49 protein-coding genes and 2 pseudogenes (2 of these 51 running past the window's edge) are annotated in these 57,671 nt (G+C 38.5%); 16 read left to right on the plus strand and 35 right to left on the minus strand.

Features of this window, described 5'->3' with window-relative positions:
• The 3 genes from AC3XNE_RS03350 to AC3XNE_RS03360 form a co-directional block, all read left to right on the plus strand.
• Nucleotides 1-181: the end of a PTS mannose/fructose/sorbose/N-acetylgalactosamine transporter subunit IIC gene (locus AC3XNE_RS03350; RefSeq protein WP_489832857.1), read on the plus strand. It extends 578 nt beyond the left edge of the window; 181 of the gene's 759 nt are visible here — the last part of the coding sequence; its start codon lies beyond the left edge, outside the window; the stop codon is at nucleotides 179-181.
• An 18-nt stretch (nucleotides 182-199) separates the two neighbouring features.
• Complete coding sequence (locus AC3XNE_RS03355) at nucleotides 200-1,012, plus strand: PTS system mannose/fructose/sorbose family transporter subunit IID (protein ID WP_489832859.1); 813 nt, start codon at nucleotides 200-202, stop codon at nucleotides 1,010-1,012.
• A 258-nt stretch (nucleotides 1,013-1,270) separates the two neighbouring features.
• Nucleotides 1,271-1,981, plus strand: a complete 711-nt coding sequence (locus AC3XNE_RS03360) for a GntR family transcriptional regulator (RefSeq protein ID WP_489832861.1) — start codon at nucleotides 1,271-1,273, stop codon at nucleotides 1,979-1,981.
• A gap of 67 nt (nucleotides 1,982-2,048) precedes the next feature.
• On the opposite strand, the gene AC3XNE_RS03365 is transcribed toward AC3XNE_RS03360, so the two are convergent.
• From AC3XNE_RS03365 to AC3XNE_RS03385, 5 genes are all read right to left on the minus strand, one after another.
• Entirely contained in the window at nucleotides 2,049-2,756 is a 708-nt protein-coding gene (locus AC3XNE_RS03365; RefSeq protein ID WP_489832863.1) for a glucosamine-6-phosphate deaminase, read from the minus strand.
• A 325-nt stretch (nucleotides 2,757-3,081) separates the two neighbouring features.
• A complete protein-coding gene (locus AC3XNE_RS03370; protein ID WP_489832865.1) occupies nucleotides 3,082-3,540 on the minus strand; it encodes an RpiB/LacA/LacB family sugar-phosphate isomerase in 459 nt (152 codons plus the stop codon).
• A 41-nt stretch (nucleotides 3,541-3,581) separates the two neighbouring features.
• Complete coding sequence (locus tag AC3XNE_RS03375) at nucleotides 3,582-4,235, minus strand: ribulose-phosphate 3-epimerase (RefSeq protein WP_489832867.1); 654 nt, start codon at nucleotides 4,233-4,235, stop codon at nucleotides 3,582-3,584.
• A gap of 128 nt (nucleotides 4,236-4,363) precedes the next feature.
• Nucleotides 4,364-5,278, minus strand: coding sequence for a ribokinase (locus tag AC3XNE_RS03380; protein ID WP_489832869.1), 915 nt, complete (start codon nucleotides 5,276-5,278; stop codon nucleotides 4,364-4,366).
• A 25-nt stretch (nucleotides 5,279-5,303) separates the two neighbouring features.
• A complete protein-coding gene (locus AC3XNE_RS03385; protein ID WP_489832871.1) occupies nucleotides 5,304-6,311 on the minus strand; it encodes a LacI family DNA-binding transcriptional regulator in 1,008 nt (335 codons plus the stop codon).
• Nucleotides 6,312-6,542: 231 nt separating this feature from the next.
• Between AC3XNE_RS03385 and AC3XNE_RS03390 the strand changes: the two genes are divergently transcribed.
• Nucleotides 6,543-7,919, plus strand: a complete 1,377-nt coding sequence (locus AC3XNE_RS03390) for a PTS transporter subunit IIC (RefSeq protein ID WP_489832873.1) — start codon at nucleotides 6,543-6,545, stop codon at nucleotides 7,917-7,919.
• Nucleotides 7,920-8,046: 127 nt separating this feature from the next.
• Here AC3XNE_RS03390 and glmS read toward each other — a convergent pair whose 3' ends face one another.
• The 5 genes from glmS to mnmE all read right to left on the minus strand — a co-directional run bounded on the left by glmS (nucleotide 8,047) and on the right by mnmE (nucleotide 18,487).
• The gene (glmS, locus tag AC3XNE_RS03395) at nucleotides 8,047-9,864 is read right to left on the minus strand and encodes a glutamine--fructose-6-phosphate transaminase (isomerizing) (protein ID WP_489832875.1); all 1,818 of its coding nucleotides are present in this window, start codon (nucleotides 9,862-9,864) and stop codon (nucleotides 8,047-8,049) included.
• A gap of 349 nt (nucleotides 9,865-10,213) precedes the next feature.
• A complete protein-coding gene (locus tag AC3XNE_RS03400; protein ID WP_489832877.1) occupies nucleotides 10,214-11,578 on the minus strand; it encodes an amino acid permease in 1,365 nt (454 codons plus the stop codon).
• Nucleotides 11,579-11,924: 346 nt separating this feature from the next.
• The gene (gene adhE / locus AC3XNE_RS03405) at nucleotides 11,925-14,606 is read right to left on the minus strand and encodes a bifunctional acetaldehyde-CoA/alcohol dehydrogenase (RefSeq protein WP_489832879.1); all 2,682 of its coding nucleotides are present in this window, start codon (nucleotides 14,604-14,606) and stop codon (nucleotides 11,925-11,927) included.
• Nucleotides 14,607-15,023: 417 nt separating this feature from the next.
• Entirely contained in the window at nucleotides 15,024-16,958 is a 1,935-nt protein-coding gene (gene mnmG, locus AC3XNE_RS03410; protein WP_489832881.1) for a tRNA uridine-5-carboxymethylaminomethyl(34) synthesis enzyme MnmG, read from the minus strand.
• 134 nt (nucleotides 16,959-17,092) lie between these two features.
• Entirely contained in the window at nucleotides 17,093-18,487 is a 1,395-nt protein-coding gene (gene mnmE, locus AC3XNE_RS03415) for a tRNA uridine-5-carboxymethylaminomethyl(34) synthesis GTPase MnmE (RefSeq protein ID WP_489832883.1), read from the minus strand.
• A gap of 240 nt (nucleotides 18,488-18,727) precedes the next feature.
• Here mnmE and AC3XNE_RS03420 point away from each other — a divergent pair, with 240 nt between their 5' ends.
• Nucleotides 18,728-19,771 carry a lipoate--protein ligase gene (locus AC3XNE_RS03420; RefSeq protein WP_489832885.1) on the plus strand — a complete coding sequence of 348 codons (1,044 nt, stop codon included), beginning with the start codon at nucleotides 18,728-18,730 and terminating at the stop codon, nucleotides 19,769-19,771.
• A 13-nt stretch (nucleotides 19,772-19,784) separates the two neighbouring features.
• Here AC3XNE_RS03420 and AC3XNE_RS03425 read toward each other — a convergent pair whose 3' ends face one another.
• The 13 genes and pseudogenes from AC3XNE_RS03425 to AC3XNE_RS03485 all read right to left on the minus strand — a co-directional run bounded on the left by AC3XNE_RS03425 (nucleotide 19,785) and on the right by AC3XNE_RS03485 (nucleotide 31,857).
• Complete coding sequence (locus tag AC3XNE_RS03425) at nucleotides 19,785-20,681, minus strand: 3-hydroxyacyl-CoA dehydrogenase (protein WP_489832887.1); 897 nt, start codon at nucleotides 20,679-20,681, stop codon at nucleotides 19,785-19,787.
• 121 nt (nucleotides 20,682-20,802) lie between these two features.
• Nucleotides 20,803-21,176: pseudogene (locus tag AC3XNE_RS03430) on the minus strand (hypothetical protein); the annotation flags it as partial.
• Between the two features lie 3 nt (nucleotides 21,177-21,179).
• Nucleotides 21,180-21,344, minus strand: coding sequence for a hypothetical protein (locus AC3XNE_RS03435; protein ID WP_489832889.1), 165 nt, complete (start codon nucleotides 21,342-21,344; stop codon nucleotides 21,180-21,182).
• Between the two features lie 214 nt (nucleotides 21,345-21,558).
• A complete protein-coding gene (locus AC3XNE_RS03440) occupies nucleotides 21,559-21,936 on the minus strand; it encodes a hypothetical protein (RefSeq protein ID WP_489832891.1) in 378 nt (125 codons plus the stop codon).
• A gap of 360 nt (nucleotides 21,937-22,296) precedes the next feature.
• Nucleotides 22,297-24,909, minus strand: a complete 2,613-nt coding sequence (locus tag AC3XNE_RS03445; RefSeq protein WP_489832893.1) for a glycoside hydrolase family 38 N-terminal domain-containing protein — start codon at nucleotides 24,907-24,909, stop codon at nucleotides 22,297-22,299.
• 173 nt (nucleotides 24,910-25,082) lie between these two features.
• Nucleotides 25,083-25,235: a hypothetical protein gene (locus AC3XNE_RS03450; RefSeq protein WP_489832895.1), complete on the minus strand. Its 153-nt coding sequence runs from the start codon at nucleotides 25,233-25,235 to the stop codon at nucleotides 25,083-25,085.
• Nucleotides 25,236-25,247: 12 nt separating this feature from the next.
• Nucleotides 25,248-25,628, minus strand: coding sequence for a VOC family protein (locus AC3XNE_RS03455; RefSeq protein ID WP_489832897.1), 381 nt, complete (start codon nucleotides 25,626-25,628; stop codon nucleotides 25,248-25,250).
• Nucleotides 25,629-25,655: 27 nt separating this feature from the next.
• Nucleotides 25,656-26,426, minus strand: a complete 771-nt coding sequence (locus AC3XNE_RS03460; protein ID WP_489832899.1) for a Cof-type HAD-IIB family hydrolase — start codon at nucleotides 26,424-26,426, stop codon at nucleotides 25,656-25,658.
• 27 nt (nucleotides 26,427-26,453) lie between these two features.
• Nucleotides 26,454-27,848: a glycosyl hydrolase family 32 gene (locus AC3XNE_RS03465; RefSeq protein ID WP_489832901.1), complete on the minus strand. Its 1,395-nt coding sequence runs from the start codon at nucleotides 27,846-27,848 to the stop codon at nucleotides 26,454-26,456.
• 99 nt (nucleotides 27,849-27,947) lie between these two features.
• Nucleotides 27,948-28,997 carry a PTS fructose transporter subunit IIC gene (locus AC3XNE_RS03470; RefSeq protein ID WP_489832903.1) on the minus strand — a complete coding sequence of 350 codons (1,050 nt, stop codon included), beginning with the start codon at nucleotides 28,995-28,997 and terminating at the stop codon, nucleotides 27,948-27,950.
• Nucleotides 28,998-29,024: 27 nt separating this feature from the next.
• A complete protein-coding gene (locus AC3XNE_RS03475) occupies nucleotides 29,025-29,339 on the minus strand; it encodes a PTS fructose transporter subunit IIB (RefSeq protein WP_489832905.1) in 315 nt (104 codons plus the stop codon).
• Nucleotides 29,340-29,351: 12 nt separating this feature from the next.
• The gene (locus AC3XNE_RS03480) at nucleotides 29,352-29,819 is read right to left on the minus strand and encodes a PTS sugar transporter subunit IIA (protein WP_489832907.1); all 468 of its coding nucleotides are present in this window, start codon (nucleotides 29,817-29,819) and stop codon (nucleotides 29,352-29,354) included.
• Nucleotides 29,809-31,857, minus strand: a complete 2,049-nt coding sequence (locus AC3XNE_RS03485) for a BglG family transcription antiterminator (protein ID WP_489832909.1) — start codon at nucleotides 31,855-31,857, stop codon at nucleotides 29,809-29,811. Before AC3XNE_RS03485 ends, AC3XNE_RS03480 begins: the two co-directional genes overlap by 11 nt.
• Before the next feature lie 714 nt (nucleotides 31,858-32,571).
• On the opposite strand from AC3XNE_RS03485, the gene AC3XNE_RS03490 reads away from it, so the two are divergent.
• The 3 genes from AC3XNE_RS03490 to AC3XNE_RS03500 all read left to right on the plus strand — a co-directional run bounded on the left by AC3XNE_RS03490 (nucleotide 32,572) and on the right by AC3XNE_RS03500 (nucleotide 35,806).
• Complete coding sequence (locus tag AC3XNE_RS03490) at nucleotides 32,572-34,053, plus strand: MDR family MFS transporter (RefSeq protein WP_489832911.1); 1,482 nt, start codon at nucleotides 32,572-32,574, stop codon at nucleotides 34,051-34,053.
• 923 nt (nucleotides 34,054-34,976) lie between these two features.
• Nucleotides 34,977-35,501, plus strand: coding sequence for a garvicin Q family class II bacteriocin (locus tag AC3XNE_RS03495; protein ID WP_489832913.1), 525 nt, complete (start codon nucleotides 34,977-34,979; stop codon nucleotides 35,499-35,501).
• A gap of 11 nt (nucleotides 35,502-35,512) precedes the next feature.
• A complete protein-coding gene (locus AC3XNE_RS03500) occupies nucleotides 35,513-35,806 on the plus strand; it encodes a bacteriocin immunity family protein (RefSeq protein WP_489832915.1) in 294 nt (97 codons plus the stop codon).
• 545 nt (nucleotides 35,807-36,351) lie between these two features.
• On the opposite strand, the gene AC3XNE_RS03505 is transcribed toward AC3XNE_RS03500, so the two are convergent.
• From AC3XNE_RS03505 to AC3XNE_RS03520, 4 genes are read right to left on the minus strand one after another with little or no spacing between them, the layout of a single operon-like run.
• Nucleotides 36,352-37,317, minus strand: coding sequence for an SIS domain-containing protein (locus AC3XNE_RS03505; RefSeq protein WP_489832916.1), 966 nt, complete (start codon nucleotides 37,315-37,317; stop codon nucleotides 36,352-36,354).
• Between the two features lie 19 nt (nucleotides 37,318-37,336).
• The gene (locus tag AC3XNE_RS03510) at nucleotides 37,337-38,146 is read right to left on the minus strand and encodes a PTS system mannose/fructose/sorbose family transporter subunit IID (protein WP_489832917.1); all 810 of its coding nucleotides are present in this window, start codon (nucleotides 38,144-38,146) and stop codon (nucleotides 37,337-37,339) included.
• A gap of 15 nt (nucleotides 38,147-38,161) precedes the next feature.
• Nucleotides 38,162-38,965 carry a PTS mannose/fructose/sorbose/N-acetylgalactosamine transporter subunit IIC gene (locus tag AC3XNE_RS03515; RefSeq protein WP_489832919.1) on the minus strand — a complete coding sequence of 268 codons (804 nt, stop codon included), beginning with the start codon at nucleotides 38,963-38,965 and terminating at the stop codon, nucleotides 38,162-38,164.
• A gap of 17 nt (nucleotides 38,966-38,982) precedes the next feature.
• Nucleotides 38,983-39,456, minus strand: a complete 474-nt coding sequence (locus tag AC3XNE_RS03520; protein WP_489832920.1) for a PTS sugar transporter subunit IIB — start codon at nucleotides 39,454-39,456, stop codon at nucleotides 38,983-38,985.
• A gap of 838 nt (nucleotides 39,457-40,294) precedes the next feature.
• Here AC3XNE_RS03520 and AC3XNE_RS03525 point away from each other — a divergent pair.
• Entirely contained in the window at nucleotides 40,295-40,843 is a 549-nt protein-coding gene (locus tag AC3XNE_RS03525; protein ID WP_489832921.1) for a LemA family protein, read from the plus strand.
• Nucleotides 40,831-42,588, plus strand: coding sequence for a DUF2207 family protein (locus AC3XNE_RS03530; RefSeq protein ID WP_489832923.1), 1,758 nt, complete (start codon nucleotides 40,831-40,833; stop codon nucleotides 42,586-42,588). The genes AC3XNE_RS03525 and AC3XNE_RS03530 overlap by 13 nt, the downstream gene beginning before the upstream one ends.
• A 541-nt stretch (nucleotides 42,589-43,129) precedes the next feature.
• Here AC3XNE_RS03530 and AC3XNE_RS03535 read toward each other — a convergent pair.
• The 3 genes from AC3XNE_RS03535 to AC3XNE_RS03545 are packed head-to-tail and all read right to left on the minus strand — an operon-like array spanning nucleotide 43,130 to nucleotide 46,091.
• A complete protein-coding gene (locus tag AC3XNE_RS03535) occupies nucleotides 43,130-44,041 on the minus strand; it encodes a glycine betaine ABC transporter substrate-binding protein (RefSeq protein ID WP_489832924.1) in 912 nt (303 codons plus the stop codon).
• Between the two features lie 14 nt (nucleotides 44,042-44,055).
• On the minus strand, nucleotides 44,056-44,898 hold the full coding sequence (locus tag AC3XNE_RS03540) for an ABC transporter permease (protein WP_489832925.1): 843 nt from the start codon (nucleotides 44,896-44,898) through the stop codon (nucleotides 44,056-44,058).
• Nucleotides 44,898-46,091 (minus strand): quaternary amine ABC transporter ATP-binding protein, encoded by a 1,194-nt coding sequence (locus AC3XNE_RS03545; RefSeq protein ID WP_489832926.1) that lies wholly within the window; start codon nucleotides 46,089-46,091, stop codon nucleotides 44,898-44,900. The genes AC3XNE_RS03540 and AC3XNE_RS03545 overlap by 1 nt, the downstream gene beginning before the upstream one ends.
• Before the next feature lie 401 nt (nucleotides 46,092-46,492).
• On the opposite strand from AC3XNE_RS03545, the gene AC3XNE_RS03550 reads away from it, so the two are divergent.
• A complete protein-coding gene (locus AC3XNE_RS03550; RefSeq protein ID WP_489832927.1) occupies nucleotides 46,493-46,738 on the plus strand; it encodes a GlsB/YeaQ/YmgE family stress response membrane protein in 246 nt (81 codons plus the stop codon).
• Nucleotides 46,739-46,817: 79 nt separating this feature from the next.
• Here the strand turns inward: AC3XNE_RS03550 and celB are convergent, their stop codons facing one another.
• The 4 genes from celB to AC3XNE_RS03570 form a co-directional block, all read right to left on the minus strand.
• Entirely contained in the window at nucleotides 46,818-48,176 is a 1,359-nt protein-coding gene (celB, locus tag AC3XNE_RS03555) for a PTS cellobiose transporter subunit IIC (protein ID WP_489832929.1), read from the minus strand.
• A 419-nt stretch (nucleotides 48,177-48,595) separates the two neighbouring features.
• Nucleotides 48,596-49,102: a hypothetical protein gene (locus tag AC3XNE_RS03560; RefSeq protein ID WP_489832930.1), complete on the minus strand. Its 507-nt coding sequence runs from the start codon at nucleotides 49,100-49,102 to the stop codon at nucleotides 48,596-48,598.
• 46 nt (nucleotides 49,103-49,148) lie between these two features.
• On the minus strand, nucleotides 49,149-50,591 hold the full coding sequence (locus AC3XNE_RS03565; RefSeq protein WP_489832932.1) for a 6-phospho-beta-glucosidase: 1,443 nt from the start codon (nucleotides 50,589-50,591) through the stop codon (nucleotides 49,149-49,151).
• A gap of 197 nt (nucleotides 50,592-50,788) precedes the next feature.
• Nucleotides 50,789-51,229 (minus strand): MarR family winged helix-turn-helix transcriptional regulator, encoded by a 441-nt coding sequence (locus AC3XNE_RS03570; protein ID WP_489832933.1) that lies wholly within the window; start codon nucleotides 51,227-51,229, stop codon nucleotides 50,789-50,791.
• 281 nt (nucleotides 51,230-51,510) lie between these two features.
• Between AC3XNE_RS03570 and AC3XNE_RS03575 the strand changes: the two genes are divergently transcribed.
• The gene (locus tag AC3XNE_RS03575) at nucleotides 51,511-51,735 is read left to right on the plus strand and encodes a hypothetical protein (RefSeq protein WP_489832935.1); all 225 of its coding nucleotides are present in this window, start codon (nucleotides 51,511-51,513) and stop codon (nucleotides 51,733-51,735) included.
• 160 nt (nucleotides 51,736-51,895) lie between these two features.
• Here AC3XNE_RS03575 and AC3XNE_RS03580 read toward each other — a convergent pair.
• Nucleotides 51,896-54,118 (minus strand): annotated as a pseudogene (locus AC3XNE_RS03580) (glycoside hydrolase family 3 C-terminal domain-containing protein).
• Between the two features lie 158 nt (nucleotides 54,119-54,276).
• On the opposite strand from AC3XNE_RS03580, the gene AC3XNE_RS03585 reads away from it, so the two are divergent.
• The 4 genes from AC3XNE_RS03585 to AC3XNE_RS03600 form a co-directional block, all read left to right on the plus strand.
• Nucleotides 54,277-54,666, plus strand: a complete 390-nt coding sequence (locus tag AC3XNE_RS03585) for a hypothetical protein (RefSeq protein WP_489832936.1) — start codon at nucleotides 54,277-54,279, stop codon at nucleotides 54,664-54,666.
• Between the two features lie 311 nt (nucleotides 54,667-54,977).
• The gene (locus AC3XNE_RS03590) at nucleotides 54,978-56,306 is read left to right on the plus strand and encodes a purine-cytosine permease family protein (protein ID WP_489832938.1); all 1,329 of its coding nucleotides are present in this window, start codon (nucleotides 54,978-54,980) and stop codon (nucleotides 56,304-56,306) included.
• Between the two features lie 20 nt (nucleotides 56,307-56,326).
• Nucleotides 56,327-57,436 (plus strand): S-methyl thiohydantoin desulfurase family protein, encoded by a 1,110-nt coding sequence (locus tag AC3XNE_RS03595; protein WP_489832940.1) that lies wholly within the window; start codon nucleotides 56,327-56,329, stop codon nucleotides 57,434-57,436.
• Between the two features lie 13 nt (nucleotides 57,437-57,449).
• Nucleotides 57,450-57,671, plus strand: partial view of a hydantoinase/oxoprolinase N-terminal domain-containing protein gene (locus AC3XNE_RS03600; RefSeq protein ID WP_489832942.1) — the start only. Its footprint extends 1,341 nt past the window's final position; 222 of the gene's 1,563 nt are visible here — the first part of the coding sequence; its start codon is at nucleotides 57,450-57,452; its stop codon lies beyond the right edge, outside the window.

Consider the following 57,671-nt stretch of genomic DNA (forward strand, 5'->3'; position numbering starts at 1 on the left):
AATGTTGATTCAAATGATGATCAGTAAAAAATTAGCACCTTACTTCTTTATCGGCTTTATTCTAACAGCTTATTTAAAAATGCCAGTGATCGGAGTATCAGTTCTAGCACTTCTAATAGCACTATTAATAATTCAACGTCCGGCTCCTAGCACAAACGACGAAGATGAAGATCTGACGTAAAGAACGGAGGAAATTATCATGACAGATACAAAGCTAACAAAAAAAGACTTGAACAAAGTATTTTGGCGTTCATTTGCCCTACAAGGCTCTGAATCTTACACTGATATGCAAGGTATGGGTTACACTTATTCTATCCTGCCAGCACTTAGAAAAATATATTCTAACGATGAGGATAAATTATACGAATCGGCCTTAAGAAACACAGCACTATTTAATACCACTCCACATATTGCCACTTTTATTATGGGAATGTCTCTTGCTCTTGAAGAAGAAAACTCAAAGGATCCAGATTTTGATGTAGAAGCTATTTCATCCTTAAAAGCTGCGTTAATGGGGCCAGTTGCAGGGATCGGTGATACTTTATATTGGGGGACCTTCAGAGTTATAGCTGCCGGGATCGGTTTATCTCTTGCTGTACAAGGGAATATTTTAGGCCCGATCCTTTACTTCTTATTTTATACAACTTTACACATTCTCGGACGCTATGGAGGAGTTCGACTTGGGTACAGCGCCGGTGTTAAAGCGATGGAAAAAGCTCTAGAAAGCAGCTACCTAAATAAGTTTACTCAGGCAGCTTCAATAGTTGGTTTAATGTCGATCGGAGCTATGACTTCTTCATTAGTGAAGTTCAAAATATCAGCTGTCTTCAAGACAGCTGGTGGTACGATCAATGTTCAAAGTATACTAAATGATATTTTCCCCGGTTTACTACCACTGGGCTTGACCTTTTTAATGTATTATCTCTTAAATAGAAAAGTAAAGGTCATCTACTTGATCCTTGGAGTTTTTGTAATAGCGATCGCTGGAGTATATTTGAAAGTTCTAAAATAGATATTTCCTAACACACAAACAAATCATAGACAAATACACGACGACATAAAATGTTTTCGTGTATTTTTTTGGAAAAGTACGGTTAAGCCTAGCTCAAAAAATACCCAAACGTACTTTCAGGCACCCACTTAGTTAAAAGCCTCTTTTTTAGACTCTTATAGTTGAACTATTATGAAATATATCCTAAAATCAATTGGTAAACTTTTTTATTACCAAAAGTAAACTTCGTATTTATATTAAAAATGAACAGGTGAAGCAATGATTTATAAGGAAATTAAAGAGCAAATATTTAACCAGTACATCGATAAAGTAGATAATAACGACTTGATACCTTCTGAAAGAGATCTGTCCGCGAAATTCGGAGTAAGCAGACCAACGATCCGTAAAGCACTTGGATCATTAGAAAACGACAAGCTTATTTCAAAAAGCAAAGGCCGCGGATACATTATAAACAAAACTCCTGTGGTTTCTGACAAATATGTCGACCATGAACTCAGTAGTTTTATTGGTTTTTATGAAGATGCACAGCAACAGCAAAAAACAACCTCTTCCAAAGTCCTCCAACAATCAGTTGAATACGCTGACGATGTCGTTGCTCAAAATTTAAATTTACAAGAGGGAGATCCAATTTTTGTTTTAACAAGGATCCGTTACATTAAAAAAGATCCTATATGTATAGCAAAATCATGTATCCCTTTAAAGTTTGACGGGGATCTAGTAAATATAGATTTTAGCAAAAACTCACTTTTTACCGCATTAAAAGACACTGGTTTACAGTTATACAAAGCAAAGCGATCGATCGAAGTAGTCAGGGTCGAATCACCGGATCACTTATACCTCAACATTAATAAAAACGAACCAGTTCTGAAATTTAGCAGCATTGGGTACACTGATAAAGAACTTCCTTTTGAATATGAAGAATCAAGGTATCCTGCTTTTAAAGTTAAATTTGAAAGTACCGTTGTTTAAATAAAAAACTCCCTACAAAGCCAAAAGCGTCGCAGGGAGTTTTTTATTTAAATTCATGTCCATCTTATTATTTAGTTAACTTTGCAGCTGATGCCTCATCCAAAATTACAACTACATCTGGATGCTTTTGCAAAAGACTTGCGGGAACATCTTCTGTAACAGGACCTTCGATCATTTTAGCCACAATATCGGCTTTCTTTTCGCCGTACGCTTCAAGCACGATTTTCTTTGATTTCATAATTGAACCGATGCCCATCGAATAAGCTTGCTTAGGAACATCATCAATATTATCAAAGAAACGTGAGTTAGCTTGGATAGTTGATTCTGTCAGATCCACAACATGCGTACCACCGTTAAATGATGAGCCCGGCTCATTAAATCCAATGTGTCCATTCAGGCCCAAACCCAATAACTGTAAGTCGATCGGATGATCATCAATTAGTTGATCATAGCGTTTAATTTCTTCCGTGTCGTTTCTTGCCAAGCCGTCTGGTAAATATGAACGTTTAAACGGCTTCTTATTGAACAAGTTTTCATTCATAAAATACCGATAACTTTGGCTATTATCTGGACTGATACCCTTATACTCATCCAAATTAATCGACAAAGCATCTGAAAAATCCAAGTTACTTTGAGCTATTTGTTCGTAAGTTGTTAATGGAGTTGACCCCGTAGCCAACCCAAAAACTTGAGCTCCAGCTTTTAATGCATCTGCAAACACTTCGTATCCCTTGATCCCAGCTTCTTGTGGATCTTTAGCAACAATAACTTTCATAGTCTTTCCCCCCAATGTTTTATTGGTATAGCCCAATTATAATTGATATAGACCAATAATGCAAGTCGTGAATTACAATATTGGCTGCTACTAACTAGTTGAAAGCACTACGAAGATGTATCTAATTCAATTGTTGTTATTAAATGCTATCTCTAAAAACTAAGAAGGGAGTCGAATAAGAATTACATTTATCAGACCCTCTGCTTAAAATTAGTCTGGTAAATTTTTCCAAACTGTAATTTTAAGTGAACTTTTTAAAAACAAAAAACTGCCTGCTCCTATTCAGAAACAAACAGCATGATAAATCTCTAGGTTTTACTTTTGGCTAGCTTTTATCGTCTAATCGTTGTAATGCAGCCATTCCATCTTCATGGGTACCTGTATAATCACTGAACAACCAGGCGTTTATCATAGACATGGTAAATTCCAAGCCTTTTTTCTCCATCATCCAAGCTCCAGTACAGAGAACGTTTCCGTTATTGTCATTCTTCGCTAAAACAGCTGGAAGGACGTCGTAACAAAGAGTTGCCCTAATACCAGGTATCTTGTTGGCAGACATCGCCATTCCTTGACCAGTCCCACACATCAAAAAACCATAGTCTGCTTCGCCTGAAACTACTTTGTTACAAACAATTTCAGCAATTTCAGCAAATTTACCGCCATCGGCTTCTTGAGACGACGTACAACCAACATCTTCGACCTCATATCCTTCATCCTCGACAGCTTTCACAACTCTCTTATAAAAATTAAATGCTGCTGGATCACAGCCTAATGCAAGTTTCATAAAACATACCTCCCAAAGTAACTTTTAAAAACCAACAATAACTATATATTTTTAAGTGAGCTAATAATTTCTTTGTAAGGTTTACCCTTATTAAATAGAGCAGAAGTTCCCAGTACAAAACCTTCTACACCGATTTGGCTTAATTCAGAGATTTTTTCCGGAGAAATAGCGCCATCTACCACGATCTTAAAGGAATGATCCTGGGCATATTTTACTATCTCTCTTATCTTGTCAGTTACAAAGTCTAAGTAATTCTGTCCCGCAAAACCGGGACTGACTGTCATAACAAGCAGGTAATCAATAACATTAAAAAGCTCTTTAACTGATTCGACGGAAGTTTCCGGATCTATCGCAAGTCCGCATTTCTTCCCTTTTGCTTTAATTTTATTCAAAGTACTGATTGGATGTGGATCAGCTTCTGGATGAATGTAAATGATATCGGTACCCAAATCAGCAAACAGATCAACATATTTTCCTGGGTCAGAAATCATTAAATGAACATCCATTAGTTTGTCTGTATTAGCACGGACAGCTTTCAAGTCTTCCGAACCAAGGGCAAAATTAGGCACGAAGTTCCCATCCATTATATCCATATGAAAAACATCTACATCAGCATCATTTAGTCTTTCCATTTCTGTCTTTAAGTTTGTAAAATCCGCACACATCATCGACGGACAAAAGAATTTATTACTCATATTTTTCCTCCTCGTTTAAACCCATAAAATACAACAAGTTGCTAGCAAATTTATGTCTTATAGTACCATCTTGGCACTGTGAGGCATAAGTTGAATAAAAATTAGATCATCTTGTGTGATTCGCCCTATTAAAACTTGTCGACTTCCTCGGCGGTAGGGATGCTCTCTTGGCCACCTGGACGGGATACTTTTATAGCTGCTGCTTTAGAAGCTAATCTAGTAGCTCCCTCTATGTCACCAGGTTTTTGCGCTAGTTGGGCAGCAATTACACCAGCAAATGTATCTCCCGCACCGACTGTATTGATTGCTTTAACTTCTGTTGACTCGATAAACGTAAACTTATCTTTCCCAGATTCATATAACACATTGCCTTCAGTTCCCAATTTAACGATCACATTAGGAACCCCTTTAGCAGCGATCCATTTTGCTGCTTGTCGTGCATCATCTTGTGATTCAACTGTAAGCCCAGTGATCCGCTCAGTTTCTTGGCGATTGGGAGTCACTAAATCAGCATATTGTAAAGCTTCTTCAAAATAAGAACCTTCTGGAGCAGGGTCTAAAACGACATACATGCCCTTTTTCTTTGCTATTTTCAAGGCTGCTAACACTGACTCTTGGCTAGTTTCTAAGTTCAATAAAAACACTTTACCATCTAACGGCTCAAATGTCTGTTCAACCTCTTTTGCTTCCAAGGCTTCATTCGCACCAAGAATGACCATAAACGTGTTCTCCCCCGTTTCATCAACCACGGCCACACCTATGCCCGTCTGTACGTTATCTTTTTTAATGACAGAATTAGTTTTAACGCCTTGCTGTTCTAACTTTTCAGTGATTTGTTGACCAAAATCATCATTGCCTACGCTGCCAATGAGCACCTGCTTTACACCTTGCTTCGCAACCGCAACGGCTTGGTTTGATCCCTTCCCACCAATTTTTTGTTCTAAGGACTTTGCTTGGATATTTTCGCCATACTTCGGAAAGTCTTTCACATTAACATACATATCCATGTTAATAGCTCCCATTACAACTACATCTAAATCCATCGAAATCTCCTCCAAAAATGTATTTTTACGTTGTTTCTCTAACAATTAATTCGGGTGATATTACAATTTTTTTCGGTTCGTACGTTTTATTTTGTAAATGTATCAGCTCATTTACCAAAGCTTTGCCTACTTTTTCGTTTAACTGAGATAAACTGGTTAAGCGTGGGTTTGAATAGTCATCCAATTCAAGATCATCGTTCCCAACGATCTTTACCCTAGAAGGGACATTAATACCATTATCCAAACAACATCTTAAAGCACCAAAAGCCATAAGATCATTAGAAACGTGTATCCCATCAAAATCCCAACCTTTTTCGACGATATTCTCAACAATTTTATAACCCGAAGATAGAGTATAGTTACCATAAAAAACTTTATTAAACTCTAAATCTTGCGATTGTAATGCTAAGTGATAGCCTTTTGTTCTCTCGGTAGACATTTTTTCGTCTTTAGGGCCACAAATAAAGATTATTTTTCTGGCTCCCCTTTCTATTAAGTGTCTTGTTGCTATAAAGGCACCATTTAATTGATCGATATTTATCGCCGAAAACGGATGTTCAAAATAAGCCCGATCTACAGTTACCGTATGAACACCATTTTTTTCTAAGAAAGATAAATCATCAGCTGTAACTTGCAAAGTACAGATAACAGCTCCATAAACATAGTTATCAACAACGTTTTCTAAAAAATATTCTACTTTAGCCCGAGAATCATCCGTATTGCACAAATAAACGTTCAAGCCATGTTCTTGTGCTTCGTGTTCAATAGCTTTTACTATCTCACCATAAAAAGGATTGTCTAAGTTAGGTACTAAAACAGCAATCAAGTTCGACTTCCGCTGTCGAAGTGACTGTGCAATTTTATTTGGCTTGTATCCCGTTTCTGCTACGATTTTTGTAACCAGATCTATTGTTTCAGGTTTAGCTTCACCCTTACCGTTGATGATCCGCGACACTGTAGCCGCTGAAACCCCTGCTTTTTTTGCAATATCTTTAATTGTCGTCATGTCGTTCCTCCGTAATCGATTACGCATATATTATTTGCATTAATACCCTTGCCTGTCAAGCGTTTTCAAAAACATTTTACTATTTTATTCGCGAAAAATTTCGTTTTATAGACAGTTTAATAAATATTTTTGAATAAAATAAACAAAATTCCTTACTGAATTATTTTTTGAAAACGCTATTGTATATTTTAAACAATCATGTTAAGCTGTCTGTGTTGTTTCGTAATCGATTACGTAAATTCAAATGGAGGTTTTATTATGCTCGATATTCTTCAAAAGGGCTTTTCTTTTTTTATTGGATTAGGCGGCCCAGCCATTATGTTTATTGTCATTTCTTTACTAGGAATAATATTTAGAGCACCAATTTCTAAATCCCTTGAAGGCGGCCTTAGAATGGCGGTTGCTCTTGCTGGTATGAGTGCGATCATTTCTCTTTTAACAGAATCATTTGGCCCAGCATTGAACAAATTCGTTTCCGCAACAGGTATCGAACTCTCGATCACAGATCTTGGTTGGGCTCCACTAGCAGTTATCACTTGGGGGTCGATATACACTTTATATTTTGCATTCATTTGCTTTATTTTCAACATTATACTGTTGTATATGAAAGTAACCGAAACACTGAATGTTGACTTATTTAATATTTGGAATGTCTCAATTTTAGGACTATTAATAAATTACTACGCACATAACATCGTGATCACATCGATTTTTGTTTTATGCATCTATACATTCATGTTGCTAAATGCTGATGCGATGAAACCAACTATAAACGAACTATTAGGCTATGATGACTCGAACATTTCTACCACAGCACATCCTTCTTTTTTAATAGCACCTTTAGCTATGTTGATCAACAAACTTATCGATGTACTTTTTCCATTCATCGATAAATTTGATTTTGATGCAGCAACATTGAATAAAAAAATTGGCTTTTGGGGAAGCAAATTTGCAATCGGTGCCTACCTAGGAGTTTTCATAGGTCTACTAGGCCAACAATCTGCGGCTGACACTTTTCAACTAGCCTTTATAGGTGGTGTATCCTTAGAACTATTCAGTGTAGTTGGAGGTTGGTTTGGTCCAGCGATTGAACCATTATCCAACGGTGTACAAACTGCAATGAGTAAAAACTTGCGTGGCAGACGTCTCTTGATTGCCATTGACTGGCCGATCGTTGCTTCGCGAGCAGAAATTTGGGCTGTCGTTAATATTCTAGCACCGATTTTGTTGATCATCGCCATGGTACTACCTGGAAATAAAGTAATGCCATTAGGGGGGATACTGATGACTATCTTGACTCCAGCTCTTCTAATAGTTACTAAGGGAAAAGTTATCAGAATGACCTTGATCGGTACTATTTTGATCCCGATTTATCTCTGGTCAGCTACCTTGATTTCCAAATTTATCACAAATACTTCAATTGCAATGAACAACCTTCCAAAAGGGATGCATAAAGGACAAATGTTTACTTCGATCGATTCAAACCCACTTGAAAAAATGTTTGCCATTATTTTTGGACAAGGTGTTCATCAACTAGACGTAACTAAATTACTGATTGCTGCTGTTGGTGTTGTTTTATATATAATCCTCTTTATTTGGTATAGAAAGCAACTAAAAGCTAGAGAGGCAAAATAAAACTGATGACTTATACTTGAAATATATCGAAATTATATTGCTTTTGCTAATTAAAATAGTGTGGATCAAAGAAAAACATTCTCTTGACCCACACTATTTTTTTAGTTAGCGTATATACTCGTTATTCTTATTCAACCGTCACGCTCTTGGCCAAATTCCTTGGTTTATCAACATCATATCCGCGTTCTTTGCTTGTATAGTAAGCAATCAACTGAGCAGGGATAATTGCTACTAGCGGTGTTAGTAACTGATGAACTTCAGGCAAAACGATTTGGTCGTTATCAGTGGCTAATTCTTCAGCAACAATATTAATGACGCTCGCACCACGAGCAACTACCTCTTGCACATTGCTGCGTATTAAACCAGCCGTCTTTTGATCGGTAATAATAGCAATAACTGGCGTCTTGTCTTCGATCAGTGAGATAGTACCGTGTTTCAATTCACCAGCAGCAAATCCTTCAGTTTGAACATAAGAGACTTCCTTAAGCTTTAAAGCTGCTTCGATCGCAGTCTGGTAATCGATCCCACGGCCGATATAAAAAGCATTCCGCGTTGTAGCCAGGTACTTTTGTGCTAGCCCTTCTACGAGTTCCTTTTGATCGACTAAACTTTGGATCCCATTAGCAACCTTAGTCAATTCAAAACCAATGTCAAAATTAGCAGCTGCTTCGGTCCCTTTGATCATACCTACGGCTTTAGCTAAAATAGCTTCGGCCGTTATTTGCGCTGTATATGCCTTAGTTGAAGCAACAGCGATTTCCGGACCGGCGTGCAGGAGCATGGTATAAGTCGCTTCTCGTGATAAAGTGGAATTCGGCACGTTAGTAATGGTCAAACTCTCATATCCTAGCTGATTAACTTTATCTAAAACTTCACGACTATCCGCTGTTTCTCCACTCTGAGTCAAGAAAATAAACAACGGCTTTTCAGATAACAACGGCATATTATAGCCGAATTCGGAAGCAATGTGAACTTCAGTCGGTACACCAGAGATTTTTTCAAAGAAATTCTTCCCTACTAATCCTGCATGATAGCTTGTCCCGGCAGCCACAATATATAAACGATCAGCCTTATTCATAGCGTCCATTAACTTGTTATCGATTTTAATAGAACCATCCTGAGCGATGTACGTTTGTTGTAATCCACGGATCACAGCTGGCTGTTCATCGATCTCTTTGAGCATGAAGAAATCGTATGCTCCTTTTTCAGAAGCAGTAGCATCATCATCAACATGGAATTGATTGCGCTTTACTTGATCTCCATCTTTGTCTTCAATTTCAACTTCATGCGGCGTAACCGTCACAACGTCTCCATCAGTCAACTCAATAAAATCATGAGTTTCTGATAACATAACCATCGCATCACTGCAGACAACGTTGAAACCATTCCCGACCCCGATCAACAACGGGCTCTTCTTTTTAGCCACAAACAAAGTGTCAGTTTGTGTTTTATCCATCAACAAGAAAGCATAAGATGAAGACTTATCGATCAAACTCAATACATGAGTAAAAGCTTCTTTTGTTTCCATCCCTTTATTAACAAAGTACGAGATCAGTTGAACGATCACTTCTGTATCTGTTTCACTCACAAATTCCGTATCAGCTAAGTACTCTTCCTTTAACTCCCGGAAATTTCCGATCATGCCGTTATGTACCAAATAAAAACGACCATCAGCGGATACCTGTGGATGTGCGTTGGCTTGACTCGGAACCCCGTGTGTTGCCCAACGTGTATGACCAATACCAGTTGTTCCCTTAACTGCAGGGCCAACAGCCGCTCGTAAGTCTTCGATCCGACCTTTTTCTTTTACTAAATAGCCATTGCCTTTTTGATCATTAACATAAATACCTGCTGAATCGTAACCACGGTATTCGAGCTTTTTAAGGCCATCCAGCAAAACTTCTGTTGCATTCTCTTTACCAGTTACTCCGACAATTCCGCACATAGTTCAAATTCCTCCATTAAAAGTTTTCAGGTATACCTTTTTAAAAACATTTTATTGGTATACATTTAATTTGACAAATATTTTAATTAACAAAGCTTAAAATACACCACTATGTAAAACTTGTCAACACTTTTTATATATTGGTATGGGCATATTCCAAATCATTATAAATTCTTTATCGTTGATGCTTTTGCTTTCTTTTTAAAGCTGTTTTTTATACACAAAATGAGTTTTTAAATCTGACATCATGTTGTTAGCTGCGATCTTACAGGCAGGCATAAAAAAGGTAGCCAGCGCCCCTGTAAAAAAGCGACTGGCTACCTGATATTCAACAACAAACCTCTTTATATTACATTTGCTCACTATCATTTTTATTCCGCGGTCGAGAAAAATAGACAACAGCTAAGATAACAATAAATATTACCCCAACAATGATAGAGACTCTAGTTTCTCTATTTAAAAACATAAAAAACAAAACCACAAACAAAAATAGCAATGTCAGATAATTTGTATAGGGTGACAGCGGCATCTTAAACGGATGAGCCTGGTATTCACTCTGGTGAACTTTACGAAACCTAAGTTGGCTGACCAAGATCACAAACCACGGCATCATCCCCGGCAAAATACTGGCACTAAACACTTTAACAAAAATAGAATTAGCATCCTTATATATCAAAGGTAAAACCACATTCAACACCACTCCCCAAAAAATACCGACAGAAACTGCCAGAACACTATATATCGGGATCCCGTTGCGCCCTAGCAAGGTAAATTTATGCGGTAATTCCTTTTTATCAGCCAATGTATAAAGCATCCTGCTTGAACTATAGATCCCTGAATTTGCGCCTGACAAAGCTGCTGTTATTACCACAAAGTTGATCAAGCCAGCAGCAATCGGAATACCAAATTTGGCAAAAGTTTGGACAAAGGGCGAGCCTACTTCTCCTAACTGGTCCCATGGATAGATACACAAGATCACAAAAATCGCACCAATATAAAAAATCAGTATCCTCCAAATCATCGATTTGATAGCTTGAACCAAAGTTTGCTGCGGGTCTTTTGTTTCACCAGCGCTAACTCCTATTAATTCCATTCCCTGGTACGACCCTACAACAATAGCCAAGGAAAACAAGAACCCTTTCCATCCTCCAGTAAAGAAGCCGTGCGTCCATAAATTGCTCAGTCCGATTGGATGGAAATCATTGCCTACACCAACGAAGATCATCAAGGCACCTGCGATGATCATAAATATAATAGTCAAAACTTTGATCAGAGCAAACCAAAACTCCATCTCCCCAAAGGCTTTAACAGACGCCAGATTAGCGAGAGTTATAATGGCTAAAGCTATCACGCCAGGCACCCATTGCGGCAAATTTGGCCACCAAAAAGCGAAATATCCTCCTAAGGCGATCATCTCACTCATTCCGACAATGACCCATTGAAAAACATTACACCAAGCAGTTAAAAAACCAAAAAAGGGATGTATATATTCCGTAGCATATTTTGCAAATGAACCTGTTGCTGGATCTATGTACAACATTTCTCCTAAGGCACGCATTATCAAATATAAAAAGATCCCGGCCAAAGCATAGGCTAGTAAAACTGATGGGCCAGTCCATTTTATAGAAGAATTCGCCCCCATAAATAGCCCAACACCGATCGTTCCTCCTAAAGCAATCATTTGCACTTGGCGTGATTTTAACTTTCGATTCATAAAAATCTCCTTACTATTGCTTCTTTCAAGTAAACTTACCTTAATGTAATCCCTTAAAATAAAAAATTATCCTTAGATAACATTCAAGTTAAGGTTTCTCATTGTTTTAATTTGTTACTTTTTTCAATAATAATACAAATTCTTATCTTTGCATAACAAAATATTCAAGCAAACAACTTTATTTTTGAACACCTTACAGACCTTTTGAAGTAGATGCGTCAAAACTCAAACCGCTAGCGGCTCCTTTTTTCACTCTTGAATTTAATACGCTCCAGAATTTATCTGCCTCATACAAAAAGACCCTCGTCTACTACAGACGAGGGTCAAAAATAGATTCACAAATTTATTAGAATTGATCTTGCAAAAGCTGCTTGATCTCGGCTAAGCTCGGTTGACGTGGGTTTACTGCTGTACACTGATCGTTATAAACTAAATCGACTAAATTATCCAGGGAATTATTAAATTGTTCCTTAGTTACCCCATTAGCAGATAAGGTTGGTGTAACACCAACTGCCTTCATTAGTTGATCAACTTTATTACATAGTGCATCAACTAATTCCTGGTCATTCTTTCCTTCCAAACCAATGTAGCGTGCAATATCGGCATAATCTTTTTGTGCGCTATAAACTTCGTAACGTGGGAATGGTGTCCGTTTAACCTTACCAGCAACACCATTAAACTTGATCACATGTTTCATCGCGATCGAGATAGCCAAACCGTGTGGTAACCCGAATTCTCCACCGGTCTTATGAGCCAAAGAGTGATTGATCCCTAAGAAGGCATTAGCAAACGACATTCCTGCTAAGGCAGCTGCATAGTGCATGTTGACCCGGCACTTTTCACCGCCCTTAGTTCTATGCTCGATCCGATAATTATATGAATCCTCCAAGTTTTCAAAGACTAACTTGATCGCTTCCAGTGCCCACGGACGAGTAAATTCTGAAGACATAACGGAAACATATGATTCCAAAGCATGAGACAAAGTATCTAATCCAGATAAGGCAACTGTTCGTGCCGGGACTGTCAGTGCAAAACGTGGATCGATGATGGCTACTTCTGGTGTTAGTTCGTAGTCAGTTAACGGATACTTAACATGCGTTTCATCGTCAGTAATTACGGCGTACGGTGTAACTTCTGAACCTGTCCCGGACGTTGTCGGGATAGCAACCATCTTGGTATGTGTCTGGTGCTTAAAGGTTACGATCCTTTTTCTTATATCCATGAATTTCTGTTGTAATTTGACAAACAAAGCACTGACTTTGTCATAGTCGTCTAAGAATCCTTCCTTATCATAAGAATATTCGTAAATATACCGGGCGATCTTAGCCGCATCAAGAGCAGATCCACCACCAATAGCAATGATCGTATCCGGTTTAAACTGATGCATCTGTTTTGCAATTTCAATAGTTTGGCTCAAAGTCGGATCTGGATCGACAGTTCCATAAAGTGAGATCTTAACTTGTTCAGGTCTAAGTTCTAACTGCGAATATACTTTATCAACAAAGCCAAACTGGACCATACCGGGGTCAGCAACAACGAAGGCCTTCTCCAGTTCAGGCATTTCTTGTAAATAAGTGACGGAGTCTTTTTCAAAGAAGATATTTTCTGGCAAACGGACCCATTGTGGACGATTGCGCCGTTTAGCGATCGTTTTAATATTAAGCAGATCTTCTGTCGACAAGTTATGTGACAATGAATTATCCCCCCAAGAACCTGTTCCGAGTGTCAAACTAGCCCGCATTGCATCGGTATAAATATCGCCGATACCACCCAATGAATCAGGCTGATTGACTAAGATCCGAGAAACTTCGGTCCGGTTAGCAAATTCCTTGATGAATGGGTCAGCTTGGGTCCCAACTTGAATTGCGGCATTATGACCTGCACCCTGATAACTGAGCAGTTCGCATACGATCTGAACCCCTTCTTCCCTGTCTTTTGCGCGATAAACAGAGATCATTGGACATAATTTTTCAGAAGATAGTTTTTCACCGATGTTTTTCCGATCCAATTCAAACATTAAAACATCTTTGTCTGCAGGCATCTTGATCCCTGCATGGTCTGCGATCCAATGTGCAGGCTTACCAGCGATTTGACCATTCACACCGTGCTTTTCATTAAATACAAAGTCTGCTAATTTTTGATAATCTTTTTTAGGGACCAAGTAAGCGCCACGATCTTGCATCTTTTGTAACCACTCATCGTAGATCGGTGCTTCAACCACGGCTGAGTTTTCTGTCGCACAGATCATCCCGTTGTCAAAACGCTTAGATAACAATAGGTCTTCAACAGCACGATCTACCCTGGCGGTATGGTCGATAAAGACTGGACCATTACCTGCACCAACACCAAGAGAAGGATTACCAGAACTCAACGCTGCGTTGACCATGCCGGGACCACCAGTTGCCAAGATAGTAGCAATATTTTGGTTTTTGATCAAACCAGTGGTATTTTCCAGTGAAGGAGTTTCGATCCACTGAATAATGTTTTCAGGAGCACCTGCTTTAATGGCTGCATTATACATAATCTGCGCAGCATGCATTGAACATTTTTGAGCTTGTGGATGAAAAGAAAAGACGATCGCGTTTCTGGTTTTCAATGCTAAGATAGCCTTAAACATCACTGTCGATGTTGGGTTAGTCGTTGGTATGATCCCAGCAATAACTCCTAGAGGCGCAGCAATTTTAATACTACCGCGGATCACATCATCTTCAATGATCCCAACGGTTTTATCGTTTTTGATCGTATGGTAAATATTTTCTGTAGCAAAACGGTTTTTCGTATCTTTATCTTCAACTACACCACGCTGAGTCTCATCAACAGCTTCATGTGCTAATGTTAACGAATTTTCCGAGCCTGCTAAAGCCATTGCAGCAACTATCTTATCAACTTCTTCTTGCGTAAAACCGCTATACTCCTCTTCGGCTTTAACAGCTTTGTTAACTAATTTCCCCGTATATTCGTTAGCTTTTCCTTGTGTATCGAGTGGATCTTTAATGACTTTACCCTGATTCTTTTCTGCCGTTTTCATAATTTAATATCCTCCAACACCATTTTTTATTATTCTTGTTGTGAAATATTTCACTTGTTATAATATCTCATTCTCAGAAAATTTTCAAGCTATTCTGACAATGTTTTTTGAATTATTTTTTGAAAACGCTTAATTTATTCGTCCGCCATATCCCTGATTTAAAGGCAAATAAAGCAGAGAAAAAGCTTGCTTTTGTATTTAAACAATGTGATGTAAACAAATCAATAAACATCAGTATTTTTACATTTTGAGAAATAGGCGAACAAATTTCACACTTTATGTTAACGTTTTCACATGTATTTAACTAAAAAGAACACGAAACCAACCACTTCAAAAAGCGGGAAATTTCGTGTTCCTTTTATCTAACGAGAGCATCCGAGCTCAAGCCCTTATTTTCTTCTCTCCAAGCTCCTTAAATCAGGCACCACGTTGTTCTTGCTCATCATTAAGTTTAGCGATCTTGCCTTGCTCGATATATACAGCCAAGATCGACATGTCAGCAGGATTTACGCCACTGATCCGTCCTGCCTGAGCCAGCGTTTCTGGACGGATCTTCTCCAACTTCTGCCGTGCCTCTGTAGCGATACCATCGACAGCGGCATAATCAAGACGATCAGGGATCTTTTTGGCTTCCATCCGTTTTAGTTTTTCAACTTTTTGCATGGACTTCTTAATATAGCCTGCATATTTCAGTTGGATCTCAATTTGTTCAATACTTTGTTGTTCCAATTCCTTTTCTGGAGCAGGGATAAATTCCAAAAGATCCTTATATTTGACGTATGGACGTTTCAAAAAGTCACTGGCCAAAATACCATCTCTTAGTTCATGCTCACCGTGTTCTTCCAAATAAGCATTGACCTTGTCATTTGGTTTGATACGAATGCTTGTCAAACGTTGTATCTCGGCTTCAATAATTTGCTTTTTATTTTCAAACTGCGCATATCTTTCATCCGAGATCAAGCCAATTTCATGGCCTAGATCGGTTAAACGCAAATCTGCATTATCATGTCGTAAGATCAAGCGATATTCGGCACGTGAAGTTAACAAACGGTATGGTTCGCTGGTTCCTTTTGTAACCAGATCATCTATCATCACGCCAATATAAGCATCGCTACGTTTCAAGGTAATTTCATCTTTGCCTAAGGCGCGCCGACCAGCATTGATACCAGCAACGATCCCCTGGCCAGCTGCTTCTTCATAGCCGGAAGTGCCATTAGTCTGACCAGCCGTATACAACCCAGAAACTAATTTTGTTTCAAGAGTCGGTCTCAACTGATATGGTGAAACAACATCATATTCTATCGCATAACCCGGACGCATCATTTCAGAATTTTCCAAACCAGCGATCGAATGTACAAATTCTTGTTGAACTTCTTCAGGCATGGAAGTTGAAAGCCCTTGAACATAATATTCATCAGTATGTCTGCCTTCTGGTTCTAAGAAGAGTTGATGACGGGGTTTGTCAGCGAAACGAACGATCTTATCTTCGATCGAAGGACAGTACCGCGGCCCAACACCTTCGATCACACCAGTAAACATAGGAGCACGATGCAAATTGTTATGAATGATCTCATGTGTCCCATTATTTGTATATGTTAACCAGCAAGACAGTTGGTCTTTAGCTGCTAAATAATCTTCATCACTTGACTCGTATGAAAAATGATGAGGTGTTTCATCACCAGGCTGTTCGTCTGTCTTGGAATAATCGATCGTATTTCCGTCAATACGCGGTGGTGTACCTGTTTTGAAACGTTCAAGTTCAAAACCCAGCTTTTCCAAATTACCAGATAACTTCATCGAAGGTTGAGTATTATTGGGGCCAGATGAATACATCAATTCACCAATTATGATCTTCCCACGAGCTGCAGTCCCAGTTGTCAAAACAACTGATTTAGCACTATAACGAGCACCAGTGTTAGTGATCACTCCCTTGACTGCTCCGTCCTCAACGATCAGATCATCCACGATACCTTGGCGTAAAGTTAGGTTTTCTTGTTGTTCCAAAGTATGCTTCATTTCGATAGAATACTGGCGCTTGTCAGCCTGTGCACGTAAAGCACGTACTGCTGGGCCTTTCCCCGTATTGAGCATTCTCATCTGTACGTATGTCTTATCAATATTGCGGCCCATTTCACCACCAAGGGCATCCAATTCACGAACAACGATCCCCTTAGCGGGCCCGCCGATCGAAGGATTGCATGGCATGAACGCAACCATTTCTAAATTAATGGTCATCAGCAGTGTCTTATTTCCCATTCTGGCAGCGGCCAAAGCTGCCTCACACCCTGCATGACCCGCACCGACTACGATCACATCATAATCCTTGCCGGGATATTGTTTTATTTCCTGCATAATTTCTCTTCTCCTGTTTCAAAATCATTTGTTGATCAAATCATATTCTGTATGTCAGTTTCGACATTGAATTTGCTTAAGTGAAAAAAGTCTGTTAATGCTGACCTTCTATCCGCCCTGCTTCGTTCACTTTTTTATTTACCTAAACAAAATTGGCTGAACAATTGATCCAGCAGTTCATCTTGATATGAATCACCCGTAATTTCTCCTAGATCATCCCATGCATCCGTCATGTCTATCTGGCAGAGGTCTACCGGCATGCCTTCATCTATCCCGTTCAAAACCGATTCCAACGAATCTTTCGCTTGATGCAATAGCGCAATATGCCGTGAATTTGTCAGCATGACGGTTGTTTGGGAGTTTTCGATCCCGTTAAAGAACATCTTAGCGATCCGTTCCTCCAGTTCATCTAAACCATCGTTTTTTAAAACTGACGTACTAAGCAACTCTTCTGGAGCAACCAACCGTTTGACTTCAGTCATATCGATCTTTTGTGGCAGATCAGTCTTATTTAAGATCACCATCCGTTTTTTATCTACAGTCAATTCTAATAACTTACGATCTTCATCAGTCAAAGGCTCACTAGCGTTTAACAAGACCATAACAAGATCTGACTGATCGATCGCTTTACGAGAGCGTTCGACGCCAATTTTTTCTACCTTGTCTTCTGTGTCACGAATGCCGGCTGTATCGACCAATTTCAGCGGTACATCGCGAATATTAACATATTCTTCGATAACATCGCGTGTTGTACCTGCAACATCGGTCACAATAGCCTTATCCTCATGCAATAAATAGTTCAGCAGGCTAGACTTGCCAACGTTTGGCCGCCCAACTATTGCGGTCGCCAAGCCCTCGCGCATAATTTTGCCCTGATTTGCCGTCCGTAGAAGGTCTTCGATCCGAGTTTTAACTTCCTGGGCTTTTTCCTGCAAGATCTTGGTCGTCATTGTTTCAACATCGTCATATTCTGGATAATCAATATTAACTTCTACTTGAGCTAAGGTATCCAAGATATCTTGGCGCAAATTTTTGATCAATTTGGACAAATTACCGTCCAATTGATTCAAAGCGACTTTCATGGAACGGTCCGTTTTCGCCCTGATCAGATCCATCACAGATTCAGCTTGGGTCAGATCGATCCGTCCATGCAAGAAGGCACGTTTAGTGAATTCACCTGGTTCTGCCAAACGAGCACCATTTTGCAACAATAACTGTAAAATTTTATTAGTTGGCACAATACCACCGTGACAGTTGATCTCAACAATATCCTCACGCGTAAAAGTTTTTGGGCCCCGCATTACTGAAACCATTACTTCGTCTAATTCTTCATTAGTTTCTGGATCAACGATATGACCGTAATTAATGGTGTGTGTTTGGACATCTTTTAAGTTTTTCCCTTTAAAAACCTTGGCAGCAACATCTAACGATTCCTCACCGCTCATTCGAACAATAGAGATCGCGCCCTCACCAGGAGGAGTGGAGATCGCGGTGATCGTATCGTATTCTGTTGTTTGCATCATAGTCATTGAAAAATCCCTCCTTAGGCACAAAAAAAGCGCCACTCCACGCCAAATAAAAGACATGGACAAAGCACTTTGACTACTTTATCTATTCAAGATAAGAATGATTAGTTTCAATATACGAGCAATGATCACAAAAGTCAAGTATAATTAGAGAGTAAACTTAGAGTAATAGTCGAGTTTATCTCACCGGTAAAATCGACCATACTATGACCAAAAATCAAAATTTAGAAAGCTTGGTTCGCAATGTTTTTAATCGATATTATGCCTAAAAATCATGAATCTTATGATCCGATAGTCAATCAATCTATCGACAATTACCTGATCAATGATCTTAAACTGCCTGGACACGGATTGATCTGTTATATCAATCGACCTTCTGTGATCATTGGGTCTGCCCAGAATGCCTTTAGCGAGGTCGATTTAAATTATCTCAGCGATAATGATGTTAAGTTAGTCCGCAGAACGTCTGGCGGCGGTGCTGTTTATCATGACCAGGGTAATATCATTTTTGAAAATATTATTAGCGGCAACTTAGACCATTGTAATGATTACAGTTACTTCGCAAAACCGATCTTAACAGTTTTAGAAGAAATGGGGCTTCAAGGAGGCCACATTAGTGCTAAAAGCGCATTGGTCGCTGAGGACCATAAGTTTTCCGGTATGTGCATGATCAAGGGACAAGATGGCTATGCTGCTGGTGGAACACTGATGTTTGACATGAATATCGCTGATGCACGTCAAGCCTTAACTCCTAAAAAGCGTGACCACGTCAAACGCGGCGTTTTATCGGCAGACCGCCCGATCACAAACTTAAAGCCGCTGCTTTCAGATAAGTATGCACAAATGTCACCAGAAGCCTTTAAAAATGAGCTTTTATTGCGCTTGTTTCACGTGAAACAATTAAAGGATATCCCAACTTATCATCTAACCGGCAAAGACTGGCATAACATCTATGCTCTTGTTGCTGAAAAATACGGTCGTAATGTCTGGAACTATGGTAAAAATCCAGGCTATGAATATTACTCAAGTTTTCAAACTAACACTGGGCAGTTGCATATCAATTTCTCACTGGGAGATCAAAAAATAACCCGGATCAAAGTTTTTGGTGATGCAATTACCATGGATGCCGCAGATACCTTAGAACAAATATTATTAAATGTTGCTTTGGAAAAAGCAAGTATAGAAAAACGGCTTGCCAACACAGTCTTTGGCACAAACAAAAAACTGCGCCAAATAATTGTTAATATGTTGCTCGAAGCAGAAGATACCCACAAAATAACTTCCTAGAAGTACATCTCGATCAGCTCTTTAAAAAGTTCTCCTTCTTGAATTCAGGATCCGGATAAGTGTAAAAACCTTGTCCGCTTTTTGTCCCTAGTTGGCCTTGATCAAGCATGTCTTTTACCTTTTTAGAAATCTTCTCTAACATAGGATCATTTGTTGCTTTTGCTTTAGTGTCATTGATATTATACACCGTCTGCAAGCCAACAACATCCATGATCCCAAATGGTCCCATCGGAGCACCTGTCCCGATCATCCAAGTTTTATCGATCGTTTGAGGGTCAGCTATTTCATTAGCCCAAAGATCACTTGCTGCATTCAGCAGGGGGATCAAAAGTGAGTTTAAAACATATCCCGACTGCTCCTTTTTCAGTTGGATCGGAACCATGCCGATCTCCTTGGCAAATTCAACTAGTTGCTCATAAACCTCGGTGTCCGTCTGATCTGAACCCATAACTTCAGCTGTATTGTTTATCCAGATATGATTGGCAAAATGCAAGTTGCAAAACTTCTGGGGCCGATCAGTGTAAGGAGCTATTTCACTCGGTAAAAGAGTCGACGAATTATTTGCAAAGACGACTTTCTCGGGCGCTGCCTTTGATAATTCCTGATAAAAGCTCTCTTTGAGCGAAAGTTTTTCTGGTATCGCTTCGATCACTAGATCTGCATTCCCAACGGATTTCTTTAAATCATCTGTATAACTTAGATGATTCAAAGTTGTTTTAATGTCCTCAGGTTTAGATGTGATCTCTGCTTCATACTGCTTTCCTAGACCTTCTATGGTGCTTTTGGCTTGATCCAGTATCTCTTCACTAATGTCATAAACAGTTACCTCAAAACCTTTGTAGGCTGTCTGAAAAGCTATCTGACTACCTAAAACACCACTGCCAGCAATAACAACTTTATTGAAACTCATGCTAAGATCTCCTTTGATAAAACCCAGTGAAACGACTACACCTTAAGCTTAACTCTTTTTTTATGGTTTAATAAGCAATACGCTGTAAGCGCTTGACCAAGCTTGATATCAACAACTTATGTCACTGTCTTATTTTCCACGCGGACATTTCTAGTCGTCTCTTTTCTTTCAAGGCCTGCCCTGTTTTAGACTGTGCACCATCCACAGGATTTTACGGGGACCACTATACATGATCTGTTCGCCATATCGTTCGGCGTCAGGCCCCACATCTATCAACCAGTCAGCTTGACCGATCACAGATAAATTATGTTCAACAACGACTAAACTATTACCATTTTCTACAAGCTCATTAAACAATTGCATTAATTTTTGTGTATCTTTCAAATGTAATCCTGCAGTTGGTTCGTCAAAAAGATAGACTGTCCCTTGAGAATTTAGCTTGAAATCCAATTTTAGCCATTGTAATTCACCACCAGACAAAATCTTCAAAGGTTTCATTTAGTTCGCGCCTAGGTAAAGCAACGATCGTATCAAAAACCAAAAACGATTTTCCCGAACCTGACGTCCTACAAAGACAATGATTTTATTTTTAGTAATAAGCGGGTCAACATTCTGCAAGCTGTTTTGTGCAGCCTTTTTAATTATGATCTCTGAATTTGACAAGCGTCTTACTCCTTGAGCATTATTTAATGAAAATTTCTATAAGAAAAATTGTTGCATCACATTTATCTCTAGCCTACCAAATTTCAGCCATTCGAAAATAGCTACTAGCATAGACACTCTTCAGTGACAGTTGGCTATTTGCCGGATTATTTTTAAATTTGACAATTAATGCATATCTGAATGCTACAGTAACTATCATTGACACTTCTCAACTTCATTTGGCATTCTTTTTCAGTCGCGTAAAAAACGACGGTATTATCACACCCAGGCCTAGAAAAAAAACAAAGATCGCATTGTAGATCATATTAGACTTCAAATCGTCTGGAACTAGCAACATGTAGCCAATAAAACCCAGAGCAACACATGTAGCCCACAGCGGTCGAAAATTTTTAATAGTAGTTTCTCGATTTTTTTCCTTAAAGTAAGGAAACTTCCTTTCAAAAATATACCAACCAACGAAAAATATAACCGCCACTATGACAAGCCAAAGTATAGATGCCATCCCGTCATTATAATTCACAAGTAAAACCTCACTGGCCAATAAAATTACCCACCAAAGAAATTGTGAAAATCCGTACTTCCAATCGATCATGGAGATCCCCTACTTTCCATAATTAAGCTTGGAAACTCAGAATGCTATATCACTCATTATGATAAAAGTGCACCATTTTATCCAAGTTCCCTTCTTTCCCTTTAAATCAAGGGTAGCATATTTGGGGAAACGCATTCAAACGGCACAATATCTACAATTAATTAACTATCGTCCACATCCTTCCAGAAGAAAAAAAGTGATTTTAAATGGAATGACCATAATAGCTCGTATCATTTTAAAGAACAACAAAACAAAACCTCTTTGTTTGGCCCAAATAAAAAATCACCCAACATAATTTATTGGGTGATCCTTTGAAAGAGCCGCAGAGTCATCAGTCCTAAAAGAAAAAACTACATTGAATCAAATCTTAACTTTGACAGACAATAAGTCATATGGTCCTACTTCAGTCTCATTCTGTCTTTCTTCAAGCGCGTTAACTACTTCTCCCTTCGCTAACAGCACCTCCGGGAGCCTTTTGACAGTCTGAGTTAAGTTTTGTACGCGTAGAATATAACTGTCCCGATCTGTATATGATGGATAAAGAGCTGAAATATCAACATCCTTGGATAGGTCTAACAAGGAAACTTCCGCTGGTACTTCAGGATCTCCTTCAGTTTTCCAGATCTTATTATCTAAACGGTTAATAAAATAATTGAGTTCTTGAGATTGATAAGACACACTTGGAGCCAACCATTGACGAGTCAACTTATTATTTGTAACTTCAGAAAATTTTTGATTGCTGAGGCAAAATGCAAAATCAAATTCATTTGTTCCTAATTCCTGCGCAAGCGGTGTATGCATCATAATATGCCCGCGACTTGTCGTATCACCTGATGCTCTGCCTGGGCGCCAAGCAAGGTTGGGTTTGCCCAATTCCCCAGTGGTTGCTAAAAGAGTGATAAACAGCTGCTGATCAGCATACTCATATTCCTTTTGACCGTACCCCCAAAACGTAAAGTTCTTATTATCCTCAGTCAAAGTGACCGATTTGTCAAAATCATAGATATTGACCGGTTTTTCTACAAACTCTTCCTTCCAATTTTCCTGGATCGGTTTATTTGTTGTCTGCACATACCCCGCTTGAATCTGAGCCACTACAGTATTAGTCTCAATTTGTGGCGAAAATTTTAACCGTAAACGATGAGACTCGACCTGGTTATCAATGGACAGATGAGCACGTATCTGTCCATTCTCATCAAATCGTAAGATCAATGAATAATTTAACGTCGCTAATTGTGGATCCCTTGTTGCGCGCTCTGTCAAAGTTGCAGGTAATTTTGCCGCCCCTTTAACACAAAGTCGGTCTCCATTTAAACTCTTTAGTACATTGGCAGAATCAAAAGGTAGTTCTGTCTCCTGCTCATCCAAGAGAGGAGAATAATCGTAAGTGTCGCCATCATTTGCAGAATCAACTAATGACAAAATATTAGCAATCTTTCGCTCTCCATCGATCAAATCGATTTTTCCATCATGGAACAGCAACTTCTTTGTCCCTAAAGAGATCTCCTGATCCTCAACAGAAACACTCTCCTGCAACTGAGGCAGATCGCTTTTTCCTTCGGTTACATTAAACACCTTATAACCTAAGCCGGGTAGTGACACATGCCCAGTAATTTCCAATTCAAAGTATTCAGGCTCATCTTTAAACTCCTGCCCTTTTGAAGTCATCATCAAAATATGCTTTCTTGCCGGATGGTGTTTCATTGCAGTGATCTCTTGTTGCTTCATCCCAAGGATCTTGACTTTTTTTGAAGGAGCAACCACTTTAACGGTTTTCTTTCCTTCATAAGCATATGGCTCAGTATTAAAAACTAAAACCTGAGCACTTGTAAGGTGTAGGAATTCAGCTATCTTCTTTTGCACCATATTTTTGATGCCATCCGCTAATTCATTAGCTTCCTTAAATCTGTGCAAAATATCGACTGTCACATTATCCGAAACACTTCCACCTAAGGTGTCATGTGCCTGGCATTCTAATAATTTCTTCCACAACTTAATTAAAAGTCCATTACCAATGTGGATCCCCACTCGATCACCGATCACACATAAAGGTTCAACGACTTTTAGTATTTTTTGTTCTAGAGCAAAACTTTGCTGCTTGATCTGGTGTCTTACCGAGCCGATCGTCCGATGAACTCTGGCGTGTGTGGGCAAACGTAATTCACCTTGATAAACAGGCAATTTTGCTTTTTCTTTCCGCATTAAAGCGACAAAGTCAGGATAAGTGTCGATCACCGTATGGTATTGGCTGTGTTCATTTAAATCTTTGACAGTCTCACCGATATCTTTAACAATATTCATCTGATCGATCCCAGAAGGTACTAAAACATCTTGATGGTTACCATGTTCGGATTCAAATTTAATAGCCGGATCATAGCGTTCTTTAACAAATTCAGTAATTTTCTTTTTAGAATCAGGCGTGATCTGACCTGTAAAATAACCGAAAGGAAAGTCGACTGCTACCGCCTCTTTTTCACCAAGGCCCCGCCACCGGAAATAAACTGAATCAACTTGCCGCTTAAAATTAGTCCCCCGCCAAAACAAAATATTATCAATACCTACTTGCTGAAGGAGGGTCGGCATTTGTGCATTAAAGCCAAATGTATCCGGCAGGTAACCAACCTTCATCGGTTGACCATAATTTTTTTTCGTATCTTTCATACCGATCACTAAATTACGAATGATCGACTCTGCATCTGGGATCAAAGCATCAGTTTGCGTGTACCATGGGCCCACAAACAGTCTGCCTGCTGCTACTAGACGTTGGATCCTATCCTTAGCTTCAGGATGAATATCAACATACTCATCTACCACAGAAACTTGTCCGTCAAGGCAAAAGTTCGCATCCTTGTTTTTCTCTAATTCATCCAAAACTTCAGTAAATAGCTGCTCACTCAGGACCTGAGCATCCATCGTCGTGAAATACCACTCACGATCCCAATGAGTATGATTTACCAAATGTGCTGTTGTCATTTAAACTCCTCCGTTTAGTTTTTTAAAAAAAGAGCAACTACAATTTGCAATGATGTAGTTGCTCTTTTTATTACTTCCTCAAAAGCCTGGCCGTCATTGCAAGATCCCCGCTGGTCAGCGAACTATTATTTGGAAATTCCGGCATTGTCAGATATCTTTCCAAATCAGAACCTTCAACATAGCCGTTTTAAATAACCTGCCGTATTTTTCAAAGTTTCTGCAAGTTTAGTAGTCGGGAGCCTATCTTGATCTTTAACTTGGTGATCGACATTGCCCACAGTACAAACAAATTTTGCGTCACCAGCTTCAATTGAACCTACTAACATAAAATCACTCGCCTATTTCTTATTTTTCTGACAGACTTCAATGACTTCATGGTTTGGCCCATAGAAATTAAAGTAACTGATCCCATGTTCCCAAAATGGTAGATGCATCACTTCGTGGTCGATCAATTCAAAGCCTAAGTTTTTAACTTCTTCAAATGCATTTTGATCATCATCTGTATCGATCGCTAAATGGTTGATAGCACCAGTTTCTCGGTTGGTTTCGGCTTCATAAACTTCTAACATCAGGTCGTTAATTTGTAAAAATCCGACCTTGCTACCCCCATTATCTTCTTGATTTATTAACTCAAAACCGAGTTTTTGATAGGACTTGATACTATCATTAAAATTTTGTGTGGGGATACCAACGTGTGAAATACCCTTAAAAAATGCCATATTACCTATCCTCCCTTCACTTTAATTTCAAATTAATTTTAACTTCTGCAATCCTTTAACAATACCTAGATTATCATTCGTATCTGTAATAAAATTAGCTTTCTCCTTAATTGTTTCATTACCATTTTCCATTGCAATACTACGGTCTACCACATCAAACATAGTTAAATCATTGTTGCCATCACCGAAAGCATAGGTCGGTACATCTATTTGCTGTTTTGCCTGAAGGCTTTTGATACCTTCACCTTTAGAACCGCCTTTAAGCACCGTATCGATCGACTTTTCTCCAGTAATAAAAAATTCTAATTCGGGGAACTTTTGCGCATACTCACGATCTGCATGATGGGAAATAACCAGCAGTTGATTGACTGGAGCTGTCTTATAAAACTCATTATCAACTTGTGGAAATGGTGCCGCTATATTTTGATAAAATCTGCGTGACAAAGGGCGATCCTCCGACAAGGCTATTTCTTGATAATTATAAAATCCAAGTATATCGTTCCGTGACTGTGCATATGATAAAACCCTGCCACATAACTCTGCTGGAATTTCGCGGCTAGAAACGACTTGACCTTCGAATTCAATATATTGACCATTCATGGAAACAATTGAATCGATCTGACACTCTTTCATAAAGTGTCGAACTTCAAAGGCTGCACGGCCGGTACAAATAATCGGAACATTTCCATTCGCCTTGAGCTGTCGAATTGCATCACGGACCTCAGGAACGATAGTTGAATTACTTGAAAGTAAGGTCCCATCCATATCAAAGAAAACTAAAGATCTTATTTTTCGCAAATTTTTACTCCTATTCAAACAAACCAACTATTTTCTCAAAACAACATTCTTGAAAGACGCTTGACCGTAAGAAGCAGCTACAGCTAAATCGTCACCAAATTTTTGATAAACTCGACTAGTCAAACTTATGCCATTTACGACAACGATCATAATGTCGTTATCAACCATCAGTTTCACATGAAGGTCGTCGAAATTATTTTCCGTAAGCGGTCTTTCCAATCCCTTATTCATCATCTGATACCAAGGCCATTCAGGACTCTTATCAAAGCTTATTCTTTGGTCATCTGCTGATAATAAATACTGATATGATTCGTCAGTATCGACATTCTTAAACACCCTAAGCGCCAAATCACTTAATTTACTGTCGCATGAAACATCCATGTCTAGTACAAAGTGTCTCCCTACATTTTTAGCAATAACTTTTTCGGTTCGACCCTCTTCATCATCGATCACAAAGTCATCAATGTTATGGACGTCTTCAAATTCAGTGGTTAATTTCTCAGGGAGTTTGGTTGCTAATGTCCCATCACTTCGTTGTTCTAATTCCAATGGAAGATAAGTTCCACCCCACTCCCAATTGACCATATCGCCTTGTTCTTTTTCACGTGTTGGGACCCAGCCAAACAATACACGCCGTTGACCGTCAAAAGCAGTTCTGGCAGCATAGTATGCACGGCCATCAAATGCATCATCTTTAGGCTTGATCCATGGACCATCGATGTTTTTACTCATACGATACCGCGTTTTACTTTGCTCACTATATTCAGTGTAAACTAAATACCACCAATCACCCATTTTGAACAAATCTGGCATCTCAAGGCCAGTATACAAATTAGGGGCAAAGAAGTCTCCTTGAAAGTCCCAATTTTTCAGATCTTTGGACCTAAACGAAACAATACGCCCTGTTAATTTGGACTTTGGCCCTGCAAGTCTTGTACCTAATATCAACAGGTACTCCTGTTTATCTTCATTCCAGATCACCCACGGATCTCGCCAATCAGTTACATCGTAACCCTCTTGTGCGGGTAAGGCTAATTTGTCCACGTTTTTTTGAAAGTGTTCATAGTCGTCACTAACACCATGTAACAAAACCTGAGATTCTTTGCCTTCCTTTTCTGCCTGACGGTTATAGCCAGTGTAAAAGGCATGAATTTTTCCTTGTGCTTCAAAAACAGAACCAGCATAGATAAATTCGGCAACATCATTCTCGTCACCTTCGGGAATAGCTACCCCATGATCCTCATAATCAATAAAATCTTTAGTGGTTGACAAGGACCATCCAAAAGGATGATAGTTTGCTTCTAAAGGTCCGGGGTTTCTTGGATCACGTTGGTGATACAAATAAAACGTTCCCTCTTTTCCAAAGGGCATGATGTCACCCATCCAAGTGTTCTTCAGTGGTTGATAAAATACTTTATACATGAAAGATCCTCCTCATTTAATAAAACAGAGTGCAACGAGACACATAAGAGATAAACAGATCTTATTGTCTTGTACAGCTCGACTATTTCTGACTTTTAATTAAGCTTCTGCAGCTTCTGCAGCAATTTTACGATCACGATGCATTAATTTTTTGATCCCGTTGCACATAAATGCTCCTACGAGTACACCAATTATGATCGAAAGACTGTAAAGTATAATGTTAGAAGAAAAAGGTGCGGCCATGAATGTTGATAATGCCGTTTTTTGAATCGTACCAAACATCGCATTAAGTCCGCTTGCCAAACAAGCACCAACCATACAACTTGGTATGACTGCAATTGGGTCTGCCACAGCATAAGGGATCGCACCTTCCGTAGTTGCAATGATCCCCATTACTAAAGCGGTAGTAGCACTCTCTTTTTCAGTTTCATTGTAATATTTCTTCCCCATAAATACAGCCAATGCCATGATCAATGGTGGAATTCCAATAGCTATGAAACACGCAGTACTTGTAGCGTATCCTCCAGAAGTATAAGCAGCCATACTAAAAGTATAAGCAACCTTGTTTATTGGACCACCCATGTCAGTTGCCATCATTCCACCAATGAGTACTGAAACAAGCACTTGGTTTGAACCACTAATGCTTGTCAACCAACCAGTTAACCCATCTTGCAGTGCCTTTACAGGGTCTCCAAATACATAATAGATGATCAAGCCACTTACAAGAACTGCCACCAAGGGAACTATAAAAATTGATTTCAAGGAAATCAGACTCATCGGCATTGGTATTTTCTTGACCCAGTAAACAACGTACCCAACTAAGACACCAACTACCATACCGCCTAAGAAACCCATACCTAATTTGTTAGAAACTAAACCAACAATAAAAGCAGGAGCCAATCCAGGTCTATCGGCAATTGAGTATGCTATATACGCAGCGATCATCACTGGAATAAAATTCAAACCTTGCTGACCGATCAACCTTAATATTCCCCAAATATTGCTTGTTTGATTCCAAACACCATTTCCACCGCCGACAACTGCTAACGAAACCAATAAACCGGAAGCAGAAACCAACGGGATCATATATGAAACACCGGTTTGAAAATGACCCACAAGATCTTTAAAGAATTGCTTTACACTATCCATTCAAACAAACCTCACTTTTTAAAAATTTTATTCCCCAATTGATTCATGGGCTTTTTCGATTGCTTTTTTACCGTCCTTAACAACTTCTGAAGTACCCATCTCCACAATAGTTTTCCCGTCAAAACGTTCCTTCTCACGAACAGATGTATCTACTGCTAAAATCACGGCATCCGCTTCGTCAATATCTTTTTGCTTAAGTTTATTTTCAAACCCCATCGCTCCTTGCGTTTCAACTTTGATCTTATCCCCATTTTTTTTAGCAAACTTTTTCAAATTTTGAGCGGCCATATACGTGTGTGCGACACCTGCGATACATGCTGATACTGCAACAAATTTGCTCATAATAAATTCCTCCTAATTGGTTTTAATTGTTTTAAAGATTTCTACTAGCTTTTTGGGATCATTTTCTGTCTTTATCTGTCTCACAAAGTCATCATCCATTAGACTTCCCGAAATATTTGCCAACATTTTTAAATGTTCTTTCCCTTCATCCTCGTTTTTAACGGCCATTAGAAAAATTATTGAAACTTGACTTCCATCCAGAGATTGCCATTCAATGGGTTTTACCGTTTTAGCAAAAACTAACGAAGCCGCACTCACAGAATCACTCTTACCATGTGGAATAGCGATGCCATTTCCAATTCCCGTGGTCGTTAAACTCTCACGGTACAAAACATCTTTTTGAAAAGCTTCGGCATCACTGACCGTGCCATTTTCTTCCATTACTTGTGCTAACTTCGCAATTGCATTTTCTTTTGAACTAGCATCTAATCCGATCACAATATTTTTTTCCGTAATAAAGTTGTTACTTTCACTCGACAACTCGCTCACTCCCTAACATTTTAATAACCTCGTCTTTTGTTGTCGCTCGTGATATCTTCTGTAAAAGTTGTTTATCCTCAAGCAGATCATTGAAATAACCATAAATGTCATCAATTGAATCCTTTATGGTCTGATCCATTGCCAAAAAAAATACAATATTGACTTTTCCTTGTGACCCCTCAATGCCTTGAGTGTTGATATACACAGAAATACAAGGTTGTTTTACAAAATCTACCGGTGCATGTGGCATTGCAACAAAATCGATTTGCGTACTTGCTAACTTTTCCCTTTTTATTGCTGCTTCGTATATCCCAGAAGAAGCATATCCTTCATTTTGTAATTGCTGACTTATACTTTTTATAGCTTGGTTTTTCGTACTTTGCCCAGGATCGATCGTTATCAATTCAGGATGGATCAAATTCATAAACGCGTTTTCGGTGCTGCCCGTCCCTTTATATTCATCTATTGCATACTGGATCTTGTCCTTAGACTTATTATCCAAAAACGGCGGGACTACGATCACTTTCTTACCAGACACATTGGCACCCACTGTACTGATTATTAAATCTTCTGATATATTTTGTTGTTTTAATTCAGAAACTGATATGATCCTTTTTACTGTTATTGAGTCTGAAAAATATTTATTGATCCTTTGCTCAAGCAATCTTGCAGTCCCAAGCCCTGTGCTACATGCAATAACAGCAGTTAATTTCTCATTCTTTCTTTCGTTATATGCTTCTACATGCAGGGCAATATAAGCTACTTCATCATCGTTAATGTGAACACTGAACTTTCTTTCGATTTGTATAGTTAAATCAATAGCCTTGTTATAAGCAAAAGGGAAAAATTTCTTCACATCCCTGGTATAAGGATTCTTAATGGTTAAACCTAAAGAAAATCTTCGCAGGGCTGGTATCAAATGAAGCGTTAAATTATCGATCAAAGTTTCATCATAATCATTCAAAGTATTCCGCAAAAAATTGCCGATCGCATTGTCGTTTTGTGAAGATTTCTTAGTTTCATCCACAAGATCCGAGCCATTTTGTTTCTCAGATGTTTCAGCTGCCAGTATATGGATGTTAATATACTGTTGTTCATCATACGGAATAGTCGTATTAAAATTGCATTCCAGTAAATCACAAAGAACCTTAGTATTATCAGAAAATCTCTGTTCAGCTAAGTATGCGTCACTCTTCAAGACTTCTCCTTTTTTGATCCTTTGAATTGCTATCACTAAATGCACTGCCAAAGATTGAAATTCAAAATCGTTTAACTTAACATTGCTTTTTTCCTGAAATTGATCTAGCGTATTTTCTACTTTTTCAAAAACCTTTTGATCAAAAAGGCATCGTAGTTCCGGCGGGACACTAACAGTTAGTCGGTTATCCTGCTCATTTTCTATCTGTTGATCGCCACCTCCCCAATAATTTTGTAACACTTCAGACATTAGTTGCCTCTTAACACTTTCCGGAGCCTTGATAAATAATCCATTGTGGTCACTTTCCAGCGCAGCACCCTTTTGTTCTATGAATCCTCTAATTTCTTTGAGATATTTTTCCAAGGTCGTACGGCTAACAAAATGCTCTTCGCATAATTCCTGTATCGTGATAGGTTGATCCAACGTAAGCAGATCAGAGATAAGTGATAACATAACTTTCTGTTCACTCTCTTGTTCAGCTAGCACCCCCCTACCATAAAAAGAAGTACGCAGTGCTGAGGTATCTCCTTCAAAATAAATTCCAACATTCCTCTTTCTGACCAAGCGAACCTGAAACTTTTTTACCTCTTCTGCAATATTGTTTAGATACTTATTAACTGTTTTTCTAGACTTTCCTGTGCTTTTTTCAATATCCTTGTAATGCGTTATTCCACTATCAAGGATCAATTGAACAGTCTGAATTTCGTATTTGTTAATAACGTCACCCTCTGTCTGAATACGATTACATGATAAGCTACTATCTGTTTTATGCATATACGCAAAAGTACAACAATATAAGTATACGTTTGCAAAAAGACCATCATTATACTGAAAACTCATGACGATAAACTTCTTGTATGTTTATTATCATGGCCCAAGTACATTTTCCGTCATCGCTCAGCAATTACCAAACCAAAAATTTATACTTAAATGATCGTTAAACGAAAATCCGAGTCTTAAACATCAACTTCAGTTTTGCTACAGTTTAAAATTAATCTGTTATACATAGGAAAACATAGAGCTACAATGTTTATATAAGAGGCGGTTTGTTACGAAAAATAAAAATGCAACTAATATCTTAGCGGATATTAACATCTTACTAGAAAGTCAGCTCACCGACGAAGAACGAGATATTTTTAACACTGCCAAATAACAATTAAAAAAGAAGAATATTTTCCTAAAATAACTGGTTCACTCAAAAGCCAACTGACTCCGCCAGGTACTAGGAGTATGCTTTCAGAGCATGGGAAGAAATTTTATCTGAAGTCATGCAGCAGCAAATACAGTAATAAAGCGGCGGGCCAAGGCCTTCTTCGCGGTCTGGGGTAATTCGTTTTGATCAATTAAGAACTCACTAGTCTAAAAACCTTATATGTAGAAAAGTCATGGAGGTAATTATTTGCCTACATGGCTTAATCACATTTTTAACCATAGTACACTCTCCTGCTCTTTCACAAAAATATTCACTTTCCTATAAAATGGATATATATTTTCACCCTCCAAATATGCTAAGATAGTATGTTTGATAAATTACAATAATTAGGGGTTTTTAGTTTGAATTCAAATAAAAAAACAAATAAGGGGATAGTTACTTTTGCTTTATTCATCGCTACTTTCTTAAGTGCAGTTGAAGGTACGATCGTCTCAACAGCTATGCCGACTATTGTCGGTGATCTTAAAGGGATCTCGATCATGAACTGGGTTTTTTCGATTTATCTATTAACGACCACTCTATCAACACCTGTATATGGCAAATTGGTTGATGAACTTGGTCGAAAACCAGTCTTTATTACTGGACTTTTAATTTTCTTAGTTGGCTCAATGCTAAGCGGCCTATCGACAAGTATGCCGCAACTAATTGCTTGGCGTGCCGTTCAAGGGATCGGTGCAGGGGCGATCTTGCCTATTTCAAATACGATCATCGCTGATATCTATCCGCCGGATAAACGTGCGCAAGTAATGGGCTTGAATAACTCAGCTTGGGGTATAGCTTCAGTTGCCGCACCACTTTTAGGTGGCTTGATAGTCGATAATTTAAGTTGGAAATGGGTCTTTTTCATCAATGTTCCTATTGGCTTGCTATCGATCGTCTTGACTTGGATAAACTTACGAGAAGACAAAAACTATGTTCACGGAAAATTGGACGTTTGGGGTATCATCTGGCTTTCATTAACGATCGGCGGGATCTTATACGGTGTGGAAGTTTTAAATAAAACTCACGTTAACGTTCCAACCGCAATTACCATTTTTGCTGTAGCAATTATCGGTCTAATACTCTTCATTCGGCAAGAAAAACGTGCCTCAGATCCAATCATCCTATTAGACTTGTTCAAAAAACGAACTTTTGTGATCCAAAATTTTGCTGTGGCAATGATGTCCATTTTTCTGATTGCTTTTGACGTATATGTTCCATCCTGGACGCAGGGTCTATTAGGCTTACCGGCCACTATCGCAGGCTTTGCCACGACCCCAAGTTCAATTCTGTGGATCTTTGGTTCATTTCTAGCCGGGATCTTCTTGGCAAAAATGACACCACGCAAAATTTTAATGTTAAGTATGGGGTTATTAGTTATCTCAGGTATCGTATTCGTATTTTTACCAGTGGATACTCCTTTCTACGCTTTCTTAATTATTGGGGTATTTCTAGGGACCGGCTTTGGTATTACGGTCACTAGTTCTACGATTATTTCTCAAAGTATCGTTGACCCACAAAATGTCGGAATGGCAACTTCCTTCAATACTTTAGTACGTACACTTTCTCAAAGTATTTCGATCTCTGTTTTTGGGATCGTCATGAACCGTTCTTTGATCCATGGAATCAATGCTCATCCAGACAAACATTTAACAGTCGATATGTTTAACAAAATGATCAATCCTCATACCGTTGACCAATTACCGGATAAACTTATCCCACTGATGCATCAGATCTACCACAGTGGTTTACAGAACATTTTCGGAATTGCAGTTGCCTGCATGGCTTTAGCATTTGCCTTCAACCTACTTAAACAAAAGAATTACCACATTGATAATCGCTGATAACGGGAATGATATAAATAAAAACAAGGGAGACAGAGATCAAAACTAAAAAATAGTGGTTCTTTTTGATAAATAAGATTAAAGCGCTGTTGCTAAGTTTTTCATATTATTTGGTGCAGACTTTATGGCTCCGTTGGGTTAGCTTCTTTTGTAATCCATTTAGCCTTGTCAGTTTACTTATCCAGGATAAAAACTTCTAAAGTAAAACGATAAGTTTAGGAAAGAAAAGGGTGTCTTTGGTATTCAATGGGAAGCATATCTACAATACATTGAGAGGCAGGCGATGACTCAATCTTCTGATCAACAAATAGAAGAAGAATTAATAGACTTTAAGAAAGAGTTGAATCAAAAAATACCCCTAACCATTAACAATTTAATTAGAATACTGGCATGATATAACTTAAAGGGATGCAAAGGAAATTAATCGGTTAAAATGTAACAAAAAGTGGCAGTAACTAAGACTACGAACCCTTTTACAGACAAGTCACGTTTTATAGAGGAGCCCACTTATGATGAGTATTAATATCATATTTGTCGGTTGGAACTTATTTGAAAGCTTAGAATGGATAAGCTCAACTGTTTTATTCTTGTAGGTTACTCTTATGTTATTTTGATTACGTATCTTTTTAGAACCATGCTGGATGGTTAATTCATTTTTATCAAAAGTGGGGGGTGTCCCTCATCGTTTTTGTAAGCACTCTCGTTATATCTCTTTCTTTGTAGAGTAAACTATTGCCCACTTACCGTTTAACGCAACTTTTTGATGGTGCTTATACGTCGCTGTTTCACCAATAATTAGTACGAGAACAATTATCATCGCCGTACTGATTATTTTTTACATGCTATATTCGAAAAAACCAACCAATTGACAAAAGCATTAAATTTTTGTTACGTTAAAGTTACAGGGGTGAGGGGGATTTATTATGAAAAATAGTATTAAATTAGCAACAGTTTTAGTAGCTACTTCTACATTAGTCGTTACAACTATTCCCACTGGGGTTGGAATGGCTGATGTAATGAGCAAGACTCCTACAATAGAACAGAAGGAAAATAATCAAGGGGATACCAAATTAACTCAGGAACAGATTAAAAAAATTGATCCATATGTGCATATTGTTAATAATAAGTTCGTTTTACAGGTTCCCCAAAATAGTGGGTTAACTAATAACGAAATATCTGCTGCGCAAAATATGATAGATGAAGTGAATAAAAAAGCAAAGCAAGACGGAATAACAATTGAAAATGAATCTATGACACGAAAAGGTCGAAAGCATCTTTATGAAGGTGCTAATGGTTACTTATACAAATATAAAAAAGGACATTATCATTATGTAGTTACCAAAGGCTCAATGGAAGCAGTTACGGGTGTAATGGCTCATGGTTGGGCACAGGCTGCTGGCGGTGGCTGGGTAAACGGAACTAATAAACCTAATAACAGTAATAAATAGAAGGTGAGGTTATGAGAAGAAAAGACGAGGCGGCAAACGATATTCTGCAGGATATCGATCTTTTATTGCAAGACTCTATTACGGAAAATGAACGTACGATTTTAATTTTTGCTAAGCAGAAATTAGAAAAGAAAGAGTATTTTCCAAAGGTAATTGGAGGACTTAAGGGAGATTTAACGCCTTTAGCAACTGGTGGTAAACTTTCACCTAATGTAAGTAAGTTTTATTTAAAAATATTGAATGGAAAATTTAGTGATAAAGGACTTGGTCGTGGGTTATTTGCAGTATGGGGTAATTCATTTTAAACGGTTATATGGTTGTTTATAGGAGCTAACTCCGAAAAAGTATTTAATTAATAAAAGAGCAGAAATAATCGGTTCTAAAAATAAAAACTGTGGTGCAATGAAAAATCTCATTGCACCACAGTTTTTATTGTCATGTCTAAACTTTTTTCTGAAAGTTTCTAGTTTTATCCTCGTCTTATTTTTACGTAGGAAATACCACTGGCCTTGAAGATTGAGACTAAATTGTCCAAGTTTCAAACGCGAAATTCTACCCTGTCATTATGCTCTTGAACACAATCTATATACTAAAGTATTCGTTAGAGAATTGTCTCATCCACTATAGTGCTATTTTTTTGTTCAATTACTTCTTATCGAAAAAGAGCGCTTTCTATCATGACTATTTTAGACTGTATAGTTACAATTTAGTCTAATATAAACTTAGTAGCAAAAAAAGTATTCAATGATAAGCTTGGGCCCTAAAAGTAAAGTCAACACCAGGTGACGTTAGCGCCCCTCATGCACCACTTCACTTGTTTTTATGAGACACTTTTTTTCATATTTATTGACTAATATTCTAATTTCCACATATAACGACGAGTAGACAATGCATGCCCACGTGCATCTGCTAGCTCTTGAATGTAAACTCGGCAGGCAGCATTCAACACTGCAGGGTTAAAGTATTCTGCAACATTCGGATCCACAGTGTTCGAAATTCCAAAATCTTTTCCATCTATTACTGTAACCTTTGCTCCAAAACGATATAGAAAATCAAGGACTCTGGCATCCAAATGACGTGTACTTCCATCGCTCATAAATAATATAAATGGAACGTTTTTATCAGTTATTTCTAAAGCACCGTGGAAAAACTCACCAGAATGAATGCAAGCAGAATTGATCCATTGGCCTTCAAGCAATGAACAAAGAGTCGTTTCATACACAACATCAAACGTCGGACCACTACCAAGTGCATATATCATTGAATCATCTTTGTATTTTTCTGCAAATTGTACTGCTGGTAATTTAGAAGCTTTAACTGCCATTCCAATTAAATCCGGCAGCTTATCAAAACCATCCATCATCTTTTCATAATATTCATACCCATCAACCTGCTGCACAATTTCAACAGCCAGACGTAAATTTAATATTTGTTTTTCCAACTTACCAATAGGTGAATCGTCCAAACTATGAACAATCTTGTAATCAGCCGGTTGCATTAATTCAGAATCTATATCCTTAGAAAATGCGATGACAGTTGCCCCTAATTTTTTGGCTATCTTTGTCGCTTCTACTGATTCAGGTGTTGTCCCACTTAAGGAAGCCGTTACAACAACAGAATTTTTCCCAATATCGATTGGTGTATCATAATTAAATTCATTTGCAGTTAGATGTCCACACTTAATGTTTGAATTGTGCAATATAAAATAATATCCTGGATACAGATCGCCTTTTGAGGCACCACACCCAATAAAGTACATATTTTTAATGCTACCATTTTTCTGTAGAATATCTTTAACTATCTTTTCAATTTTCATAATAAAACCTTCGCCCTTTCTATTTTAGAATTCCTAACACACTTAATACTAATCCAAGTGTTATTGCAATAATTAAGATTTTCGTTGTACTAACTTTCCTCTTAATCAGCCAAAACATAAACATTGTCATCAAAAAAGGAATCAATTGAGGCATAATTTTGTCTAATACATCTTGAAGTACCAATTTTTTACCATACGTAATAGGTGTGGTAAGCCCAATTAAGGAGGCAACCATACCACCAACAACCATTAATCCTACAATACTAGTTATATATAAAAACTTATCCATTACTTTTCCGCTAGATAACTTGTCTATAAATTTATCACCTAACCTATAGCCCAGCTTACCTCCGTAGTACGTAATTAATATGGATGGAACAAGCGAAATTACAATAGCTAATATTGGCCCTAAAACAGAACCTTGTTTAGCTAAAGACATACCTAAACCAAAAGCTATAACACGTAATGTACCTTGGAAAAAGGAATCACCAACACCCGCAAGCGGGCCCATTAAACTTGTTTTTATATTAGTAATAGCTGTTGGTAAGCGACTATTACGAGTACGATAATACTCCTCTTCCATCGAAGCAGTAATTCCCATAACAAAGGGTATTAGTTGAGGCGTACAATTAAATAATTGATTGTGCCGTCTATAAGCGGCCTTCTTATCTTCTAATTCCTCTGGCTTTCGATATAAAGAATTAATTATTGGTGCCATTCCGTTCATATAACCAAGATTCATTTGTCGTTCATAGTTCCAGTTCATTTGAATAGTCCACGATGTCCAGAAAAAATGCCAATACTTTTTGAAATTTGAATCCTTGCTCATAATTTCGTTTCCTCCTCACTCATCATCTGGCAAAGCTAGTTCATCCTCGTCATCTTCGTCATCGTTTGTCGAATGTCCCGACGTATCGTCATTATGAAAACGAATATCCGATAAAATAATAGCAACAATTACTGCTAAAATAGCCAAACCGATGATATCTAATTTTGTATAAGCAACTATAAAGAACCCTGCCATCATAAAGACCCAATTTTTTTTGTCCATCATCATATTTAATAACATTGCAAACCCAAAAGCAGGTAACACCTTCCCAATTACCGAAAGACCTGCAGTTAACCACTTAGGTATAGAACTTACAATTGCGCTTACAGTGCTCGATCCAAAATAAACTGCAGAAAAACTTAAAACAAAATATATGAGAACAAAAGACGTCAAGCCAGTGAAAAATGGAACCCAACGAGCTTTTTTAAATTCGGCTTTGTCAATGTAATCATCTGCTTTATGAGAGAGGCCAGAAAATAAGGTTTGTAATACTACTCCCATCATTTGCCCTAAAATTGCAATTGGCATTGCGATTGTCAAAGCAGTTTCTGGTGATGTTTTTGTTAAAATTGTCAACGAACTAGCAATTACACCTCCCAAAACCATGTCTGGCATGCCGGAGGCTCCGACCGCTACAAAGCCTAACGCTATTGCTTCTAAAGTTACTCCAACTTTCAATCCTACAGCTACATTTCCTAAAACTAAACCAACTAAAGTTGAAGTAATCAGCGGTTGCTCAAAATTTGATCTACCAAAAGCGATTGCGTCTAATCTTCCCAAAATAGCTACTAAACCTATTAAAATAGATTCCCATAACATTCTTCCTTCGACCTCCCTCAAAACGATTCGTTAAGCTCAGTTAGTTTTGCATTTGGTACCTGTTGAGAATATAATCTGATACCGGAATTAACTAATTTTCTAGAAAAATCAACATCTTGCTCAGTAAGATATACTGTTTTGTCATATTTTGTTGAATTATTTTTTTTAGGAATATTTCCCAAATTTATTTCTTCCACTTTTTCTGGAAACTCTCGAATAAATGCATAACATTCCGGTACATTCCCAAAAATAAGTGCAACATTTTCTTTTAGTTTGCTAATCTTGTTCTTTCTCTTTAATGCTTCTTCAACAGAAAAAATATTCAGTTTTGTATTGGTAGGCTTGCTCATCATTAAAGTCTTTTTAGTAATCTCATCGTTATACGCGTTGTCATCGATAATGACAATTCTCCCAATATTATAACTATTTAACCAAGAAACTATGACTTGTCCATGCAATAAACGATAATCAATTCTGATCAATTTAATCATTTTCATTACTCCTTAACAAATTTTACAAATAACGTATAGATAGTTAGATGATATCTACAACAACAAACTCCCATAATTTTCAATATGATTAGCTAAATATATTATTAGATACTCTTTATATTAATAAAAAGACAATAACATAAAATAACGTTTTATCTGCTAAATAAACTGACGAGTTTCTAATGAATACACGAGTTCAAAAACAACCCTAGATTATCTATTTAGTCTATATAACTGAAAAAATGAATGTTTTTAAGCAATTACTTAGAAACCGTACCATTAACGCTAGTAATCCGTGATATATGTTCATATATCATAAAGCAACTCTTCTTTTGCGTTATAGATTATACGTCCTTATCTAATCTCGTATAATCTATCATCAATTATAGTGAAAGCGCTTTTAAAAATCAAGACATTGTTATTATATTCACAATTTTTGATAGCGATAATAAATCAGTTACGAATTAATGAAATCATTTCACTTGCAATTGTTTGAATAGTAATGATAATGTATTTATTATAGGTTTTGTGAAACATGTTTTGGAAAAGCAAACAATATTGCCGCTGGGTGTGGACATGCCGCTATTTTTTCGTGCACTTAACAACGCTCAATATAACTAATAATTGTCAGGCTTGTGAAACAGACAAGTATTGTAGTTTTTAAACAGGTTCATTATTATTACCAAATATTTCAGCTAAGTTATTGTTTGAATTCGAAACGTTTCACTTTTAGCGATTTTCCTGAAACTAAAAACTTCTAAAATCAATAATACACATCTCCATTTGTTTTATCTCCGCTAGATTTTACGCACTCAATTTTTTGAAAGGGGTTTTTTATATGATATGGTTAATTATTCTAGCTGTGGTTGTTATTTTGCTTATCTGGGGGATCATTACTTATAACAAATTTATTAGGTTCCAAGAAAATATTAGTAACGCTATGAGCCAGATCTCGGCTCAGATCGAAAGTCGTTGGGATGCTTTGAGCAATCTCATCACCGCTACTAAAAATTATCAAACATACGAAAGCAAAACTTTAACAAAAATCATTGAAGATCGCTCTAGTGTATCTCGTGATGCTTCCGTAAAAGATGTCGATCAAGATGACCGGCAGTTCAATAATGCTCTGGGGGTGATCAGCGCACTTGCTGAACAATATCCGGATCTAAAAGCAAGTAATGTTTATCTACAAACAATGACTTCTGTTGACAAATATGAAAATCAAGTTCGTGAATCAAGAATGATTTATAACGATACCGTTACTCGCTTCAATCGGACTATCAAAACATTCCCAAATTCACTTCTAGCGAATCCTTTTGGTTTCAAAGAACATAATTACTTCGAAAACACTAAAAGTAAACAGGAGATGCCGCAATGGTCAAAATAAAAATAATTTCAAAACGGCAGGGACTGCTCATCGCTTTTCTTGTCGGTATATTTTGTGTTTTAGCAAATAATGATCAGGTTCGGGCTGATCAAACTGTCAACCACATGGAAATTTCTGTTAATTTGGACAAAAAAGGAACAGCTTTTATTTCTGAAAGATGGAATGTTTCCGCAGATGAGGGTAGTGAGATATATAAAACTCTTAAGTTGGAAGGACCACAAAAATTAAGCAATTACTCGGTTTCAATGGACGGAAAACCAATGAAAAAAACTTCTAACTGGGATCCGGATGCATCTAAAAAAGCAAAAGCCGGTCGCTATGGACAAAATGGCGATGAATTGAATTGGGGGATCACCAAGTATGGCACTCATAGCTACGCCATCAAATACGCGATCTCAAATTTTGTCGAACAGACTAAGACTAAACAAATGATCAATTGGACATTTCTAGAGGATGACGTTGAGATCTCACCTCAAGATATTGCCATTAGGATCGAAGATCAAAATCACACATTCAGTAAGGCTAATGGCTATGGTATTTGGGGATTCGGTTTTGACGGAGAGACCCAATTTAATGATCAGGGAAAAATTGATGTCAAAAATAACAAATCGCTAAACGATGATAATTATGTCAAAATTTTAATGGAGATCCCTAAAGGAACATACAAAACGCCCTACCACTTAAACAGAACATTTGATAGTGTAGTTAAAGATGCGTTTAAGGGTAGTGATTTCAATTACCAGGACTACAAATCTGGCAAAAACATAAAAAATTACCGTTTGAACCGAATAATTTGGATCGTAGTCGGTTTGTGTGCAGTCTTAGGTTTCTTAATAGTCATTTGGTTTGTCCTTGGAGTAAGAAACTATTCACGTTATTATCCACGAATAAAAAAATTGCAGAAACAAAATAAAGGACAATATTTCCGGAATATCACTGCAGATAATATTTTTGAACTATACTTCATACTCTTGTTGTTCCCTGGCAGTCGAGAACAAAAGAACAACGACCTTCTAACCGCGGGGCTCCTTCAGTTAGTTAAAAATGGGAACGTCAAGCAAGAATCTGTTAAAGGAAAAAAATCAGCCAAACAAAAGTCACAATTTGTTCTATTAAAAGAACCAGAAGAAGATGCACCTGATCCACTTAAATCACTATACACAGTTCTATACCAAGTTGAAAAAGGTAACGTGGTAGCGGAATCTGACTTATCTAAATATCTGGGACGTAGTGAGAATTGGCGAGAATTGATACAAGATTTCTTTGATTACAGTTATGACTATTGTATGGAATATGGTTTGGTCCAGAAAAGTGAAGATGCTTTGAAAACACGTGATAAGCACAAGCGTAAAGCATTCCGTTGGGCCAAATGGTTATTGATAGCTGACTATCAAATAACTGACGAAGGGATGAAGATCCGGACACAGCTAGCACAGTTGAAAAATTATTTAGAAGAATTCTCTCTCTTAAATGAAAGAAACATCAAAGAAGTCAGCCTCTGGGACGACTATATGTTAGCAGCTGCAGCTCTTGGAATCCTGGACAAGGTTGAAAAACAACTAAACAAAGTCTACCCTGAGTATGCAAAAGAAAGTGTTTATTATAGTACTAGTGATCATCCATTTACACATGTTTCTACTTTCAGTAGTCATGTAAGCTATTCTTCTTCTGGTTCTGGCGGTTCATCCAGTTCCGGCGGTGGTGGCAGCACTGGTGGTAGTTCCGGTGGCGGTGGTTTCCGCTGATCAATTAAAAATAATGAGACTAAAGCTCTCTGGAAACGGAGGGCTTTTCCTTTGGCCTTATTTAAAAAAACTCCTGGTTGGTTCGATCAGAGTAGAAACTCTGACCTAAATTAAATTGATGGGTTATGGGCTCAATTAGCTGCAATTAGCTGTTTTTCGGACTTAAATAGTTGCAATGTTGGCCAATTACCCACTTTTCGGACCCAAATACCCTTGATGTTGAGCCAATTAGCAGACTTTCGGACCCAAATACCCTCGACGTTGGGCCGATTAGCAGACTTTCGGACCAAAGTGGCCCCGATGTTGGGCCAATTAGCAGACTTTCGGACCCAAATACCCTTGATGTTGGGCCAATCAATCATATAACCACAGCTTTAGGTGTTTTGCTACAAGCCGATTTCTTTAATTTACCACGAAGCAAACAAATTGAGCAAAAACGACCCAATAAAAAAGCTGCAGAAGTTAAAAACTTTCTACGGCTTTCTCATTAATAATGGCTAATTTACCCTTAGTCCATTATTTATTTTTACTAAAGGATCAACTAATTGTTTTTCAGATCCTCGATCGAGTTAATATCCTTCATATACTTCGGAACAGCTAAACCGATCCGAGCACCCTTCAAGTTTGTCCGGACATAATCATACTGTCCTTTATATTTCTGAGCAAAGGCCTTCTGAGTGTTTGGCAGCTCGGCAGTGACCGTAGCGTCAGCCTTATCTGAAACAATAGCTTGCCACATAACTTCAACATCCAGTTGCTGGATCGTTACATCGTAGTTTTTCTTCTTCAGCAGTTGTTCAACAACATTAGAAGCGGCAATTTCATAGTCATACGGCATATAAACTAACTTGATCTTCTTACCTTTGCCGTCAGGAACACCTTTCAGCATTTCATTAACTCTCTTAGGATTATCCTTCATATACTTCTGTGCGGCTTTTGTAGTATCCATACCCTCATGAATATTCATCATGACAGGTTCAGCCTCTTTTTCCAGGTCCCAATGGAAATTTTGTAACAACTTATAAGCACCAGGGTTATCTTTCTTCAAACCTTTACGTGCAATAGTTGCTTCGTGTTCGCCCTTACCAAACACGTTCTTTGGATCTTTCAACCACTTAATTGGGTATTCAGAAAACATCCAATGTGGCTGATAAGCTGTAACAACTACTGGTTCCTTGTACTTAATAGCTTTATCCAACGTAGACGTCATAGCGGCAGTCGAACTAGGCATAAGCTGCCAGTTGGCTTTCTTCAACCCATACTTGTTCAAAGCCGTTGTTGCGTTACCCATTTCACCAGCGGAAGCATCGATCCCAGTGATCGTATAATTAAGTTGTTCGCCTAAATCTTTACTTTGATCGTAAGCAGCTGGTTTTGCTCCACACGCACCTAAAATAAGAGTCAATCCTAAAACCGCAATACTGCTAAGCAGTAAAGTAAACTTGCGTTTCAAAAAATTTCCCCCTTTTAATGTGATGGTTTAGTAATAGATTGAGTGATCCGGTCCAAGATGATAGCGACGATAACCACGGCGATACCAGAAGCGAAACCTGCACCAGCATCGTTACGTCCAACAGCGAAGTAAACCTGTGTACCTAAACCAAGAGCACCGATCATAGATGCAATAACGACCATTGAAAGTCCCAGCATCATAGTCTGGTTAACACCGGACATGATCGTGGTCTTGGCCATTGGTAACTGCAGGCCGATCAATTTTTGCCAGCTAGTCGAACCAAAGGAATCGGCAGCTTCGATCAGATCTTCCGGAACTTGACGGATACCAAGGTTAGTCATCCGTACTGTTGGCGGCATAGCGAAGATCACGGAAGCAAATACACCTGGGACCATCCCGATTCCGAAGAACGCAACGGCTGGGATCAAGTAAACGAAGGCTGGCAGAGTCTGCATGAAGTCCAGAATCGGTTTGATCACAACTTCTGCTTTCGAACTCTTAGCCATCCAGATCCCAAGAGGGACCCCGATAATGATCGCGATCACACTGGAAGATAATACCAGTGTTAAGGTCTGCGTCATGTCACGCCAGTAACCTAAGTTCCAGATCAACAGTAGGCCTAGGACTTCAAAGACCATAAAGCCGACTTTCTTTTGACCACGCTTGACCCAGTATGTTAAACCTAAAATCACCAAAATGAACAACCATTCAGGCAAGAGATCAAAGACCCATTGTATCCCGTCAATGATCGCTTGGAAGAAGGCCGTAATACTATTGAAAAAACCTGTAAACTGACTGATCCAATCAACACCCGAGTTGATCCAGTCAGCCAAAGGTAATGAACTGATTTTATCCATTAAGCGCTCACCTCTTCACCAGAAATTGCTGCCAAGACAGTCCCACGTAAGATGATCCCTAAGAGATGATCATCGTCATCAACTACGATATAAGGAATTGGCGTCTTCGAAATATCGTTGATCAGATCGTTGATCGGTGTATCAACGTGGGTCTTCGGAACATCAGTCTTCAACACCGACTTCAGATCCTTGCTACCCTTTTTGACCAATTCAGACACATCGTCCGCATCCGCGAAACCAACGAACTTGTTTTCATTATCCACAACATAGATCGAGGAAATATCATTATCCCGCATCCGCCGTAAAGCAACCCGTGGGCCGGCTTTAGCGATATTAACTACATGGGCCTTAGCCATCACGCTGCCTGCGGTAAGCACTTGTGTCCGGTCAACACCTTCAATAAAGCGCTCAACGTAGTCATTTGCTGGGTGTGTCAAAATATCTTCAGGTTCACCGATCTGTTCAACATTACCATCACGCATGATCATGATCCGATCACCCAATTTGAGAGCTTCGTTCAAATCATGGCCGATAAAGATAATGGTTTTGTGCATTCTTTCTTGGATCTGCAACAAAAGATCTTGCATTTCCTTCCGGTATAACGGATCCAAAGCGGAAAAGGCTTCGTCCATAAGTAAGATCTCTGCGTCATTAGCCAATGCACGTGCTAAACCAACACGTTGTTGCATACCACCAGATAACTGATCAGGATATTGTTGATCATAACCATTCAAACCAACAAGTTCCAAAGCATCCTTAGCCTTTTTCTCTTGTGTTTCTTGGTCGATCTTTTTAAGTGCTAACCCGTACTCTGCATTTTTCAAAACTGTCAAGTGTGGGAACAAGGCAAAGTTCTGGAACACCATTCCTATCTTGTCTTGACGTAATTTACGTAAGTCCTCTTTTGACAACTGCATAACTTTTTGGCCATCAATTTCGACATCTCCATCAGTCGAATTGATCAAACGATTGACCATACGGATGATAGTAGACTTACCACTACCAGAAAGTCCCATGATCACAAATATTTCGCCATCATTAACAGTAAAGCTTGCTTGGTTGACCCCAACTGTGCAACCTGTTTGAGCAAGGATCTCTTTTTTACTTTTACCATCGCTCAACAATTTTTTTGCTTGGGGGATTTGTTTACCAAAAATCTTAGTTAAATTAGAAACTTTAACTTTTTCTGTCATTCTGTTTTACTCCTCCCTTTTTAAACGTACCCAACCATTATTTCAAACAACCACCCTATAAGTCAAATTATCCACTCCAAAACCAACAGAAAATAATTATTGTACTAATTGTTTTTGGTTAATATTTTGAAGCTTATTTCAGATAGTGAAAAATTACAATGACTAATATAATAGTAACTGTAAACGATTATTAATTTCAAAGGATTAGCTTAAAAGCTATATACTAAATTTCTATATTGAATTTTTTTAATTTTATAAATTTGGCAAAATATTTGACAGGATCGGCTGTTTAAAGGTTCATTTTTTTGCCTTTGTTACCTAAAAAACAGTATACTTAGTTACACAAACCACAAATGAATGCTGACATATTAACGTCTAACAAACATAGGAGGAATAGAGATATGCATTGGATATGGGTTTTGATCGTTGGAGCCGTAATTGGTGCCATTGCTGGTGGGATCACCAGCCAAGGAAAATCAATGGGCTGTGCCGCAAATATCGTAGCTGGCTTAGTTGGTTCTTCTCTGGGACAAGCACTTCTGGGAGACTGGGGTCCTCAAGTTGCTGGGATGGCAATAATCCCTTCGATAATCGGAGCAGTGATCGTTGTATGGATAGTTGCATTTATAATTTCGAAAAGTAATTGAATAATTATCTCTCACAAAAAAGACTTCGCTTTTATCGATAGAAGCGAAGTCTTTCTTTTTATTCACTTTAAAGAAGAAATTATTTTTCTGCCTCCAAGTTTGCTTGTTCTTGAGCCAACAACTTCCGGTCGTAGATCCGTGCAAATGGATAATAAACCAGTCCAGCAGCAATCACATCGACGATTGCCAGAATAACTGATCTCCAGTCACCACCGGTGCCCAAGAAGGCCCCAATACCAAGTGGGGATGGCCATGGCATCTGTGCAATAATTTGACTTGTAATACCCAATTTAATGGACCAGTATGTCAATGATGCGGTCACAACTGGGGCCAACATGAATGGAATGGATAGATATGGGTTATAGACAATTGGTGCACCGAAGATGATCGGTTCATTAATGTTAAAGATAGCTGGTGCAATTGCAGCACGACCTAAAGTCTTCAACTGAGCTGACTTAGCCATAAAGGCCATGAAGATCACTAGGCCTAAAGTAGCACCTGAACCTCCAATAATAACAAACATATTATTAAATTCGCCGGCAAAAACCATATGTGCCCCGTGTGCATTCAAAGTCAAGTTATTCAAAGTGATCGGCGTGATAAAGGCACCAATAATATTGGCACCGTGAATACCCAAGACCCACAGCAGTGAGATCAGCAATTCAATAACAACGATCCCAAGCCAACTATTAGTCAAATTAGTAACAAAACTAAATGGCATAGCAATAACGTTATAAATGTCAGTGTTAAAACCAATTAAGATCCCATCGATCAGCAAAACAACAAAAGAAACAATAAATGTCGGGACCAAAGCAGTAAAGGCATTTGAAACTCCAGTAGGTACTTGTTCCGGCATTCTGATGGTCAAGTTTTTCTGAACAATAATTTGATAGATCTTAACCGCTAGTAAAGCCATGATAATACCAGTAAAGATACCACCAGTACCCAAGCGGTCCAATCCACCAGCACCTGATCTCCAGCCGTTGATAACTGTTTCTGTTTTATTAGTCACATTTACTAATGAAAAGATACCGCCTTTAATGGCTAATTCTGGAATTGTCATAAAGAACGCAAAAACGGATAACAAAGCACCGTTAACTGGGTCGAGATTTAACTTCTCCTCATCTCTAATAATTCTCGTGTATTCATAACCAATAACGATCGTAAAGTACAGGGCTAAAATACCCATCGTCGTTTGGTTGGCGATCATATACAAATCAGTGATCTTAACAAATGTAGCATTGAAGAAACCAGTCAAACCTTTAAAAACTGTCGGTAAAATATTTAAAACCAAGAACATAGAACCCACGATCGTAAATGGAATACTTGCTAGTCCAGCTGCCATAATAGCCCGAACGATCCGAGTTGAAGCAATTTTCCCCATTGGGGCCATGAGTTTATCGTTTAAAAATTTCATGAATTTATTATCTTCACCCATAATATTTTTTCTCCTTTGTTTAACGTCAATTTTGAATGACGCTTATTTAAAGACTGGAAACACAGAGAACTATGATTGCGGTTACATTTGTTTTGTTATAAAAAAGAATACTTTGTTCATGCCCAACCTTGACTCAAATTCACCCAAACCTAAACAACGATATCTTTCTGTGATCATCCGGTCCAAAAAAATTAAAAACGCCATAAATGTGCGACACGAATACCTTGGTCTGCCCTCCTTCACTCATATTAAAGCGCTTTAATTCCTTCATATACATTATAATATGTTGGTACCATTTTTACAAGTGCCTTTAAATTTTTCGTGCTTTTTTATAATTTTACAGCAACCTGTACTTTGAATCCTAAAAAAATAGATCGTTGTTTTCTTCATACCAACGATCTATTCTTTCTTCTCTTTATTTATTTGTTGATCGCATCGTCATAGTCACGCATTGTTTTCAAATAACGATCACGATCATTTTCAATCAAGTGGACACGTCTTTCCATATACAAACATAAGAGTATGCCTAAAAGCAGCAAAGTAATGATCAGTACCTTTCCTTTGGGGGACATAAACGGATAAAAGTCTGTAAAGAAAGGGGTCATACAAACTATCAACAAACCTAAGTTAATGATTATTTGTAGCCAGAAATAAAATTTGGAGCAGCGTAATTTGTTAGAACTATCATGCAACTTTTTAAAGTGTTCCCACACAACTGGCAAGACTGCAACTATCAACAACAAAGGCAATAATAGAGTGATCTGCCGTGCATGTATCAGTAATATAAACCAGTATAAATTCAAGAAAAAGAAAAACGCAGCAACATATCTAAATAACAAAAAACGATTGAAGGACATAGTTTCTTTACTTTGTTTTTTTCGCTGTTCTTCTATTTTTTTTAAATCTTGTCTTTTATTTTTAGCCATGTTCTACCCCAACTTTTTTTATCCTGATATTTTAATTTTGTCGCGCTTAGTTTTCCAGATCCGCACCATTTGTCTTGATCACCCTTTGGTACCAATAGAATGAATCTTTTCTTGACCGTGCCAAAGTTCCGTTACCATCATCATCTTTGTCAACGTAAATAAATCCATAACGTTTTGACATTTGACCAGTACTTGCTGAAACTAAGTCGATGCAGCCCCAAGGAGTATATCCCATCAAATCTACACCATCAAGTGTGACTGCTTTTTTGGCTTCTTCCAAATGTTTGCGCAAATAATCCACTCGATATGGATCATGAATGCTGCCATCTTCTTCAACCTGATCGACTGCACCCAAGCCATTTTCCACAATAAATAATGGCAAATGATAACGATCAGTCAGGTCGTTCAGCCCATAGCGCAAACCAACAGGATCGATCGACCAGCCCCAGTCGCTTGTTTCCAAATGCGGATTTTCACTTATAACATCGTCAGGAGCTACCAAGTTATCAGCAGTCTCTTTCTTCGAACTCACCGCCATCGATTGGTAATAACTGAAACCAACATAGTCAACTGTTCCTTCCTCTAGAACGACTTGATCTTCAGCCGTAATATCTGGACGATAACCTTTCCGTTCAACATAAGCTTCAATACCTTTGGGATATTCACCCCAAACTTGGACGTCCGAAAACCAAAAGCGTCGTTGATTGACCTTTTGCGCCAGTAAGATGTCTTCTGGATCTGAAGAAGCAGGATAAGCTGGCGTATAGTTGATCATTGTCCCGATTTTAAAGTCAGAGTTGATCTTCTTACCTTCTTTTACAGCCAGAGCGCTGGCAACTAACTCATAATGAGCAGCCTGATACATTTCTGCTTCATTATTACTATCGTCATCCAAGAGTAAACCGGAGTTTGTGGCCATTGCGAAATCATTATTGAATGCTGCCTGGTTGTCAATTTCGTTAAAAGTCATCCAATATTTGACCTGGTCTTTATAGCGTTTAAAACAAGTTGTCGCAAAACGTAAGAAAAAATCGATCGTTTCCCGACTGCCAAAGCCATTATATTTCTTAACTAAATGCCATGGCATTTCAAAGTGAGCCAAAGTCACAACTGGTTCGATCCCGTATTTATGGCATTCTGCAAAAAGATCGTCATAAAACTTAAGCCCTTCTTCGTTTGGCTCTGTTTCATCGCCATTCGGGAAGATCCGAGTCCAGGCGATCGATATCCTAAAACATTTAAAGCCCATTTCAGCAAATAAGGCGACATCTTCCTTGTAATGTCCATAAAAGTCAATGGCATCATGGTTAGGGTAATTTTTGCCCGGTAAAACGCCATCGGTTATCTCACGCGGAACACCATTTTCTCCAGCGGTCATCACGTCAGCTACAGAGACGCCTTTGCCTCCTTCTTGCCAACCGCCCTCTAATTGGTGAGCAGCCACAGCACCACCCCATAAGAAGCCTTCTGGAAATGAATTTTCAACCATCACTCAACACTCCTTTATCCTATTAAAGTCATTATAAAGCGCTTTCCATAGAAATTATAACTTATTGGTACAACTTCGTCAATAAAGGATGTTTTATCTAACCTTTTTAGCCTTATAATTTATAATTACCTGTTTTTTTACAAAAAAAGACCATGCAATAGCATGCATGATCCTAATAATGAGTATCAACTCGATAATCAAACTAATTTCAACAAATTTTCGATCAATTTTTGGTTATCTGTTAACAGCTTCTGGTAATCTTCGTTACTGAAATCTCCAATACCTTGGATACACTGAGCCAACTTTTGCTCGATCTGTGGTTTTAATGCTTCTCCATCTTCTGTCAAACTCACGACTAGCTGTCTTTTATCTTCTGGTGGGCGCACACGTGTGATCCATCCTGCGCTCTCAAGCCGACGTAATAAGGGTGTCAGTGTATTACTTGCAAGATGCAGAGTTTGTCCCAGATCATGCAAGTTACGTTCATTTTTTTCCCATAATGCTAACATAACCAAATATTGCGGATAAGTTAAACGATATTCATCTAAAATTTGCTGGTAAAATTTTGCAAAAAGACGATTAGCGTTATAAACCGAAAAGCACAGCTGATTTGCCAGTTCCATATCTTGTTTTGCCAAAGTTAATCGTCTCCTTTCATATTTGATAGTATTCGTGCTTTTCAAATAAAGCGTACACGACTTATCTTTAATATACCATATATTGGCTAGATTCGCTGCTCTAGTTGCCTGGGCATAAAAAATCGTCTCCTTGTTTTGATCTTCAGGATATTCAGCTCCGCTAAAGCGAAGAAATTTTATTCAAAAGCCGATCAATACTCCTAGGTATATAACTGTTGGTAACCGCTTATATTTGTTATTATAAAAGCTAACACAGAACAGTCAAAAAAGGAGTGACTACAATGACACGTGATAAAAACAAAAAAATGAAAACAAGTATGTTTACAGGTATGATCGTCCTTGTTTTAGGTATAATTTTGTGCTTAGGCAGCCTACTTTTTAATTGGGTTACGTCGAATGACGGTAACGGCGCAAATATCGGGGCTGGAATTTTATTTTTGGTCAGTGTCGTTGTCATTTTTTGTGGGCTGATCACCTGTTTTATTAGCGCTTTTATAAAACGCTAGACACACAAAAGTATTGTAACTTTATTTGACGTACGCTAAAAAAGCCCTCTTAATATAGTAGATACAAAAGTAATCGACGTCTATATCTACTATAAGAGGGGCATATTCATTTTTTAACAAATTTTCCTATTCAACTCTAAGACTGAACTAACTTCCCTTATTATTCTGACTTATTTGCTTTTTTAATAAAAGTTTCGATTTGTTCCGGTGTGATACCAGTCATCTCAGCTGAACGTAATGGAATATTTTCGAATAATTCTCTGTTCGAATCGCTCTCAAGCAAGTGGGTCAATTTCTGGCCCACTTCTGTATTAGCAATTACATCTTTCAAATCAGCACGATGTAAAACTTCACCGATATAAGTGTCTCTTGTCACAGCAGAAACTGCTTCTGGATAACCGTGAATCTCAATTTCTTGCGCTAGACGAATATCGCGTGAGGATGACCCAATTTGAACAAAGTAACTACCATTATCTACCTGCCAAGTTTGAGTGTCTGCGTTATACCATGAAAAAGCATTCTCATCCAACGAAAGCTGAACGGTTTTACTTTCATTTGCCTCTAAATGTATTTTTTCAAACTGCTTCAATTCTTTAGCGGCCTTTTCGATCCGGCTAGTTCTGTTAGAAACATAGACTTGAATGACTTCACTCCCGGCAACATCCCCACTATTTCGAATCTTAACGGAGAGATCAAAACCATTGTCTTTTTCTTTGATATCTAGACCCTCATAAGAAAAAGTCGTATAACTCAAGCCATGTCCAAATGGGAAAAGCGGAGCGATTTTTTTCTTGTCATAGTAGCGATAGCCAACAAAAAGGCCCTCATGGTAATTTTCTTCAGTCGGGTCAGCATTAAAGGTCAATGCCGTTGGCGTATCTTCCAACCGTTCAGGGAAAGTTTCTGCCAATTTACCGGAAGGATCGACCTTGCCACTCAAAACATCCCAGGTAGCTTCCCCAACAGTCTCTCCTGCCAAATAAGTTTCCAAAACACCCTTAACATGCTCGATCCACGGCATAGTAACTGCTGAACCGTTTTGCAAAACTACGACCACGTTTTGATTTACTTGGCTGATAGCTTCAATCAACTCATTTTGATTGTCAGGTAAGGCAATTTGTTCCTTGTCAAAGCCTTCTGATTCAAATTCTTCGGGATAGCCGGCAAAAATGACTACCTTATCCGCCGATTTGGCAGCTGTCACCGCTTGATCAATCAACGGGTCGTCAAGAGTTTGATCGATGTGATAGCCTTTTTCAAACTGATATTTTGCATGATCCCCTTCAATACTATCTAATGGTGTAGATACATGATAAGCATTGATATGAGAACTGCCACCTCCTTGAAAACGCGGATCGCTTGCTAGTTCACCCACCACCAGAATGTTATCATTTTCTTGAATAGGCAATATCTTGTCATCATTTTTCAACAAGACCATACTATCAGCAGCTAACCGCCGCGCAAAATCATGCTGTTCTTGTTTATCATAAGATGTCTTTGCCCCAACCTTGGCCGTCAATTTGTCTACAAGCTGCAACACTCGCAAAACAGACCTGTCTAAATATTTTTCATCCAACTGTCCATTATTGACAGCGTCGATAATAGTTTGCTTAGAGATCTCTCCTTTACCTGGCATTTCTACGTCAAGCCCCGCCTGAATGGAAGCCACCTGATCTGCAACAGCTCCCCAATCGGACATAACAATTCCGTCAAACCCCCATTCTTGGCGCAAAATATCAGTTAATAACCGTGGATTTTGTGCATTCAAAGTGCCATTTAAAGGGTTATAGGAACACATTATCGTATAAGGTGCTGCCTTTTTAACGATCGTTTCAAAAGCACGCAAGTAGATCTCACGTAATGGACGTTCCTTTATATTGGAAGAAGCAGTAAAGCGCTGATTTTCTCGGTTGTTAGCAGCGAAATGTTTGACACTGACACCGACATTCTTACTCTGAACTCCCTGAACATAGGCAGTACCCAACTCTCAAGCCAAATATGGGTCTTCAGAAAAATACTCAAAATTACGGCCACCTAAGGGACTGCGCTTAATATTAACCCCGGGGCCCAATAATACGGAAACTCCTTCAAAACGAGCCGCATCACCTAGATGTTCTCCAAGTTCACGCAGTGCAGAACGGTCAAAAGAGCTAGCCATCAGATTTTCGGCAGGAAAACCTATCGCCTCCACACTCTCATTAAGACCCAAGGCATCACTATCGCCAGCTTGCTTTCTTACACCTGCTGGACCATCAGTTAAGTTAACTGATGGGATATCCAAGCGATCAATAGGCTCTGTATACCAATAATCTTTCCCTGAAACCAGTGATGCTTTCTCATCTAGAGTCAGTTCGTTTAACAACTCTTTTGGACTTCTATTCATTTTATCCATTCCCCTCACTTACGAAGTTACAATTATACCCTACTACTTTTGCTGCTTATCAAATAAAGTTTATTTACGGCGTAATAAAAAATTAAGGTTAGTTGAAAGCAGTTACCAAATTATGTTACGGTCACTTTAAAAGGAATGGAGGTCATCTTATGGTTGACTGGAAATACGGGCTAGTTTGTTTGTTGTGGTGGGTCCCTGCTGTACTAGGATGGGATTTGCTATTTGGAACAAACGGACAGCTAACATCTAACATAGGTGTAGTTTTGCTGCTTATCTTTTTTGTTAGTGGTATTTTTATTTACGGAAAGAAGTCTCCCTATCAAAGAAAAAATCGCCGACCAACTGTTAAATATTTTGCTGCCATTTTTCGGATAGTCTTTATGGTCATACTGCTTTCACTCATATGGTCACTGCCAAATAAAGAAGCTGACTACACGTTATTTGACTTCATCTTTCCTTTTTTCCTTGCTTTGTTCGATATTGTCCCTTGCTTTTTCACTGAGTCTAAATTTAACAAGAAAGAAACTTCGGCCGATTAAAGGATGTTCAAAAAAATCAATAGTAACATCTCCATCTAGTGTTATCTAAACTTAAACACTGAAAGTCTCCGACAAAATAAGTCAGGGAGACTTTTTTGTTTACGATATAAACAGCCCTTACAAATACCGTGTAATGATAGCAAATAATAACCGGAGCATACAATGATAAAACAACATTCGCATTTAAAAAAATAAATTTATTGTCCCATTTCCCCCTTTACTTCTTTTCTTCTTTAAATTACAATGAGTAACCATTATTATTCATTAGAATATGATAAGGGTATTTTAATTTGTGGAAGGTCGTGAGCCAAATGGCTAAAAAAGAAGGATCTGAGGTATTCGATGACTATTCCACTAGTCGGGTCCCTAAAGATAAGCGTGATCCAATGTGGAAAGTTCTAATGGTTCAGATCGGTGGATTTGTGGCATTAAGTCAGTTTATGCTTGGTGCTGAACTTGGATTTGGTATGACTTTCCGCAACGCTGTACTGTCTACAGTACTGGGAAGTGTTATTTTACAATTTATTGGCTTTGGGCTTGGCTTAGCCGGTCAACGTGAAGGCCTAGCAACTAGTCTCTTGTCCAAATGGGCTGGTTTTGGAACACTTGGTTCGGCTGTAGTTGGTCTGACATTTGCGATCAGCTTGATCGGTTGGTTTGGTATCCAAAATTCTGTCTTTGCACAAGGGATAGTTTCTTTGCTGCCGGGAGATCCTAACTATCAATTAATAGCTACCATCACCGGATTAGCAGTTACTTTCTCAGTGATTTTCGGATTTGAAGGACTTAGCTGGACTACAAATATTTCCGTTCCCGCTTTTATTATTGTGATGGGGGTTGCAACTTATAACATGCTAAAGGGCCATACACTAACAGGTCTAGTCACAATGGCAGCTCCTGGTGCAAGCATGACGCTCAGTGCTGGGATCACCATGGTTACTGGGAATTTCATTGTTGGAGCTATTATTATGCCCGACATCACACGGCGAACTAAAAACGGGATCGATGTTTTTTGGGTCTCAGTGATCGGAACACTCGTTGGTGAATTAGGTGTTAACGTGATCGGGATCTTGATGGCACATGCTGTCGGCACTCCAAACATCATGCCAATTATTTACCAATTATCGGGATTGCTTGGGATCGCGTTAGTTGTTCTTTCAACGATCAAGGTCAATGACCTCAACCTTTATTCCGCTAGTTTGGATATTGTTAACTTTTTCAAACAAGTTTTGCACGTGAATTTCAACCGTGCGTGGGTCACGATCATCGCCGGTTGTGTGGGTACATTCTTATCGGTTATTGGTGTGATCGACAAATTCTCTTCCTTCTTAACTGTACTAGGGGCCGTCTTCCCTCCAGTTGCATCGATCATGTTTGTCGATTACTGGATCTTAAAACGCAGCAGACGAGAATTAGCGCAAAGTAAAGCAAACGGCACCTTACCTACTCAGGCTGAAAAATTTCCACTGGTAACCATCGTTGCTTGGGTTGCCAGCGTAATTTTAGGTTATGTGATCAAGTGGGGGATTCAATCGATCAATGTTTTAGTATTGGCAGCTGTAATTTATTACGTAGGAATGAAATTATTTGATAAAAAGGTACCGGCAGATCAAGGATCTGTCAGTCAAGAAAAAAATTAGTAAAAAGGAGATATAATGAAATGACTCGGCAAATTGGGGTAGAAGAAATAAAACAGATCGCGATAGGTGCAGCGTTACTGGGCTCTGGTGGTGGCGGGAACCCTTACATCGGAAAAATGATGGCGATCTCTGCGGTTAAAGAACATGGTCCAGTCACTCTGATGTCGCCAGATGAAGCCCCAGCTGACGCATTTTTTGTTTCAGCTTCAATGATCGGTGCGCCGGCAGTGGCTATGGAAAAATTCCCAAATGGGACGGAATTCGAACGTTCCTTTGACATGTTCGCAAAATATAGTGGTCAAAAGATCTACGGTACTTTTCCAGTTGAAGCTGGTGGCATCAACTCTATGATGCCGATCGTAGCAGCGGCCAAAATGGGGTTACCGGTCCTGGACGTCGATGGTATGGGACGTGCTTTCCCCGAATTACAGATGTCGACTTTTGTGTTAGCCGGACACCCTGTAACACCAATGGTTTTAACAGACGAACGTGGAAATACTTCTCTGGTCAATACCGTTGATTCCGTATGGGCCGAAAAAATCGGCAGAAATATCACTGTTCAAATGGGAGCCTCGTCTACCAGTGCCAGTGATGGAATGAGCGCTAAAGAGCTGGGTGAAGCTGGTGTTGTAAATATCATGACTTTTTGCCAGCAGATCGGTCAGCTGATCCAAAACGCTAACGACTTTAATTCTACTACCGAAGCTTTGGATGAATTACTAAAATTAACTCACGGTTTTCATTTATTGAGTGGGAAAATCGTTGATATCTCTCACGTGACCGAAGGCGGGTTTAACTATGGGACAACAACCATCCAGGGTTTGGACAAAGACAGTGATAAAACGGGAGAGATCTCATTTCAAAACGAAAATATTATCATGAAAGTCAACGGACAGGTACTAGCTACCGCCCCTGATCTGATCATGATGATCGATGCAGATACTCTACAACCTGTCACCAACGAAGAAGCTCATTATGGTAAACGAGTCAATGTTATTGGCTTACCTGCCAATGAAAAATGGCGGACTAAAGCTGGCATTGAATTAGTGGGTCCTCGTTACTTTAAATATGATGTAGATTATGTGCCGATCGAAAAAAGATATGCTAATTATCAAGCGCAGAAAGGTTAAGGTGTAGTTAATAATGTATAAATTAGGAATAGATGTTGGCGGTACGAACACAGATGCAGCCATTTTAAATGAAAAATTAGACGTCATTGCTTATACTAAAACTCACACCACAGACGATATTCAAAGCGGTATTAGCAGCGCGATCCACACGGTCATCCAGGATAGCCAAGTAGACCCTGACAAGATCAGTCAAGCAATGCTCGGAACTACCCAAGCAACCAACGCCATCGTTGAG

Source organism: Ligilactobacillus sp. JN-6 (Y).1 (genome assembly GCF_058111525.1).

Bases quoted from the DNA above. Each gene is read 5' to 3' on its own strand.
- AC3XNE_RS03355 (WP_489832859.1), top strand. From the start codon at position 200: ATGACAGATACAAAGCTAACAAAAAAAGACTTGAACAAAGTATTTTGG.
- AC3XNE_RS03360 (WP_489832861.1), top strand. From the start codon at position 1,271: ATGATTTATAAGGAAATTAAAGAGCAAATATTTAACCAGTACATCGAT.
- AC3XNE_RS03365 (WP_489832863.1), bottom strand. From the start codon at position 2,756: ATGAAAGTTATTGTTGCTAAAGATCCACAAGAAGCTGGGATCAAGGGA.
- AC3XNE_RS03370 (WP_489832865.1), bottom strand. From the start codon at position 3,540: ATGAAACTTGCATTAGGCTGTGATCCAGCAGCATTTAATTTTTATAAG.
- AC3XNE_RS03375 (WP_489832867.1), bottom strand. From the start codon at position 4,235: ATGAGTAATAAATTCTTTTGTCCGTCGATGATGTGTGCGGATTTTACA.
- AC3XNE_RS03380 (WP_489832869.1), bottom strand. From the start codon at position 5,278: ATGGATTTAGATGTAGTTGTAATGGGAGCTATTAACATGGATATGTAT.
- AC3XNE_RS03385 (WP_489832871.1), bottom strand. From the start codon at position 6,311: ATGCGTAATCGATTACGGAGGAACGACATGACGACAATTAAAGATATT.
- AC3XNE_RS03390 (WP_489832873.1), top strand. From the start codon at position 6,543: ATGCTCGATATTCTTCAAAAGGGCTTTTCTTTTTTTATTGGATTAGGC.
- glmS (WP_489832875.1), bottom strand. From the start codon at position 9,864: ATGTGCGGAATTGTCGGAGTAACTGGTAAAGAGAATGCAACAGAAGTT.
- AC3XNE_RS03400 (WP_489832877.1), bottom strand. From the start codon at position 11,578: ATGAATCGAAAGTTAAAATCACGCCAAGTGCAAATGATTGCTTTAGGA.
- adhE (WP_489832879.1), bottom strand. From the start codon at position 14,606: ATGAAAACGGCAGAAAAGAATCAGGGTAAAGTCATTAAAGATCCACTC.
- mnmG (WP_489832881.1), bottom strand. From the start codon at position 16,958: ATGCAGGAAATAAAACAATATCCCGGCAAGGATTATGATGTGATCGTA.
- mnmE (WP_489832883.1), bottom strand. From the start codon at position 18,487: ATGACTATGATGCAAACAACAGAATACGATACGATCACCGCGATCTCC.
- AC3XNE_RS03420 (WP_489832885.1), top strand. From the start codon at position 18,728: ATGTTTTTAATCGATATTATGCCTAAAAATCATGAATCTTATGATCCG.
- AC3XNE_RS03425 (WP_489832887.1), bottom strand. From the start codon at position 20,681: ATGAGTTTCAATAAAGTTGTTATTGCTGGCAGTGGTGTTTTAGGTAGT.
- AC3XNE_RS03440 (WP_489832891.1), bottom strand. From the start codon at position 21,936: ATGATCGATTGGAAGTACGGATTTTCACAATTTCTTTGGTGGGTAATT.
- AC3XNE_RS03445 (WP_489832893.1), bottom strand. From the start codon at position 24,909: ATGACAACAGCACATTTGGTAAATCATACTCATTGGGATCGTGAGTGG.
- AC3XNE_RS03450 (WP_489832895.1), bottom strand. From the start codon at position 25,235: ATGTTAGTAGGTTCAATTGAAGCTGGTGACGCAAAATTTGTTTGTACT.
- AC3XNE_RS03455 (WP_489832897.1), bottom strand. From the start codon at position 25,628: ATGGCATTTTTTAAGGGTATTTCACACGTTGGTATCCCCACACAAAAT.
- AC3XNE_RS03465 (WP_489832901.1), bottom strand. From the start codon at position 27,848: ATGTATAAAGTATTTTATCAACCACTGAAGAACACTTGGATGGGTGAC.
- AC3XNE_RS03470 (WP_489832903.1), bottom strand. From the start codon at position 28,997: ATGGATAGTGTAAAGCAATTCTTTAAAGATCTTGTGGGTCATTTTCAA.
- AC3XNE_RS03475 (WP_489832905.1), bottom strand. From the start codon at position 29,339: ATGAGCAAATTTGTTGCAGTATCAGCATGTATCGCAGGTGTCGCACAC.
- AC3XNE_RS03485 (WP_489832909.1), bottom strand. From the start codon at position 31,857: ATGAGTTTTCAGTATAATGATGGTCTTTTTGCAAACGTATACTTATAT.
- AC3XNE_RS03495 (WP_489832913.1), top strand. From the start codon at position 34,977: ATGAAAAATAGTATTAAATTAGCAACAGTTTTAGTAGCTACTTCTACA.
- AC3XNE_RS03500 (WP_489832915.1), top strand. From the start codon at position 35,513: ATGAGAAGAAAAGACGAGGCGGCAAACGATATTCTGCAGGATATCGAT.
- AC3XNE_RS03505 (WP_489832916.1), bottom strand. From the start codon at position 37,317: ATGAAAATTGAAAAGATAGTTAAAGATATTCTACAGAAAAATGGTAGC.
- AC3XNE_RS03510 (WP_489832917.1), bottom strand. From the start codon at position 38,146: ATGAGCAAGGATTCAAATTTCAAAAAGTATTGGCATTTTTTCTGGACA.
- AC3XNE_RS03515 (WP_489832919.1), bottom strand. From the start codon at position 38,965: ATGTTATGGGAATCTATTTTAATAGGTTTAGTAGCTATTTTGGGAAGA.
- AC3XNE_RS03520 (WP_489832920.1), bottom strand. From the start codon at position 39,456: ATGATTAAATTGATCAGAATTGATTATCGTTTATTGCATGGACAAGTC.
- AC3XNE_RS03525 (WP_489832921.1), top strand. From the start codon at position 40,295: ATGATATGGTTAATTATTCTAGCTGTGGTTGTTATTTTGCTTATCTGG.
- AC3XNE_RS03530 (WP_489832923.1), top strand. From the start codon at position 40,831: ATGGTCAAAATAAAAATAATTTCAAAACGGCAGGGACTGCTCATCGCT.
- AC3XNE_RS03540 (WP_489832925.1), bottom strand. From the start codon at position 44,898: ATGGATAAAATCAGTTCATTACCTTTGGCTGACTGGATCAACTCGGGT.
- AC3XNE_RS03545 (WP_489832926.1), bottom strand. From the start codon at position 46,091: ATGACAGAAAAAGTTAAAGTTTCTAATTTAACTAAGATTTTTGGTAAA.
- AC3XNE_RS03550 (WP_489832927.1), top strand. From the start codon at position 46,493: ATGCATTGGATATGGGTTTTGATCGTTGGAGCCGTAATTGGTGCCATT.
- celB (WP_489832929.1), bottom strand. From the start codon at position 48,176: ATGGGTGAAGATAATAAATTCATGAAATTTTTAAACGATAAACTCATG.
- AC3XNE_RS03560 (WP_489832930.1), bottom strand. From the start codon at position 49,102: ATGGCTAAAAATAAAAGACAAGATTTAAAAAAAATAGAAGAACAGCGA.
- AC3XNE_RS03565 (WP_489832932.1), bottom strand. From the start codon at position 50,591: ATGGTTGAAAATTCATTTCCAGAAGGCTTCTTATGGGGTGGTGCTGTG.
- AC3XNE_RS03575 (WP_489832935.1), top strand. From the start codon at position 51,511: ATGACACGTGATAAAAACAAAAAAATGAAAACAAGTATGTTTACAGGT.
- AC3XNE_RS03585 (WP_489832936.1), top strand. From the start codon at position 54,277: ATGGTTGACTGGAAATACGGGCTAGTTTGTTTGTTGTGGTGGGTCCCT.
- AC3XNE_RS03590 (WP_489832938.1), top strand. From the start codon at position 54,978: ATGGCTAAAAAAGAAGGATCTGAGGTATTCGATGACTATTCCACTAGT.
- AC3XNE_RS03595 (WP_489832940.1), top strand. From the start codon at position 56,327: ATGACTCGGCAAATTGGGGTAGAAGAAATAAAACAGATCGCGATAGGT.